The sequence below is a fragment of the Bradyrhizobium sp. LA6.1 genome (assembly GCF_040547805.1).
Lineage (GTDB): Bacteria > Pseudomonadota > Alphaproteobacteria > Rhizobiales > Xanthobacteraceae > Bradyrhizobium > Bradyrhizobium barranii.
Genome location: NZ_JBEPQK010000010.1, coordinates 224,402 through 270,907 on the forward strand (window position 1 = coordinate 224,402; position 46,506 = coordinate 270,907).

A 46,506-nucleotide genomic window follows, 5' to 3' on the forward strand; every position below is an offset into this window, starting at 1 on the left:
CCGACGTTGCCGAACGGGCGCGAGATTTCCGTGCTCGAGATTCTCAACGACAACATGCCTTTCCTGTACGACTCCACGATGGCGGAACTCGCCGAGCAGGGCATCGAAGTCACCCTCGTCGCCCACCCGATCATCGCCGTGGAGCGCGATGCCGAGGGCAAGCTGCTGCGGTTCTACGGCGAAGCACTGCCGGAGGGAGCAAGAGGCGCGCGCGAAAGCCTGATCCACCTCCACATCACCCGCCTGGACGCCGACGCCGATCGCCAGAAGCTGATCGACGGACTGACCAGGGCATTGAACAACGTCCGCGCCTGCGTCACCGACTGGCGCGCCATGCGCGACCGCGTCGAGGAGGCAATCAAGACGTTCGCCTCCAATCCGCCGCCGCTGCCGATCGACGAGGTCGCCGAAGCCAATCAGTTCCTGCAATGGCTCTGCGCGGACAATTTCACCTTCCTCGGCGTGCGCGAATATCGCTTCTCGCCCGACAGCGATGCGTCCGACGACATCACCAGCGGCGAAGGCCTCGGCATCCTGCGCGATCCCGACGTGAAGGTCCTGCGCCGCGGCACCGAAATGGTGGTGATGACATCGGAAATCCGCGAGTTCATGCACGAGCCGACCCTGCTGATCGTCATCAAGGCCAATGTCTCAAGCCTCGTCCATCGGCGCATCCGGATGGATTATGTGGGGATCAAGCTCTATGCACCCGACGGCCGGCTCGAAGGCGAATTGCGCGTCGTCGGCCTGTTTACCTCCGGCGCTTATACCCGCTCGGTGCGGCAGATCCCTTATGTGCGCCACAAGGTTGCGCGGGTGCTGCAGCGCGCCGGCTTCGACCCGAACGGCCACTCGGGCAAGGCGCTCATGCATATCCTCGAGGATTATCCGCGTGACGAGCTGTTCCAGATCGACGTCGACACGCTCTATAATTTCGTCATCGAGGTCCTGATCCTCTACGAGCGCCCGCGCGTCCGGGCGCTGGCACGGGTCGACAAATTCGACCGCTTCGTCTCCATCCTCACCTTCATTCCGCGCGACAAATACGACACCGACGTCCGCACGCGGGTCGGAGCCTTCCTGTCGCAGGTCTACAAGGGGACCCTGTCGGCGTCCTACGTATCGTTCCCCGAGGGCGCGCTTGCGCGCGTCCACTTCATCATCGGCCGCTATGAAGGCAAAACGCCCGTTGTCGAGCGCGCCGCGCTCGAAGCCGGCATCAGCGCCATTGCCGCGACCTGGACCGACAAGCTGAAGGCCGCGCTCACCGCGTCGACCGACGGCATGCGGGCGCGCATGATCGCCAATCGTTATGCCCAGGCCTTTAGCGGCGGCTATACCGAGGTTTTCACGGCGGAGCAGGCCATCGCCGATATCGCCACCATCGAAAGGCTGACGCCGGCCCGCCCGGTGACGATTTCGGTGCACCGCGACAAGGGCGAGGACGATCCCAGGCGCTTCGGCCTGAAGGTGTTCTCCGACGCCGCACCGCTATCGCTGTCCTATCGCGTGCCGGTGATCGAAAATCACGGCCTGCGCGTGGTCGACGAACGCACCTATCAGATCGTGCCCGGCAACCGGCCGGAACCGGTCTGGATGCATGAGATGACGATCGAGACCAGCGACGGCCAGCCGATCGAGATCAATCCGGAATTCAGCCATCGCTTGGAAGCCTCGATCATGGCGGTGGTCACGGATCGCGCCGAATCCGACGGATACAACGCCCTGATCCTGCGCACCGCGCTGGGCTGGCGCGAGGTCTCGACGATCCGGGCGCTGTCGCGCTATCTGCACCAGATCCGCGCCCCGTTCACCCAGGATTACATGTGGGAGACCTTGCGCAAGAACGCCGCGATCACGGCCACCCTCGTCGCACTGTTCCAGACCCGCCTCGATCCACGCCTCGTGCTTACCGATCGCGAGCGTTCGGCGCGCGAGACGGCGCTCCTTGCCGAGATCGAGGAGCAGCTCAAATCCGTCGCCTCGCTCGATGAAGACCGCATCCTGCGCCGCTTCACCAATCTGGTGCAGTCAACCATCCGCACCAATCTGTGGCAGATCGGCGAGGATGGACATCCGCGTCCGGTCATCTCCTTCAAGTTCGACGCGCGGCGGATCGACGATTTGCCGGCACCGCGGCCTCTCTACGAGATCTTCGTCTCCTCGCCGCGGGTTGAAGGCATTCACCTGCGCTTCGGCAAGGTCGCGCGCGGCGGCTTGCGCTGGTCCGACCGGCCGCAGGATTTCCGCACCGAGATCCTGGGTCTCGTGAAGGCGCAGCAGGTCAAGAACGCCGTGATCGTGCCGGTCGGCGCCAAGGGCGGTTTCGTGCCCAAGCGCCTGCCGCCGCCGTCCAATCGCGACGCCTGGCTCGCGGAAGGCACCGAGGCCTATCGCATCTTCGTGCGCTCGCTGCTCGAGCTCACCGACAATCTCGACGGCGACGCCGTCGTGCCGCCCGATTCCACCATGCGCCATGACGGCGACGACCCCTACCTCGTGGTCGCCGCCGACAAGGGCACCGCCACCTTCTCCGATGTCGCCAACGCGATCTCGGCCGAGAAGAACCATTGGCTCGGCGATGCGTTCGCCTCCGGCGGCAGCCAGGGCTACGACCACAAGAAGATGGGGATCACGGCGCGCGGCGCCTGGGAGGCGGTCAAGCGCCACTTCCGCGAGCTCGGCACCGACATTCAGACCATGCCGTTCACCGCTGCCGGCGTCGGCGACATGTCCGGCGACGTCTTCGGCAACGGCATGCTGCTCTCGCCGGCGACAAGGCTCGTGGCGGCGTTCGATCACCGCGACATCTTCATCGATCCCTCCCCCGACCCTTCGACCAGCTTCGCCGAGCGCAAGCGTCTGTTCGACCTGCCGCGATCGAGCTGGCAGGACTACAACAAGTCGCTGATCTCGCAGGGCGGCGGCGTGTTCTCGCGCACGCTCAAGGCGATCCCGCTCGCCCCGGAAGTCCGCAGCCTGCTCGATCTCGACAAGGAGCAGGCCACGCCGTTCGAGGTGATGACGGCGATCCTGAAAGCGCGCACGGACCTGTTGTGGTTTGGCGGCATCGGCACCTATATCCGTGCATCGGCAGAGAGCGACGATCAGGCCGGCGACCGCGCCAACGATCCGATCCGCATCGCAGGCACTGACGTTCGCGCCCGGGTGATCGGCGAAGGCGCCAATCTCGGCGTCACCCAGCGCGGCCGCATCGAAGCGGCACAAAAGGGCGTCAAGCTCAACACCGACGCCATCGACAATTCGGCCGGCGTCAACACCTCCGACGTCGAAGTCAATATCAAGGTCGCGCTGGCGCGCCCCGAGCGCGAGGGCCGCCTCAGCTTTGCCGACCGCAACAGCCTGCTGGCCGCGATGACCGACGAGGTCGGCACGCTGGTGCTGCGCAACAACTATCTGCAGACGCTGGCGCTCTCGCTCGCCGAGCGCAAGGGCGTGGCCGAGACCGGCTTCCTCACCCGCCTGATGCAGTCGCTCGAGCAGCGCGGCCTGCTCAGCCGCGCCGTGGAATTCCTGCCCGACGACGCCGCGCTCACCGAGCGGACACGGCGCGGCCAGGCCCTGACACGGCCCGAGCTTGCCGTGCTGCTCGCCTACGCCAAGCTGACGCTCTACGAGGACCTGCTCCTCACCAGCGTGCCTGATGATCCTTATCTCGCCCGCAGACTGTCCCTGTATTTTCCGCGCGAGGTTCCCGATAAATTCCCGGCCGCGGTCGAGCTCCATCGCCTGCGACGCGAGATCATCGCGACCAGTCTCGTCAATGCCGTGATCAACCGCGGCGGCCCGGCGTGTATCGTGCGCCTGACCGACGAGACCGACGCCGATATCTCCACCATCGTCATGGCGCAGGTGGCGGTGGACGCGATCTACGAGCTCAGGCGGCTCAATGACGCGATCGACGCGCTCGACACCCGCATCGACGGGCAGGTGCAGCTCGGCCTCTACGCGACGGTCCAGGACCTCCTGATTTCCCGCATGGTCTGGTACGTGCGCAATGTCGATTTCAAGGACGGCCTCGAGGCGGTGATCGGACGTTTTGGCCCGGGTATCCGCGAGATCGCGGCCTCCCTCGACACCACCCTGCCGCCGGACCTGCAGGCCGCGCGCGGCAAGCGGCGCCAGGAGCTCACCGATGCCGGCGTCCCGGCCGGCCTCGCCGGCGAGCTCGCCGATCTCGACCCTCTGATTGCGGCACCCGATATCGTGACGGTCGCCGAGCGCACCTCCCGCGCCATCGGCGATGCTGCCGCAACCTTCTTCGCTGCGGAAGCCAATTTCCGTCTCGACCGCATCATCGCCGCCGCGCGCAGCGTGCCGGCAAATGATTATTTCGAACGCATGGCGGTCGATCGCGCCGTCGAGCAGATCGCCGGCGCCGAACGAAGACTGGCCGCGGATATGCTGGCAACCGGCCAGTCCGGCCAGCAGGCCGTCGAGACCTGGCTCGCGGCTCACCCCGAAGCGGCGCGCATCCGTCGCTCGGTCGAAGAAATTGCGGCCAGCGGCCTGACGCTTGCCAAGCTGACGGTGGCGGCGAACCTGCTGGGGGACCTGGTCAAAGTCTGAGAGCGTGCGAGGCAGCGATGTGAAACTGAGCCGGCGAACGGAGGAACCCCATGATCCACGCCACTTGCCACACCGCCGATAATGTCCGCTGCATCGAGTTCGATGCCACACCGTGGTTCAGCGAGGCTGACGCTCCGAGCATTGTCGATCTGGCCCGACGAGGCTGGACCAGCACGGCGATTGCAGAGTCCCTCGAGCACCGACGAGGCTACGAAGGCCTGCACGACCTCGTCGAGTATGCGGCGAAGCGACTGCAATCGGAGTCCCTGGAGGACCCGACTTGGGAAACCTTCGCGTGCGTCGTCGATGGACCCGAGGCCGTCGCGTGGCTCAGGGAGAACCGGCCCAACGTTGTGGCAAGGATCCCGTAAGACACGAGAAGCGCAGCAAAAGCCACAATCGATCGGCGGCAAACGAAGCGGAAAGGCGCGCCCGGAACGATCTGAACCCCCGACTCGATTGCGGCATTCGAGCGCGAGGCCTATGCTCGCATCCGGCAATCACGCGGCCGCCCATCGTGCGGCGGGGCAGCCTCACGGTGGATGGCTCGCATATCCATCCGAAAGGCTGCGCCATGACCATTGCCCCCACGCTCCACCGATACCTGGCTGCCGAGAACATCCAGTATGTCGAGATCCCGCACGTTTTCACCATGTCATCCGCGCGCACGGCGCAGGCCTGCCACGTCTCGGGCGATCGTTTCGCCAAGGCCGTCGTGCTGCGCCATGACGGCGGCTATATGCTCGCGATCGTTCCGGCATCGCACCGTCTCAACTTGCCGGACTTGAAGGAGAAGCTCGGCGCGGATCTCGTGATGGCGAACGAAACCGAGATCAACAGGCTGTTCGCGGACTGCGCGCATGGAGCCGTTCCGGCGGTAGGCCGATGCTACGGGCTCGATCTCATCGTCGATGACAGCATCCGGGCGCAGCCCGAGATCTATATCGAGGCCGGCGACCATGAGACGCTGCTTCACCTGACGCATGCACAGTTCGAACGGCTGACGGCCAATGCGCCGCATGGACGCTTCAGCACGCACGGTTGACGCAGCATGGCAGCGGGATGATTTTTCCTGCGCCTTCGTCGCGGCGCGCGTGCGGTCGCGCCCGGTTCGTAGTATAATCGCGTCACGGGGGCTGCGTTCGCAACGGAGGTCCTCCATGAAGGTCAAGGACGTGATGCACAAGGGTGTCGATTGGGTCAGCCCGGACACCCCGATCACCGAGATCGCGAAGTTGATGCAAGGGCACGACATCGGCTGCATTCCGATCGGCGATGACGACCATCTGATCGGGATGGTGACCGATCGCGACATCGTCTGCAAAGGCCTCGCGAGCAAGAACTTCAACGCCGCGCGCATGACGGCGCGGGACGTGATGACCGAAGGCATCCATTGCTGCCGGGAAGACGACGATCTGGCGAAAGCCGTGCATCACATGGAGACGCTGAAAATCCGCAGGCTGCCCGTGATCAACAAGAGCAGGCGGATGGTCGGCATGATCAGCCTGGGCGATGTCAGCCAATTCGCCAGCGTTGATCTGTTGACCCAATGCGTCAAGGGCGTGTCGGCCCATCATTGATGGCGACCGCCACCCGGCGCCCGGAACTTCGTCACATCGCTCGCAGGACCCCGTTGCCGGCGAACGCGCACGCTATGATACGCGACCTGCCAAGAAGCTGCTCCGCCGTCTTCTCGTCCCCATTGTCACCTGCGCAGCTAATTCTTCAATTCGTTCCGCAGCTCATTCTTGGCGTTCCGCATCTTGCTCGCTCCCCTGAGCGGGGGCTTCGGCGGCGGAGTCGGATTCGCCCAGCCTGCCATCTGCAGGCAGGTGAGCAGATCGACATAGCTTTCTATTCCCCCTGCCGCAGCCTCGCCTTCGCAACTATCGCGCGCGGGGCCCGGAACAGTCAGCCAGGTCGAGCTCAGCTGTTGCTGCGCAATTGTCTCGTCACGCACGCACTCGCCGGCGTCCTGCGCCAGGGTGAGCCCTGAGGCCTTGTCGTCGGCGGAAACGTCCCGGCAAAGGGCTTCCACATTGAAGATGGGCACACGGTCTGAAATCGGAATCGTGGGCTGGCCAAGAAGCGACAGGACCAAGAGCGCTGCTTTCATAAAATCCTCCCTTGAATCGGGTTGGACGGGAAAGCTCGGGGAAAGTTAGGCCTGGTTTGTTTCCGGCCGGCTTCACCCGGCCGACAAAGGGTTTCGTCCTTGCCCGGCAGCGCATTGTGGCTTCCCGACGGACGCCGGTCGCGGCGCGTCACGGCCGATGACGAAGCTTACCCGGGTCTTCGCACGTAGAGCGAGATAAACCGGTCGATCATCGGGTTGATCTGCTCCGGCACCTCCAGCGACAGGAAATGTCCGGAGCCGACGGCCTTGGCCGTGACCAGCTGCGGGCACAGCTCCGCAAAACGATCCAGATCCGCGAGCCGATGGGCCGCTTCGATGTAGAGCACCGGGACCCGGCACGCCTGGGCGCATTCACGCGCCCGATGCACATCCCAGGGAAACAGACTTGTAAACGTGGACACCAGCACGTGCTGTGGCGTCGCCAGAAACGTCTGTTCAACATGGGCGCGGCATCGGTCGGTCGGCAGACAGGAGTCCGCCACGATTTTCCGTACCTCGTCCGCAAAATTCGCGCCCCTTAAGCCCTCCAGATACCCGGCGAACACCGTCCCTGCCGAGGCAGGGAAGAGCACCCCTGAGTCGAGCAGCACCAGGCCTGCAGGAAAGTCCGGATAGCGGGCGGCGATTTCGAGCGCCATGTTGCCACCCATGCTCTGACCCACGATGATCGGCTTTGTGATCTGCTGTCGGTTGCACAGAAAGACGAGATCGTCGGCGAAGCCTTCGATCGAATACGCCTGTTGCGGCTTGTCGCTCTCACCATGCCCCCGCAGCTCGGCATTCAATGCCCGACCTTGACGGGCGAAATACTCCATCTGCGGCGCAAAATGCGTGCGATCCCCGCCGAGGCCATGGACGAACAGGAATTGAAGCGGTCCCGCGCCGGCAATATCGAAGGACAGCTGGATTCCGTCATGCGCGAGCTTCATGGGTCATCTCCATATTCACCGACATGTCCACGCGTCTCTGGCGAGTCCTCAATCTAACCGGCGCCACACGGCCGATAAAGATGGGCACGACTGCTTCGCCATGGTGCCATGACGCTGCGGCCGACCAAGCGCACCGGCCGCACATTCGGCGATGCCACGCGATTTTTCGCTCCGCCGAGGCCGGCCGGAAAGGCCGTCACCAGCTCCAGGCTTACGCGGTGACGAACATGAGCAGCGGCGCGATGATCTCGCCCGGCGCAGAAATGGGAGGTTTTGGAGTGCCCAGTTTTGTAGCGGAATGGCGCGCCCGGAACGATTCGAACGTCCGACCCTCAGATTCGTAGTCTGATGCTCTATCCAGCTGAGCTACGGGCGCGTTTTTCGCAAACAGTGCGGGCTGGGCCCGCAGGCAGCCTCCGGACAGCGCCGGAGGGGTGCGAAAGAGCGCTCTGACTAACCGCTCTTGCCTCGATTGGCAAGGTCCGGGAGGGGGAGATTTTACAGAGAGGTGACGATTTCCCGGGCGGGTCGCTGGCCGACTACGCCCTCTGCCGCTCGTTGCGGATGGAGAGGAGTTCCACGGGGCGGTCGGGGATGACGATCCGGAAGGTGGCGCCGATGGTGCCCTCGACCAGATGGATCTCGCCGCCATGGGCACGGACCAGCTCGGCGGCGATCGCCAAGCCAAGCCCGCTGCCGCCGGGGCGGCCGGAGGTCTGGAACGCCTCGAACAGATGGTCCCGGGTCTTCTGGGGGACGCCGGGGCCGGTGTCGGAGACCTCCAGGATGGCGACGGCACCTTCGCGCTTTCCCGTGATCCGGATCTGCTGCGCCCCGCCATCGCCCGACGAATGGCTTTCCAGCGCCTGGGCGGCGTTGCGGACGAGGTTGAGCAGCACGCGGAAGAGCTGGTCGGGATCGGCATCGACCGCGAGCCCGCGCTCGATCGCGGCCACCCAGGCGATCGAGGCGTCGGTGGCGAGGCCCGCGGTTTCGCGCACCTCCAGCACCACGGGCTCGATCATGATCATGCGGCGGTCGGGAGCCGCTTCCTGGGCGCGGCCGTAGGACAGCGTCGACTGGCAGAAGGCGATGGCGCGCTCGAGCGAGCGCACCAGCTTCGGCGCAAAGCGCTGCACCCGCGGATCCGGCACGCTGGCGAGCTGGTCGGACAGGAGCTGGGCCGACGCGAGCAGATTGCGCAGATCGTGGTTGATCTTGGAGACGGCGAGGCCGAGGGCGGCGAGCCGGCTCTTCTGGTGCAGCATCGACATCAGGTCGCGCTGCATGTCCGACAATTCGCGCTCGGCGACGCCTATTTCATCGCTGCGCTGGCTCGGCACAATGATCCGCGCCGAGCTTTCGGGGTTTTCGTGGAAGCCGACCAGGCTCGCGGTCAGCCGCCGCATCGGGCGCACGAAGAGATAATGCAGCACGAGATAGACGAGGCCCGCGGTCAGCACCGCGATGATCAGCGCGACCACCACGACGTTGCGGGAGAAGCGATACATCTGCTGCCGCAGCGGCAGCTCATCGGTCACGATCTCGATGAACTGGGCATTGCCGACGCCGGGCCCGACGATGCGGATGGCCTGGTTGCCGGTCTCCAGCATCATCCGGAACGAGCCGGTGATCGCCTCCCACACCGTCATGTCGCGCAGGTCGATGTCATGCTCGATGGCCGTGGGAAGGTTGTCGCTGGCGAGCAGCCGTCGCTGCTGCCCCATCTTGATGGCGACGGCACGCGCATTGATGCTTTTCAGGATCTCGCGCGACAGCGACTCCGGGACCATGCCGAGCGGGGCGGCGTCGAGCACCAGCGCGGCGGTGTTAGCCGCCGCGACGCGGTCATTGAGCCGGTTGACCCAGAAGTTGGCGATGGCGGGCACGTAGAGCAGGACAGCGGCAATCATCACCAGCGGGACGGTGAGCAGCAGCAGCTTGCCGGATAGCCCGAGCCCGCTGGGCCCACGCGGCCGCATCGCCGGCTGGCCCGGCTGATCCGTATCCTGGACCGGCTGGAGGTCTGTCGCTGCCACGAAGTTCGCCCCTGTTGGCTTTGTAATAGAGCCTGGCTGATGAAGGATGCGACCCGGCCGGGGGCCGGTCAAATTACGGATCGCTAATCTCTCAAGGTGGGATGTAAGCTCTGATATCGCGAGTCGCCACCTCAAGGGTTAAAAACCCCGCACAAACAGTGATATTCACCGGAACAGCGCGCTCTTGCGACGTTGACGAAAAGAAGACGCTCGCATATAAGCCGCGCAAATTGTCCGCGATGACCCGGTGCGCACGCCGGGAGCGGCTCTCTTGGGGCCGAAAAGGGCCCGTTTTGGGCCGCATCTTCCGGACTTTATCATCAATTCTACAGGCAAATTGCCCGGTCAGCGGAGAAAAACCCGTGAAGCGGACTTATCAACCCAGCAAACTGGTGCGCAAGCGCCGTCACGGCTTCCGTGCCCGTCTCGCCACTGCCGGCGGCCGCAAGGTTCTCGCCGCCCGCCGCGCCCGCGGCCGCAAGCGTCTGAGCGCCTGAGCCGGACCCCCATTTTTGGGATTTCATCATGGATCGGCTGAGGCAGCGAGCGGATTTCCTCGCCGTTGCCAATGGCGCGCGGGCGAATAGTCCCGCGTTCGTCCTGCAAAGCCGCCGCCGCGACGACAGCGGCCCGATCCGGATCGGCTTCACCGTTACCAAAAAGAACGGCAACGCCCCCCAGCGCAATCGCATCCGGCGCCGGCTTCGCGAATTGGTGAAGCGGCTCGACCCGGTGTCGATGCAGCCCCATCATGACTATGTACTGGTTGGCCGAAGGGACGCGCTCTCGCGCGACTTCGCCACCATGCTCGACGATCTGCGCATAGCGTTCACGAAGCCTGCGCGGCATACGCACAAGGGACGCGGCCCAAGAACCGACGGCTCAAGGCCCGGCCCCGCTCCTGCGACCAGCCGCAAACCGGATTGATGACGAGACAATAGTGATGACCGACAATCGCAATACCATCCTCGCCGTCATTCTGTCGGGCCTCGTCCTGATCGCCTGGCAATATTTCTACAATGTGCCGGCGATGGAGAAGCAGCGCGCCCAGCAGCAGGCGCAGGCCGAGCTCCAGAAGAACACGCCGCAGCCGACGGCCTCCGCAACGCCGGGCGCCGCGCCGCAGCCCGGCAGCGCGGCCCAGCCGGCAACACCGGCCGCGAACCAGGCCCAGCCGGTCGTTTCCCGCGAAAGCGCGATTGCAGCCAGCCCGCGCGTGAAGATCGACACGCCGCGGATTGCCGGCAGCATCTCGCTGAAGGGCGGCCGCATCGACGACATTGCGCTGGTGCAATACCGCGAGACGGTCGACCCGAAGTCGCCGCCGATCGTGCTCTATTCGCCCTCGGGCACCGCAGAACCCTATTACGCCGAGTTCGGCTGGGTGCCGGCGACGGGCGTGACGGCCAAGCTGCCGGACGCCCAGACCCTCTGGCAGCAGGACGGCAGCGGCAGCCTGACGCCGACGACGCCGGTGGTGCTGAAGTGGGACAATGGCGAGGGCCTCACCTTCCGCCGTACCATCGCGGTCGACGACCATTATCTCTTCACGCTCAAGGACGAGGTGAGCAATGTCGGCAACGCGCCTGTTACGCTCTACCCGTTCGCGCTGATCTCGCGCCACGGCACGCCGCAGGTCTCCGGCTATTACATCCTGCATGAAGGCCTGATCGGCTATCTCGATGGCTTGCAGGAATACGCCTACAAGAAGATCGACGAAGCCAAGGCGGTGAACTTCAAGGCCACCAATGGCTGGCTCGGCATCACCGACAAGTACTGGGCTTCGGCGCTGCTGCCGGACACCAGTGCGCAGCTCCAGGCGCGTTTCTCGTCGAACCCGGTCGGCAACGTCCACACCTACCAGACCGATTATTTGCTCGACCCCGTCACCGTCGCGATCGGCGGCACCGCGACCGCGAACGCGCGGCTGTTCGCCGGCGCCAAGGAAGCCGGCGTCGTCGGCGTGTTCCCGTTCGCCGGTCTCGGCGGCTACAACAAGGAACTCGGCCTCAACCATTTCGATCTGCTGATCGACTGGGGCTGGTTCTACTTCATCACCAAGCCGATGTTCCTCGGCCTCGACTTCTTCTACCGCTTCTTCGGCAATTTCGGCATCTCGATCCTGCTCGTCACCGTGATCGTCAAGCTGCTGTTCTTCCCGCTGGCCAACAAGTCCTACGCCTCGATGGCGAAGATGAAGTCGGTCCAGCCGCAGCTTCAGGCGCTGAAAGAGCGCTTTCCCGACGACAAGGTGAAGCAGCAGCAGGAGATGATGGAGATCTACCGCAAGGAGAAGATCAATCCGGTCGCCGGCTGTCTTCCCGTGGTGATCCAGATCCCCGTGTTCTTCTCGCTCTACAAGGTGCTGTTCGTCACCATCGAGATGCGGCACGCGCCGTTCTTCGGCTGGATCAAGGACCTCTCCGCGCCGGATCCGACCAATCTCTTCACCCTGTTCGGCCTGATCCCGTTCGATCCGACGACGATCCCGGTGTTCGGCCACTACCTCGCGCTCGGCATCTGGCCGATCATCATGGGCATCACGATGTGGTTCCAGATGAAGCTGAACCCGACGCCGCCGGATCCGACCCAGCAGCTGATCTTCAACTGGATGCCGCTGATCTTCACCTTCATGCTGGCGGGCTTCCCGGCGGGTCTCGTGATCTACTGGGCCTGGAACAACACGCTCTCGGTGCTCCAGCAGAGCTTCATCATGCGCCGCAACGGCGTGAAGGTGGAGCTGTTCGACAATCTCAAGGCGACGTTCGCGAAGAAGGCGACGTAGCGCCGTCATTGTTGGGCGCAAATGCCTCCACATCGTCATGCCCGGGCTTGTCCCGGGCATCCACGTTTTGGAGGGTACCGTGTGAACAGACGTGGATGGCCGGGACAAGCCCGGCCATGACGAGAGGTGAGATCTTCGCATGACCGACGACAAAGATGCGAAGCTGATCGAGACCGGGCGAAAGCTGTTCACCCGCGACTGGCAGTTCATCTGGGCCTCGCCCTCGATTGCGACGCTGCCGCCGATGGATGGGCTGGAGATCGCCTTTGCCGGCCGCTCCAATGTCGGCAAGTCCAGCCTGATCAACGCGCTGACCGGCCGCAACGCGCTTGCGCGCACCTCGCACACGCCGGGCCGCACCCAGGAGCTGATCTTCTTCGAGGTCCCCGGCAAGAAGGACCTGCGCCTCGTCGACATGCCCGGCTACGGCTACGCCAAGGCACCGAAGACGCAAGTCGCGTCCTGGACCGAGCTGATCCACAAATTCCTGCTGGGGCGCGCCTCGCTCGCGCGCGTCTACGTGCTGATCGACGCGCGGCATGGCCTCAAGGACGTCGATCTCGAAATCCTGGGGACGCTTGACCGTTCCGCAGTGAGCTACCAGATCGTGCTGACCAAGGCCGACCAGGTGAAGGCGTCCGAGCTTGAGTCCCGCATCACCGAGACCGAGGCCGCGCTGGCAAAACATCCGGCGGCGTTTCCGAACGTGCTCGCGACCTCGTCGCGGAGCTCGACCGGCATGGCCGAACTGCGCGCCGCGATGGCGAAGCTGCTGGAAGAGCGAACCTCGTGACGCCTGCATTCCGCCTGCTGATTGGGCTTGCCGGTTTGATGGGCGCCGCCGGCGTCGCGCTGGCCGCCGCATCCGCCCATGGCGCCGACGCCAGCCGGCTCGCCTCCGCCAGCGCCATGCTGCTGTTTCACGCAACTGCCATACTCGCAGGCGTCGCCCTGCTCGCGCGCGGCCTTCTGCACGGCGGAATTGGCCTCGTCGCGGCGTTCGGCTTCGTGATCGGCGCCGCGCTGTTCGCGGGCGATCTGACCTTGCGGCAATATGCCGGCCATTCGCTGTTTCCGTATGCCGCGCCGACGGGTGGGACGGTGATGATCCTGAGCTGGGTGGCGGTGACGCTCGCGGCCGTGGTGGCCAAGCGCAGCCCGTAGCGCCCGTAGCCCGGATGGAGCGAAGCGCAATCCGGGGCCGAATTCGCGGCTAGATTCCCGGATTACGCTTCGCTCCATCCGGGCTACGCGCCTGCGTCCGGGGCATGAAGACCACTTTGCGCCGCGCCCGCCAATCGGATAGAACGCGCACCGACAGTCCCGCCAGCGAGATCCGCCTCATGACCGACATCTCCCCGCTCGACCAGGCCCGCATCCTGTCCGAAGCGCTGCCGCACATGCAGCAGTATGACGAGGAAACCATCGTCATCAAATATGGCGGCCATGCCATGGGCGACGAGGAGACCGCGAAGAACTTTGCCCGCGACATCGTTCTGCTCGAGCAGACCGCGATCAACCCGGTGGTGGTGCATGGCGGCGGGCCGCAGATCGCGACCATGCTCAAGCGCCTCGGCATCCAGTCGGAGTTCGCAGCAGGCCTGCGCATCACCGATGCCGCGACCATCGAGATCGTCGAGATGGTGCTGGCCGGCTCCGTCAACAAGCAGATCGTCGGCTACATCAACGAAGCCGGCGGCAAGGCCGTGGGCCTGTCGGGCAAGGACGCCAACATGGTGAAGGCGTCGAAGACGACGCGCACCATCGTCGATCCGGGTTCGAACATCGAGAAGGCGATCGATCTCGGCTTCGTCGGCGACCCCGAGAAGGTCGACCTCACGCTGCTCAACCAGCTGATCGGCTATGAGCTGATCCCGGTGCTGGCGCCGCTCGCGACCTCGAAGGAAGGCCAGACGCTCAACGTCAATGCCGACACCTTTGCCGGCGCGGTCGCCGGCGCGCTGAAGGCGAAGCGCCTGCTGCTGCTCACCGACGTGCCGGGCGTGCTCGACAAGTCGAAGAAGCTGATCCCGCAGCTTTCGGTGAAGGACGCGCGAAAACTGATCGCCGACGGCACCATTTCCGGCGGCATGATTCCGAAGGTCGAGACCTGCATCTACGCGCTCGAACAGGGCGTGGAGGGCGTCGTCATCATCGACGGCAAGATGCAGCACGCGGTGCTGCTCGAGCTCTTCACCAACACGGGCACGGGAACGCTGATCCATAAGTGATGATGAGCGGGCCAAAGCAAGCCGTCATGGCCGGGCTTGTCCCGGCCATCCACGACCTTTCGTCTCGCGCCAAGAACGTGGATGCCCGGCACAAGGCCGGGCATGACGAGTTGAGGGCTCGGCGACATCGTCGCTCGACCCGGACCCGTTTCCTGATGACACTGCCCGCCGCGGCCGTCTCGTTCTTCTTCTCCTCCGCGCCCGCCCTGGCCGACCTGAAGATCTGCAACCGCATGTCCTATGTCGTCGAGGCCGCGATCGGCATCGACGACAAGGCGGCGACCGCGACGCGCGGCTGGTTCAGGATCGATCCCGCCACCTGCCGCGTCGTGGTGCAGGGCACGCTGACCGCCGACCGCATCCTGCTCAACGCCCGCGCGCTCGGCGTCTACGGCGCCTCGCCGATCCCGCAGAACGGCAGCGACATGCTGTGCGTGGCGCAGGACAATTTCGTCATCGCGGCTGCGCGGCAATGCCGCAGCGGCCAGACCCAGGCCGCGTTCACCCAGATCACGCCGACGCAAGCCGCGGACGGCAATTTCACGGCCTATCTCGCCGAGGATTCCGAATATGACGACGAGCAGGCGCGCCTCGCCGGCATCCAGCGGCTGCTGGTGATCGCGGGCTACGACGCTGCGCCGATCGACGGCGTCGACGGGCCTAAGACGCAAGCAGCACTTGCCGCCTTCCTGAAGAGCCGCGGACTGGCGGCGGACATCATGTCGTCGCCGAACTTCTTCAAGACCATGGTCGATGCGGTGCAGACGCCTTCTGCGACCGGCCTCACCTGGTGCAACGACACGCCGCACAAGGTGATGGCGGCGGTCGCCACCGACGACGGCAAGTCCGTGACGAGCCGCGGCTGGTACCGCATCGATCCCAAGACGTGCCTGCACCCCGATGTGACCGGGCAGCCGAAGCAGATCTTCAGCTTCGCGGAAGCCATCGATGCCGACAACCGCGTCATTAAGCTGAAGGACAAGCCACTGAACTGGGGCGGCGACAGGCAGCTCTGCACGCGCGAGACCAAGTTCGAGACCAACGAGCAGGCCGATTGCGGCGCGCGCGGATTCGCGGCGACGGGTTTTGGCGTGGTGGACATGTCGAGCGGCGGCAAGACGCTGCGCTTTGCGATGCCGTGATGGGTCAGACCGCGCCACAAACTCCGCTGTCGTCCCCGCGAACGCGGGGACCCATAACCACATGCCGCAGTTGTTGGGCACGATGTAACTACGATCCCGCAAACGATTCCTCCCTGTGGTTATGGGTCCCGGATCTGCGCTTACGCTTGTCCGGGACGACAGCGGAGAGTGGGGCGGCGCTTGCACCCAACCGATAGAGATTTGATATGACCTCCTCGCGCACCTTTACGCACGTCGACACCTGGGTGTTCGACCTCGACAACACGCTCTACCCGCACCACGTCAATCTGTGGCAGCAGGTCGACGCGCGGATCGGGGAGTTCGTCTGCAACTGGCTGAACGTCGGTCCGGAGGAAGCGCGCAGGATCCAGAAGGATTATTATCAGCGCTTCGGCACCACCATGCGCGGCATGATGACCCTGCACGGCGTGCACGCCGACGACTACCTCGCCTACGTCCACAAGATCGACCACTCGCCGCTGGAGCCCAACCCGGCGCTCGGCGAGGCCATCGCAAAACTGTCGGGGCGCAAGCTGATCCTGACCAACGGCTCGGTCGACCATGTCGATGCCGTGCTGGCGCGGCTCGGCCTGGCAACGCATTTCGACGGCGTGTTCGACATCATCGCCGCCGGGTTCGAGCCGAAGCCGTCGCCGCTGACCTATCAAAAATTCCTCGCCGACCATGCGGTCGATCCGACCAAGGCCGCGATGTTCGAGGACCTCGCCCGCAACCTCACCGTCCCGCACGCGCTCGGCATGACCACCGTGCTGGTGGTGCCTGACGGCACCAAGGAAGTGGTGCGGGAGGACTGGGAACTGGAGGGCCGGGACGCGCCCCATGTCGACCACGTCACGGATGACCTGACGGGCTTTTTAGCGGGACTGTTGCCCAAATAGCCGCCGTCGTCCCGGGGCGCGAAGCGAGCCCGGGACGACGGCGGAGTATGCCTTGACTCCTCCCCGGCAAATCCCGAAAAAGCGCCCCAATCCGTCAAAATTCTCATTTCCTAGAGGAAATCCCGATGTCCCTGTCCGCTCTCGAATCCACCATCAACAGCGCCTTCGACGCGCGTGACGGCATCTCGACCTCGACCAAGGGCGAGGTGCGCGAGGCCGTGGACCAGGCGCTGGAGATCCTGGACAAGGGCGAGGCCCGCGTCGCCGAGCGCGGAGCCGACGGCAAGTGGAAGGTCAATCAGTGGCTGAAGAAGGCCGTGCTGCTCTCCTTCCGCCTCAACGACATGGGCGTCATTCCCGGCGGTTCCGGCAAGGCGACCTGGTGGGACAAGGTGCCCTCGAAGTTCGAGGGCTGGGGCGAGAACCGTTTTCGCGATGCCGGTTTTCGCGCGGTGCCGGGTTCGGTCGTCCGCCGCTCGGCCTTCATCGCCAAGAACGTCGTGCTGATGCCGTCCTTCGTCAATCTCGGCGCTTATGTCGATGAGAGCACCATGGTCGACACCTGGGCCACCGTCGGCTCCTGCGCGCAGATCGGCAAGCGCGTGCACATCTCCGGCGGCGCCGGCATCGGCGGCGTGCTCGAGCCGCTGCAGGCCGAGCCCGTGATCATCGAGGACGACTGCTTCATCGGCGCGCGCAGCGAGGTCGCCGAAGGCGTGATCGTGCGCAAGGGCGCGGTGCTGGCGATGGGCGTGTTTTTGGGCGCCTCGACCAAGATCGTCGATCGCGAGACCGGCGAGATCTTCATCGGCGAAGTGCCTGAGTATTCGGTGGTGGTGCCCGGCGCCCTGCCCGGCAAGCCGATGAAGAACGGCCAGATCGGCCCGAGCACCGCCTGCGCCGTGATCGTCAAGCGCGTCGACGAGCGCACGCGCTCGAAGACCAGCATCAACGAGCTGTTGCGGGATTGATCGGCGCCACCAGCGCCATTCCCTTACCGTCACCCTGAGGTGGCCGCCCCTTCGGCGGCCCTCGAAGGGCGACGGCCCGGCTGCGGCCACATCCCGGCCGCCCATCCTTCGAGGCTCCCGGCGCGATGCTTTGCATCGCGCCACTCGCACCTCCAGCGACAGCGGCTTCGCCGCTGCGCGGGGATGACGGGTTTGATACCGTATCGAACCCTCCTTCTCCCCATCGCGACCAATCACCGGACGGCCTCCGCTGCCCGGAACCTTCGCCATGGACTGGACCTGGTACCTCTTCCGCTTCGACGGCCGCATCAACCGCGCTTTGCTGTGGCAGGCGCTGCTCATCGTCGCGCTGCTGGCGGCCCTGCTCGGCGTGATCGGTCACGTGATCCACCTCATCAACGCCGAGGGGGCGTTGAAGCTATCCCTGAAACTCGATTTCGACTTCGGCCTCGACGACCTCTTCAAGCTGGTCGATCCCCGGGCCTATCTCTCGCTGGCGCCCGTTGATCGCACCAACCTGATCCTGAAGGCGTTCGGCTTGTCGCTGTTCCTCTGGATCTATCTCGCGACTGCGATCAAGCGGCTGCATGATCGCGACAGGAGTGGCTGGTGGCTCGTTCCGTTCTTCTTCCTGCCCGGCCTGTACGGCCAATTCTCGGACCTGCCGCCGAACTCCACCTGGATGCTTCCGTTCTGGCTGGTCGCGTCCATCCTGTGGCTGTGGGGGTTTGTCGAGATGTTCATCGTATCAGGCAGCGTCGGCGATAACCGGTTCGGTCCTGATCCATTGGCCAAGACCGAGGACGGCTCGTCCCCTGCAAAAAGCTGGGACCAGCAAAGCGAGCTCGAATTGGTGCCGCCCAGCGCTAGCCCACCCGGCGGCATGCATGTTAAGCGGAGCGCATGACCGATGCTCTCTCGATTGCCCGCGATCTCATCCGCTGCCCCTCGGTAACTCCGGCCGATGCCGGTGCGTTGGGCGTGCTTGAGAAAGCCCTCAACGCTGCCGGCTTCACTTGTCACCGTGTGACCTTCTCCGAACCCGGCACCGCCGACGTCGACAATCTCTATGCGCGGATCGGCACCGAAGGCCCGCACATCACCTTCGCCGGCCACACCGACGTGGTGCCACCCGGTGACGAGAGCGCCTGGAGCGTCGGCGCGTTCTCGGGTGAGGTGAAGGACGGCTTTCTGCACGGCCGCGGCGCGGTCGACATGAAGGGCGGCATCGCCTGCTCGGTCGCAGCCGTGCTCGAGCATCTCGCCGCGAATGGCGGCACGCCGCGCGCCGATGGAAAGGGCTCGATCTCGTTCCTGATCACCGGCGACGAGGAAGACGTCTCCATCAACGGCACCATCAAGCTGCTGAAATGGGCCGCGGAGCGCGGCGAAAAGTTCGACCATTGCGTGCTTGGCGAACCCTCCAACGTCGAGACGCTCGGCGACACCATCAAGGTCGGCCGCCGCGGCTCGCAATCCGGTACGCTCTATGTCGACGGCGTGCAGGGCCATGTCGCCTATCCGCACCGCGCGTCCAATCCGGTGCCTGATATCTCGCGGCTGATCGTGGCGATCAGCGACGAGCCGCTCGACCATGGCAGCGCGCAATTCCAGGCCTCCAATCTCGAATTCACCTCGGTGGACGTCGGCAACAAGGCCAACAACGTCATCCCCGGCGAGGCCCGCGCAAAATTCAACATCCGCTACAACGACAACCACACCCAGGCATCCTTGCGCGAGCTGGTCGAGACGCGCCTGACGAAAGCCTGCGGCAACCGCATCAAGGCCCGCATCGTCTGGGAGCCCTCGAACTCGAACGTGTTCGTGACCAAGCCCGGCCCGTTCACCGACCTCGCGGTCTCCGCGATCGAGGAGGTCACGGGCCGCAAGCCAGAGCTGTCGACCTCAGGCGGCACCTCGGACGCGCGCTTCATCTCGAGCTACTGCCCGGTGATCGAGTTCGGCCTGGTCGGCCAGACCATGCACCAGGTCGACGAGCGCGTGCCGGTGGTGGATTTGGAGAGACTGACGCAGGTGTATCGGGGGATACTGACGCGGTATTTTGGGTAGAAGCTACTGCCGCCTCGCCCTCCGCCGTCATCGCCCGCGAAGGCGGGCGATCCAGTACTCCGAGACGACAGTGATTGAACCGAAAGGCTGCGGCGTACTGGATGCCCCGCCTTCGCGGGGCATGACACCGGGGGCATGGAGAGAGCACGCTCTCCGCACTCTCGCTTGTCGCCTCAATAATCCACTTTCATCAGATACAGCCCGTCAGGCGGCGCGACGATGCCGCACGCCGCGCGGTTGCGGGCTGCGAGCGCTGCGGAGAGATCGTCCGCGGTCCAGCGGCCCTCGCCGACCCAGACCAGCGACCCCACCATCGAGCGCACCTGGCTGTGCAGGAAGGAGCGCGCCGAGGTGAGAATCGTGATCTCGCGGCCGTCGCGGTGCACGTCGAGCTGGTCGAGCGTCTTCTCCGGCGACTTGGCCTGGCACTCGGTGTCACGAAACGTCGTGAAATCGTGCTTGCCGAGCAGACGTTGTGCCGCCGCATGCATCGCATCGGCATCGAGCCGGCGCGGCACGCGCCAGGCGTGACCGATATCAAGCGCGAGATTGGCGCGGGTGTTGACGACGCGGTAGCGGTAGTGCCGCTTCACGGCCGAGAAGCGTGCCTCGAAGGTGTCAGGGACGATCTCGGCCTCCAACACCGCGATCGGATGCGGGCGCAGATGCGCGTTCAGCCCGTCACGAAAACGGCCCGGCGGAAACTGCTTGTCGATGTCGACATGCGCGACCTGGCCGCGCGCATGCACGCCGGCATCGGTGCGGCCCGCACCGTGCACGCGCAAATCCGCGCCGGTCATCGCCTTCACCGCCGCCTCGAGCGCGCCCTGCACGGAAGGCAGCGTGTCCTGCACCTGCCAGCCGAAGAACGGCGCGCCGTCATATTCGATGATGAGCTTGTAGCGGGGCATCTCAATCCGGGTGGTGTCATCGCCCGGCCTGACCGGGCGATCCAGTACTCCGAGACATCTCTGTTCAGCCGAGAAGCCTCGGCGTACTGGATACCCCGCCTTCGCGGGGTATGACAGCGCTACGTGAATTTGGCTCCCGGCTTCACCGGCACGCCGCGCAAAAAGTCCGTGGCCTGCATCCGCGCCTTGCCCTCGCGCTGGAGCTCGAGGATGCGGATCGCGCCCTCGCCGCAGGCAATCGTGAGCTGGTCGTCGAACACCTCGCCGGGTGCACCGGAGCCCTTCGCCAGCTCGCAGCGCAGGATTTTTACGCGCGCATTCTCAAGCTCGGCCCAGGCGCCGGGAAACGGCGACAGGCCGTGGATGTGGCGCAGCACGGCGCGCGCGGGCCTGGTCCAGTCGATCCGCGCTTCGGCCTTGTCGATCTTGGCGGCGTAGGTGACGCCATCCTCGCTCTGCTTCTTGAGCTGGAGCCCGCCTCGGGCAAGCGCGGCCATCGCGCGCACCATCAGATCGGCACCGAGCCGGGAGAGACGGTCATGCAGATCGACCGCGGTCATGTTGTCCGTGATCGCAAGACGCTCGGCCATGGCGACGTCGCCGGTGTCGAGCCCGACATCCATCTTCATCACCATGACGCCGCTCTCGGCGTCGCCTTCCATGATCGCGCGGTTGATCGGCGCGGCGCCGCGCCAGCGCGGCAGCAGCGAAGCGTGCAGATTGTAACAGCCGAGCTTCGGCGCATCGAGGATCGCCTGCGGCAGGATCATGCCATAGGCGACGACGACGGCGGCATCGGCATCGAAGGCGCGAAACTCGTCGAGCGCCTCGGGCGTCTTCAACGACTTCGGCGTCAGCACGGGCACGCCGAGCTTTCGCGCGGCTTCCTCGACCGGGGTCGGCTGCAGTTGAAGGCCGCGCCGCCCGCCGGGCTTGGGCGCGCGGGTATAGACCGCCGCGATCTCGTGGCCGTGCGAGACCAGCTCGAGGAGCGTCGGCACGGAGAAATCGGGCGTGCCCATGAAGATCAGGCGGAGGGGCATGTGGCGAGACAATCCTCGGAAACGAGCAAGTTACTCGTCATGGCCGGGCTTGTCCCGGCCATCCACGTTCTCGCTGCTCGCGGCGGCAAAGAACGTGGATGCCCGGCACGAGGCCGGGCATGACGGCGGAGGACGTGGCTACTCCGCCCGCTTGGCGGCTTTCTCGAACTTCTTGATCACGCGGTCGCGCTTGAGTTTTGACAGATAGTCGACGAACAGCACGCCGTTGAGATGGTCGATCTCGTGCTGGATGCAGGTGGCGTAGAGGCCTTCGGCGTCCTCCTCGTGCACCTTGCCGTCGAGGTCGGTGAAGCGCACGCGCACCTTCGCAGGCCTTTCGACCTCCTCGTAATATTCGGGGATCGAGAGGCAGCCTTCCTCGTAGACCGACAGATCCTCGGAGGAGGCGATAATTTCAGGGTTGATGAAGACACGCGGCTCCGGCTTGGTCTCGCCGTCCGGGTCAGGCTTGGCGAGGTCCATGGTGATCAGCCGCAAGGGCTGCGCGATCTGGATCGCCGCGAGCCCGATGCCGGGCGCGTCGTACATGGTCTCGAACATGTCGTCAGCAAGCTTGCGGATCTCCGTCGTGACCTTCTCGATCGGCTTGGAGACCAGACGCAGCTGCTTGTCGGGCAGGATGATGATTTCTCTGAGGGCCATGGCCGCGATTTAAGCCGCATGCCGGATGCGGTCAATGCGGCGAGGAACTCCGTTAACCCTCCGCTAACCATAAAACTTCAGGTTTCGTTAACCATAAAAATTAGGGGGCTATTAACCATAAGCGTTCGCTATTCGTTCGCGGAGGGTGTCGAATCGGCTACAAGGGCCGCCATGAACGAGATCATTTTCCTGGCTGGCGACTGGCCGGTCCGCACGATCGATGCGTTGATCGGCTTCGGCGCCCTCGTCGTCATCCTGCTGGTGGTGATCGCGGTCGTGATCGCGCGATCCGGGCGGCGCGGCGCGGAACTCGCCATGGCCAATGCCATCCGCGCGGACGAGCTCGAGGAGCGCCTCAGCCAGGTGCTGCACGCCCAGAGCGAAGCTGCCGGCCGAGCCGACGCCATGACCCAGGCGCTGGCCGGCCGCCAGGCCGACATGGCGCGCGCGGTCAACGAGCGGCTGGATTCGGTGACCCATCGGGTCGGCCAGTCGATGGAACACTCGACCCGCAACACCATGGAGAGCCTGCGCGCCCTGCACGAGCGGCTCGGCATCATCGACAACGCGCACAAGAACCTGACCGACCTCACCACGCAGGTGACAACCCTGCGCGACGTGCTCGCCAACAAGCAGTCGCGCGGCGCCTTCGGCCAGGCGCGGATGGAGGCGATCGTCCAGGACGGCTTGCCGAAGGGCGCCTACGAGTTCCAGTTCACGCTCTCGACGGGAAAGCGGCCGGATTGCGTGGTGTTCCTGCCCGACCAGCGCCCGCTCTGCATCGACGCAAAATTTCCGCTGGAGGCGATGACCGCGCTGCACGACGCCCGCACCGACGAGGAGAAGCGCATCGCCACGCAGCGGCTGCGCGGCGACGTCATGAAGCATGTCAGCGACATCGCCGACAAATATCTCGTCGCCGGCGAGACCCAAGAGATGGCGCTGATGTTCGTGCCGTCGGAATCGGTCTATGCCGAGATCCATGACGGTTTCGACGACGTGATCCAGAAGGCCTATCGCGCCCGTGTCGTGCTGGTGTCGCCTTCGCTGCTGATGCTCGCGATCCAGGTGATGCAGCAGATCATGAAGGACGCGCGCATGCGCGACGCCGCCGACCAGATCCGCACCGAGGTGATCAAGCTCGGCGACGATTTGGGACGCCTGCGCGACCGCGTGCTGAAATTGCAGAAGCATTTTGCCGACGCCAACGAGGACGTGCGGCAGGTGCTGATCTCCGCCGACAAGATCGAGAAGCGCGCGGGGCGAATCGAGGAGCTCGATTTCAGCAAGACCGACGCGCCGGAGGGGCCGCATCTGGTGGCGGCAGGAGCCGCGGAGCTGTTCCCGAGGAAGCTCCAGGCGGGGGAGTGAGTTTTGAGGCACACTGTCGTCGCCCGGCTTGACCGGGCGACCCAGTATCCCAGAGACGGCAGATGGGCGCACGCTGCTACTACGTGTACATCCTAGCCAGCAAGATTGGTGGCACGCTCTACATTGGCGTGACAAATGACCTCATCCGCCGCGTAGCCGAACACAAATTGCAGTTGGTCGAGAGCTTCACGAAGGACTACGGCGTCGTGAAGCTAGTCTATTTCGAGCAGTTCGATGATCCCGAGAATGCGATCAAACGGGAGAAACGACTGAAGAAGTGGAAGCGCGACTGGAAGATCGCGCTGATCGAGAAAGACAATCCGGATTGGAACGATCTCTATTCGGGGATCGCGGGTCCTCCATAATTCCGGCCTCTGGGATACTGGGTCGCCCGGTCAAGCCGGGCGACGACGCCTCACTTGTGGCCCCCAGAATCTGCTAACACCTCCCCATGACCGCACCCGACGCGACCTCCCCTGCCAGCCCCGACACGGCCCCTAGCTCCTGGCGCGACGGCTTGGCCGTGTACCTGCAACCGCGGGTGCTGATCGTGCTGTTCCTCGGCTTCTCGTCCGGGCTGCCGCTGGCGCTGTCGGGCTCGACGCTGCTGGTGTGGATGCGCGAGGCCGGGGTCGATCTCAAGACCATCGGGCTGTTTGCGCTGGTCGGCACTCCCTACACGCTGAAATTCCTGTGGGCGCCGCTGGTGGATGCGCTGCATGTGCCGCTGTTCACGCGCGCGTTCGGGCGGCGGCGCGGCTGGCTGCTGTTCTCGCAGCTATTGCTGATCATCGCGATCCTGCTGCTGGCGCTCACCGATCCCGCGCGCTCGCCGTTCTACGTCGCGCTCGGCGCGCTGCTGGTCGCGACGACGTCCTCGACGCAGGACATCGTGGTCGACGCCTTCCGCGTCGAGAGCCTGCCGGAGAGCGAGCAGGCCGCCGGAATGGCTTCCTACGTCGCGGCCTACCGCATCGGCATGCTGGTCTCGACCGCGGGCGCGCTGTTCATCGTGTCCGGCTTCGAGGGCACCGGCATTCCGCGCGCGTCGGCCTGGATGTGGGGCTACGTGGTGATGGCGGCGATGGTGCTGATCGGCACGATCACCGCGCTGGCCGCGACCGAGCCCGAGCAATCGGTGCAGGCGGAAGCCGCGATACAAACCGAGACGGCGCTCGCGCGCGTGCTGCACGCGGCGATCGGGGCCTTCTCGGAATTCCTGTCGCGCAAGGACGCGCTCGCCGCGCTCGCCTTCGTCGTGCTGTTCAAGTTCACCGATGCCTTCTCCGGCACGATGACCGCGCCGTTCGTGATCGACCTCGGATTTTCCCGCAACGATTATGCGGCGATCGTGAAGGGCGTCGGCCTCGCGGCAACGCTGATCGGCGGCTTTGCCGGCGGCTTCCTCGCGCGGCGCTATTCGCTGGCGACCAGCCTGTGGATCGGCGGCGTGGTGCAGGCGCTCGCCAATCTCTCCTTCTCCTGGCTGGCCTTCGTCGGCACCAGCCAATGGGCGCTGGCCTTTGCCATCACCTGCGAGAACTTTACCAGCGCCATCGGCACCGTGATCTTCGTCGCCTATCTCTCCGCGCTGTGCCAGAATCCGCTGCACACGGCGACGCAATACGCGCTGCTCACCGCGCTCGCCGCAGTCGGGCGCACATATCTGTCCGCGAGTGCGGGCTTCGTGGCGGACACGACGGGCTGGCCGCTGTTCTTCGTGATCTGCGTGCTGGTGGCGATCCCGAGCCTTGTGCTGCTGGCCTGGCTGCAGAAGCGCGGGCATTTCGAGACGCTGGGGCCGGTGAGGGTTTAGCCACCACTGTCATGCCCCGCGACGGCGGGGCATCCAGTACGCCGCGGCCTATCGAGGTATCACTACTGTCTCTGGAATACTGGATCGCCCGCCCCAGTGCGCAAGTGCGCACAAGGCGGGCGATGACACTGGAACCGTGGAGAGGGCGTCGCGATTCGCACTCAGTCCCTACTGCTTCTTGATCAAGCTCCACTTCGTGATCACGGCTTCGCTCATCTGGCCGGGATCGCTGGCGCAGGCGACTTCGTCGACCTTGACCGAGATCGCCTTGCCGACGAACGATTTCAGCTGCGTGGCCTGCGCGTCGCTGGAAGTGACGAGCTGGAACGTCTCAGGGCCAGTCTCGAGATTGCACAGCCCGTTCGGCGCCGGCAGGCGACGCGGCTCGGAGGTGATCTGGTACATCGCAATCCGCTTGCCGGCGTTCTTGATGTCGCGCACCTTCATTGCGTTCAATTCGCCCGAGAGCACCTCGCCGGCACTGATTGGCTTGCCGGGCTTCGGCGGCGGCGGCGCCCCGTCGTCCTGCTGCGCGGAGATGGCCGGGGTCGCCAGCATTATCATCGTCGCGACCAAAGCCGATCGTGTGGCGAAAAGTTTCGTCATGTCGTCCGTTCCGTAGGTCTGGATGGCTAGAACAGGGTCCGCTGCCGCATCGCGGCCGATAGCGTACCTTCGTCGAGATAATCAAGCTCGCCACCGACCGGCACACCATGGGCCAGCCGGGTTACTTTTACGTTGGCGTCCTGAAGCAGGTCGGTGATGTAGTGCGCCGTGGTCTGGCCGTCGACCGTCGCGTTCAGCGCCAGGATGATCTCGTGCACCTCGGCAGCATGCGCACGCGCCACCAGCGCGTCGATGGTGAGATCCTGCGGGCCGACACCGTCGAGCGGCGACAAGGTCGCTCCCAGCACGTGATAGCGGCCCTGGGTCGCATTGGCCCGTTCCAGCGCCCAGAGATCGGCGACATCGGCGACCACGACGATGATGGCGGGATCGCGCTTCGGATCGATGCAGACCGTGCAGGGATTTTGCGTGTCGATGTTGCCGCAGGTCTTGCAGACCTGGACCTTGTCGAGCGCGACCTGCAGGGCCGAAGACAGCGGCATCATCAGCGCTTCGCGCTTCTTGATCAGATGCAGCGCCGCACGCCGCGCCGAGCGCGGACCGAGGCCCGGCAGCCGTGCGAGGAGCTGGACCAGCCGCTCGATCTCGGGACCTGCAACCGAACCCATCTTATTGGCCGAACATACCCGGCGGCAGGCTGAGGCCGCCCGTGAGCGCCTGCATCTTCTCCTGCACGGCCGTCTCGGCCTTGCGGCGGGCATCGCCGAGGGCGGTGACGAGCAGGTCCTCGAGCACCTCGCGCTCTTCCGGCTTCATCAGCGAGGGATCGATCTTGATGCCCTTCACGTCCATCTTCGCGGTCATGCGCACGGCGACGAGACCGCCGCCGGAGATGCCTTCGACCTCGACGTTGGAGAGCTGATCCTGCATCTCCTGCATCTTGGATTGCAGCTGCTGCGCCTGCTTCATCATGCCGAAAATATCGACCATCGGTGCTGTCCTTGGTTGGCGCGATGACTCGTCATCGCGCCTTAACTTTTGGTTTGAGCCTGATCTAATCGGAAAACCGCTTCACACTTTGCGCTACGCGGCCCTTCGGGTCCGGATCATGCTCTAGAGATCGTCGCCGTCGGAACCATCGGGCGGATCGTCACTGCCATAGTCCGCATTCATATTGGTTTCCGGCGCCTCGGGGGCAAGCCTGCGGACCTCGACGACCTTCGCACCGGGAAAACGCGACAGCACCTCCTGCACGCGCGGATCGGCTTCGGCGGAGCGCGCATGTTCCTGCTTCGCCGCCTGGTTCAGCGAGCGCAGCGTCGGCTGGCCCTGCTCGTTGGAGACGATCACGGTCCAGCGCCGGCCGGTCCAGAGCTCGAATTTTCGCGCAAGCTCGGAGATCATGGTCTTGGAGGCGTTAGGCTCGAGTGCGACTTCCAGCCGGCCCTCCTCGAAACGAACGAGGCGCATGTCGCCTTCGAGCGCGGCCTTGGTCATGAGATCGCGCTTCTGCCCGGCGACCGCGACGAGCTGGGTGAAGCTCGTGATGCGCAGCTGGGGCGCGGCCCCTTGCGGATCCGGCGCGGGCGCCGCCATCTGCGGCCGGGCGGCGCCGCCGCCGAACGCGGACGGTGACGAGGTCGGTGCGCGCATGGGTGCAGCCGAAGCAATCGGCGCCGCGGAGGCCACCGGCGCACCCGGCGCGCCTCTGCGCGCGGCACTTCCGCCGCCCACGACCGGCGAGCCGCCGCCGTTCTGCTCCAGCATCCTGATCGCTTCGTCCGGCGTCGGCAGGTCGGCGACATAGGCGATGCGCACCAGCACCATCTCGGCGGCCGCTGCGGGGCGCGTCGCGGCCTGAACCTCGGTGATGCCCTTGAGCAGCATCTGCCACATCCGCGACAGTACGCGCATCGAGATCTTCGAGGCAAAATCCCGCGCGCGCACGCGCTCGGTCTCGCCATAGGCGACGTTGTCGGCGGTCGCCGGCACGATCTTCACGCGGGTGACGAAATTGACGAACTCGGCAAGGTCCGACAGCACGACGATCGGATCGGCGCCGACGTCGTACTGGTCGCGGAACTCCTTGAAAGCGGCAGCGATGTCGCCGCGCGCCAGCGAATCGAACAGGTCTATGACGCGGGTGCGGTCGGCGAGGCCCAGCATCTGCCTGACCGCATCCGCCTTCACGGTGCCTGCCGCGTGCGCGATCGCCTGGTCGAGCAGCGACAGCGAATCGCGCACCGAGCCTTCCGCGGCGCGCGCGATGATGCCGAGCGCCTCGGGCTCGATCTCGACGTTTTCCTTGGCCGCGATATTGGCGAGGTGCTTCATCAGCACGTCGGCCTCGACCCGGCGCAGGTCAAAACGCTGGCAGCGCGACAGCACCGTGACCGGAACCTTGCGGATCTCGGTGGTCGCGAACACGAATTTGGCGTGCTCCGGCGGTTCCTCCAGCGTCTTCAGGAAGGCGTTGAACGCCGCCGTCGACAGCATGTGGACTTCGTCGATGATGTAGACCTTGTAGCGGGCGCTGGCCGGCGCGTAACGCACGCTGTCATTGATCTGGCGGACGTCGTCGACGCCGGTGTGGGAGGCGGCGTCCATCTCCAGCACGTCCATGTGCCGGCTTTCCATGATCGCCTGGCAATGCACGCCCAGGGTCGGCATGTGGATGGTCGGGCCCTTCACCGATCCGTCCGGCATCTCGTAGTTGAGCGCACGGGCCAGAATACGCGCGGTGGTGGTCTTGCCGACGCCGCGGACGCCTGTGAGGATCCAGGCCTGCGGAATGCGCCCGGTCTCGAACGCGTTCGAGACGGTGCGGACCACGGCCTCCTGGCCGATCAGGTCGTCGAAGCTGGAGGGCCGGTATTTGCGCGCCAGCACCCGGTAGGGCGTGCTGGCCTGGCCGGCGCTGTCGGGGTTGGGAGGGGCGCCAGCGTCGGTCATCGGTCGATCCGCAATGGAATGTCTTTCGCCCGGCTTTTGCGGAAAGGAGCGCGCTGACGGGAAGCCCGCCGGCGCAATTCGCTCGGAAAAACAGGTAGGAGACTGACGAGCGACCCGATCCGGACCTCGTTAGGGCTGCTTCCTTCCGGACCTGACCCGGTTGGCGAGTGGCTCGTCCACCGCCAATCTCCCGGTCCCTATTTGGGGCCAAAAGGTCGGGAAAGCAAGCGGGTATCCGTAGGTCCCGCACACCCCGCTGGGCGGCCCCCGCCGGCCCATTTGGACGCGGAAGCCGGCTCGGTGTTGGCGAGCTGGAACCTACGTGATTCGCGCAAACCGCTTGCGATACTCGGCGGGCGTCACGCCGACGTGACGATTGAACGCGCGGCGCAGCGTATCGGCATCGGCGAATCCACAATGGAGCGCCACCTGCTTCGGGGCTTCATTGCCAAACTCGAGCAGCCGCCTCGCCGCATTGACGCGGGCTTCCTCGACCCAGGTCGCAGGCGTGACGCCCACCTCGGCGCGGAACAGCCGTGCAAAGTGCCTCGGGCTGAGCTCCATGCGCGTCGCCAGGCTCGCAACGCTGTGGTCGAGCCCGGGATTGGCGGCGACCCAGCGCTGCAGCTCCTGCAATGCGGCGCGGCCGGCGGGAACAGCCTCGCCCTTGCGGGTGAACTGCATCTGCCCACCCGGGCGCTTGAAGAACATCACGAGCTGGCTTGCGACTCTCATGGCCGTGTCGCGCCCGAGATCTTCCTCGACCAGTGCCAGCGCGAGGTCGAGCCCTGCGGTCACGCCGGCGGCCGTGCGGAGCTTGCCGTCGGTGACGTAGATGGCATCCTTGTCCACGGTGACCGACGGGAATTTGCTGGCCAGCATGTCTGCGACCGCCCAATGCGTCGTGACCCGCCTGCCATCAAGGAGACCGGCGGCGGCAAGGAAGAAGGCCCCGCTGCAAACCGAGCCGAATCTGCGGGTCCGCGAAGCCCGCCGCCGCAGCCAGTCGATCACGCTCCCGTCCGCCGGGACTTCGGCCGCGTTCGGGCATCCCGCCACCAGCAAGGTGTCGATCGGCTCCTGGAAGTCGCGGTCGACGATTCGGTCGGGCATCAGCTGGACGCCTGAGGAACTGCGGATCGGCCCTGGCTCCGCGCCCGCCACGAACAAGGCATAGGCGGGATAGCCGGCCTGCACGTTCGCCTCGGCGAACACATCGAGCGGCCCTGCGACATCGAGCAGCTGCACGCCTGGCAGCGCCACGATCACAACCGTCCTTGGTTTCGGCTTTGCACCCATGTCCGCCTCGATCCGGATTTGTCCGTTTTTGACGTATTACGTCGATTTAAGACAACGTAGCCCGGATTTACAGTGGACGCGATCCAAAATTTCAGGAGCTGCTCATGTCAGAAATCACCGAGGCCGCCGTCATTCCCGACAGCAAGCTGGCGCGCGCCATCACCGAATACGTCCGCGATACCGAAACGGACCTGCTCTTCAACCATTCCAGCCGCGTCTACCAGTTCGGCGCGATGGCCGGCGTCCGCCGTGGGCTGACGTTCGACCGCGAACTGCTCTACGCCGGCGCCATGTTTCACGACATCGGCCTGATGCCGGGCCATGGCAGCCAACACGAGCGGTTCGAGGTCGACGGCGCGCATGCCGCGCGCGATTTCCTGCGCAGCCACGGCATTTCGGAAGCCGACGCCTACACGGTGTGGACCGCGATCGCCCTGCACACCACGCCGGGCGTCCCCCAGCACATGCACCCCGTCGTCGCGCTGGTGACCGCGGGCGTCGAGATGGACGTGCTCGGGCTCACCTACGACGAATATTCCGACGCGGAGCGCGAGGCGGTCGTGAACGCCTTTCCGCGCACGCCGCACTTCAAGGAAGACATCATCCAGGCCTTCTACGACGGCATCAAGCATCGGCCCGATACGACGTTCGGCAACGTCAAGGCCGACGTCATCGCCGACAAGGAGCCGCATTTCCATCGCGGCAATTTCTGCAGCGTCATCCGCAACTCGCATTGGCACGGTTGACCGGCGTTCGCGCAAGGACAGTGCGATCTCGAAATCGACTGCTGTGGACCCATGCGAGCCTGAGATTTCGCACGCGGGCAGCAATAGCCAATGACCCCATATTCAGGAGCATCCCATGGCCGATGAGCCGAAACGTTTGACCCATGCGACGGGCGCGCCCGTCAGCGATAACCTCAACATCATGACCGCGGGCCGCCGCGGGCCCGCGCTGCTGCAAGACGTCTGGCTGATCGAGAAGCTAGCACATTTCGATCGCGAAGTGATCCCGGAGCGACGGATGCATGCCAAGGGTTCCGGCGCCTTCGGCACCTTCACCGTGACCAATGACATCACCCGATACACCAAGGCGAAGATCTTCTCGGAAGTCGGCAAGCAGACGCCGATGTTCGCGCGGTTCTCGACCGTTGCCGGCGAGCGCGGCGCAGCCGACGCCGAACGCGACATCCGCGGCTTTGCGCTGAAGTTCTACACCGAGGAAGGCAATTGGGACATGGTGGGCAACAACACGCCCGTGTTCTTCTTCCGCGATCCCTTGCGCTTTCCCGACCTCAATCATGCGATCAAGCGCGATCCCCGAACCGGAATGCGCAGCGCCGACAACAATTGGGATTTCTGGACGTTGCTGCCGGAGGCTCTGCACCAGGTTACCATCGTGATGAGCGAGCGCGGCCTTCCCAGAAGCTTCAGGCACATGCATGGCTTTGGCAGCCATACCTACAGCTTCATCAATGCCGCCAATGAGCGGACCTGGGTGAAGTTTCACTTCCGGACGCAGCAGGGCATCGAAAACCTGACCGACGCCGAGGCCGAAGCCCTCATCGGCAAGGACCGCGAGACTCACCAGCGCGACCTGTTCGAGAGCATCGAATGCGGCGATTTCCCGCGCTGGACCATGTTCGTGCAGATCATGACCGACGATCAGGCCAAGGCGTTTGCCTTCAACCCGTTCGACCTGACCAAGATCTGGCCGAAGGCGGACTTCCCGCTGATCGAGGTCGGCTATTTCGAGCTGAACCGCAATCCGGAAAACGTCTTCGCCGAGGTCGAACAGGCCTCCTTCTCGCCGGCCCACGTCGTTCCGGGCATCGGCTTCTCGCCCGACAAGATGCTGCAGGCGAGGCTGTTCTCCTACGGGGACGCGGCGCGCTATCGCCTCGGCGTCAACCATCATCTGATCCCGGTCAACGCGCCGAAATGCCCGTATCACAGCTACCATCGCGATGGCGCAATGCGGACCGACGGCAATCTCGGGAGGACGCCGACCTATTTCCCGAACAGCCGTGGCGAGTGGACGGACCAGCCCGATCTCAACGAGCCGCCGCTCGAGATCGATGGTGCAGCCGCACATTGGGATCACCGCATCGACGACGATCACTATCGGCAGCCCGGCGACCTCTTTCGCAAGATGAACGCAGCCCAGCGGCAGGCCTTGTTCGACAACACGGCGCGCGCCGTCGGAGCGGCGGCCATCGCGATCCAGGAACGGCACATCGCCAATTGCACCAAGGCCGATCCCGCCTATGGCGCGGGCGTCCGCGACGCGCTGACGCGCCTCGCGACCGTTCGTGCCAAGGGAACGGAAAAGGCCGCGGAATAGGGTCGGTCGATCCGCATCGACCTCTCGCCGTCTTCGGCGAACGGCGCCGACAGGGCGCCGTTCGCATTTTTAAAGCGAACCGCCGAAACCTCTCAATTTTCTCGCGAAAATAGCTCGAGCCGACGCGCTCGCCGGGCCTTCCCTCGCCCATCGTCGCGAAGTGCAGATGCGGACGTTCGCCTCGGAAAGCGTCAAGGCCGATGGGCTCCCTGCCTATCTTCGAGGCCCCGCACATCCCTGAGGCAATCGAGTCTTGACAGGGCCCGCCCGGCAGCGCCTTTCTATGAAATCCTGCCGGAACTGAAACAAAGGGTGCGCAAAAATCCGATCCAGAGCATTTTTCAGCCGGCTGACGCCGATTGATGGGCGAATTTTTTGCGCGAGCTCAACCACACACCTTCATCCAACCAGAAAAGCGATTCCTCAAAATGGTTACACGTCGTGATGTCGCATCGATTGTCGGACTTGGCGCGATGGCTGCGGCCACGCTGGCCTCACCGGCCGTGGCGCAGACCGCAGCGGATTCCAACGAATCGACCTTTGCCCGCATTCGCCGCACCAAGAAGATGCGGATCGGCGCGGTCGGCGGTGGCGCGCCCTATTACATGAAGGACCTCGCCAGCGGCCAGTGGAAGGGCTTCTACATCGACATCGCCAAGGGGCTGGCCGACGACATGGAGGCCGAGCTCGAGATCACCGAGACCACCTGGGGCAATTCGGTGCTCGATCTGCAGTCCAACAAGATCGACATCTTCTTCGGCCTCAACCCGACCCCGAAGCGCGCGCTGGTGGTCGACTTCTCGGTGCCGGTCTTCAACAACGCCTTCGGCATCCTCTGCAAGAAGGACTTCAAGCCGAAGAGCTGGGCCGAGCTGAACTCGCCCGACGTCAAGATCGCCGTCGACCAGGGCTCCTCACACGACCAGGTCGTCAGCCGCCTGACGCCGAAGGCGCAGATCTCGCGACTCAAGACCGCCGACGATGCCACCGCCGCGCTGCAAACCGGCCGCGTCGACGCGCAGTGCCTGATCACCATGCTGTCGCTGACCGTGTTGAAGAAGAATCCCTCGCTCGGCCAGTTCGTGCTGCCGACGCCGATCTTCGCCACCACGTCGAATGCCGGCTTCCGCCGCGAGAACGACAAGACCTTCCGCGACTACGTCAACACCTGGATCGACTTCAACAAGGGCCTCGGCTTCATCCGCAACGCGATCATCACCAACATGGAGCTGGTGGGCGTGACCGAAGCGGACATTCCGCCGGGCGTTTCGCTGTAGGTGATGAGCGCCTGAAGTATCCACATCGTCATGGCCGGGCTTGTCCCGGCCATCCACGCCTGCCCCATGGCACCGAGAACGTGGATGCCCGGGACATAGGCGAGCGGAAGCGACGCCGTCCTTCGGACGGCTACGCCCGGGCATGACGGCAAGTTTCTGGACTGACATCGGGTACGAGTAAGAACACGCATGTATCAGTGGGACTTCGGCATCCTCTGGAGCTATCGCTGGCTCTTTCTCAACGGGCTCGGCGTTACCGTCGGCTTCACCGTGGTCATCGTCGTGCTCGGTCTCGTCTTCGGCCTGTTCGGCGCGTTCGGCAGCCTGTCGCGCTTCAAGGCGGTGCGTCTGATCGCCCTCACTTTCATCGAGGCGTTCCGCTGCACGCCGATCCTGGTGCAGCTGATCTGGTTCTATTACGCGCTGCCGATCCTGGCCGGCGTCGAGATGACGCCGATCACGGCCTCAGCCCTGGCGCTCTCGCTCTATGGCGGCTCGTTCTATTCCGAGATCATCCGCGGCGGCATCATCTCGATCGACAAGGGCCAGTCGGAAGCCGGCGCCGCGCTCGGCATGACGCCGGGACAGAGCATGCGGCGCATCGTGCTGCCGCAGGCGATCAAGCGCATGATCCCGGCGCTGATGAACCAGTCGATCATCCAGTTCAAGAACACCTCGCTGGTTTCGGTGCTCGCCGTGCCCGACCTCGTCTACCAGAGCCAGGTCGCCGCCCATGACAGCTACCGGCCGCTCGAGACCTACACCGCGGTCGCGGTCGCCTATGCGGCGATCCTGATTCCGCTAACCATCATCGTCCGCCGCGGCGAGAAGCGACTGGCGGTCAGCGAATGAGCGAGCCATCCAAGAACACTTCGAAGATCGAGATCCGCAGCCTGCGCAAGAGCTTTGGCAGCAACGAGGTTTTGAAGAACATCAGCCTCGACGTGGCCAAGGGGGGCGTGGTGGCGCTGATCGGCCCATCCGGCTCCGGCAAGTCGACACTGCTCCGCTGCATCAATCTGCTGGTCGTGCCCGACGGCGGCAGCGTCCGCGTCGGCGACACAAGCTTCCAATTCGGCGAAGGCGCGAAGCTTCCGGACGTGAAGACACTCGCGAAATTCCGCACCACCACCGGCATGGTGTTCCAGCATTTCAATCTGTTCCCGCACATGACGACGCTTCAGAACGTCATGGAGGGGCCTGTCACGGTGCGCCGCATGGCCAAGGCGGACGCCGAGAAGCTCGCGCGCGCGCAGCTTGCCAAGGTGGGCCTTGCGGAAAAGGCCGACCAATATCCGGCGACGCTGTCCGGCGGGCAGAAGCAGCGCGTCGCGATCGCGCGTGCGCTCGCGATGGAGCCTGATGTGATGCTGTTCGACGAGGCCACCTCGGCGCTCGATCCCGAGCTCGTCGGCGAGGTGCTCGCCGTCATGCAGCGGCTGGCCTCGGAAGGCATGACCATGGTGATCGTGACCCATGAGATCGCCTTCGCCCGCGAGGTCGCCGATCGCCTCATCTTCATGCGCGATGGCGTCGTGGTCGAGGAAGGTCCGGCGCGGCAGGTGATCGACAATCCGCAGGAAGCCGCGACGCGCGCCTTCCTCAGCCATTTCCACCGCACCGGCGCGTTGCCGCCGGCCAACGTAGCACCGTGATGCCTGATATCGATCGCGCCTATCTCGTCACCGGTGCCGCCAGCGGCATCGGCCGCGCCACCGCAAAGCTGCTCGCGGCCCCCGGGACCGCGCTTCTGCTCCACACCCGCTCAAACGCAGAAGGTCTCGATGCCACTGCGGCAGAAGCCGAAGCGAAAGGCGCGGCTGTCGCAAAGTGCCTCGGCGATCTCGCCGAGGAAGCAGCCGTCACCGACGCCGTCGCCGCCGCGCAACGCGCGTTCGGACGGCTCGACGGATTGATCCTGGTCGGCGGTCATGCCCGTCGCGGCAGCGCGATCGGCACGCCGGCGGATCAGTTCCGGCAGGCGATGGACGAATCGGCGCTGGCGTTCACGCGGCTGGTCGACGCCGCGCTGCCGCTGCTGCGTGACGGGCGCGATGCGCGGATCGTGGCGGTGTCCTCTTTCGTCGCGCATGCGATCCGGCCGGAATTCGCACCGTTTGCCGCAACGGCGGCAAGCCGCTCCGCGCTCGAAGCGCTGGTGCGTCTCACCGCGATCGAGCTCGCCAAAGACGGCATCACCGTCAATGCGGTGTCACCCGGCCTCATCATCAAGGACAAGCCGAGCGAGAGCCGGCTCTCGCCCGAGCAGATCGCCACCACCGAGGCACTGATCCCGATGCGCCGTCGCGGGCGGCCGGAAGAAGTGGCCGAGATCATCGTCTTCCTGGCATCACCGAAGGCGTCCTACGTCACCGGCCAGGTCTGGCACGTCAATGGAGGCCTGACATGACCGAAGCAACCATCGAACGCATCAGGCTGTTCCTGATCGAGAGCCCGATCAAGATGGCGCGCCTCCAAGGCGTCGGCAACGTCAAGGGCACGGTGAAGCGCGTGCTGATCGAGCTCACCGCGAGCGACGGCGTGATCGGCTGGGGCGAGGCGGCACCGTGGGAAGTGTTCACGGGAACGCCGGAAGCGGCCTTCTCCGCGCTCGACATCTATCTGCGGCCGATCGTGCTCGGCAAACCCGTGCGCCGCATTCGCGCGCTGATGGCCGAGCTCGACCGTACGCTGGTCGGTCATGCCGAGGCCAAGGTCGGAATCGAGATGGCGCTGCTCGACATCGTCGGCAAGTCGTCAGGATTATCGGTCGCCGACCTGCTCGGCGGCCGCGTGCGCGACACGATTCCCCTCTCCTTCTCCATCGCCGATCCCGATTTCGCCGCCGATCTCGAACGCATGCGAAAAATGGTTCCGGACGGCAACGTCATCTACAAGGTCAAGACCGGCGTAAAACCGCATCGCGAGGACCTCGATCATCTCGAAGCGATCCGCAAGGAATTCGGCGACAAGGTCGACCTGCGCGTCGATTACAACCAGGCGCTGGCGCCGTTCGGCGCGATCAAGATTTTGCGCGATGTCGAAGAGTTTGCGCCGACCTTCATCGAACAGCCGGTGCCGCGCAAATATCTCGACGTGATGGCGCAGCTCACCGCGGCGCTGGAAACACCCGTTCTCGCCGACGAAAGCTGCTTCGACCGCCGCGACATGATGGAGGTGGTGCGCCGCGAGGCGGCCGATGCCGTCTCGATCAAGCTGATGAAAGCCGGCGGCCTGTTCGAGGCGCAGGCGATCATGGCGATCGCCGACATCGCCGGCCTGCCCGGCTATGGCGGCACGCTGTGGGAGGGCGGCATCGGGCTTGCCGCCGGGACGCAGCTGATCGCGGCAACGCCGGGCATCTCGCTCGGCTGCGAATTCTACATGCCGCATCACGTGCTGACCGAGGACGTGCTGGAAGAGCGCGTTGCCAACCGAGCCGGCCATGTCGTGGTGCCCGACGGCCCGGGCCTCGGCATCCGCGTCAGCGAGGCCTCCGTCCGCGCCAATGCGCGGGTGCTTGCGGAGGCGTAATTCCGCCATTCCGGGGCGCGCGCAGCGCGAGCCCGGAATCCATAGCCACAGGAAGTGGTTGTCGCGCGAGCTGGTCACCACGCATCTTCGCCAAACTTCTCCCTGTGGTTATGGGTCCCGGGCTCGCGCTTTGCGCGCCCCGGGACGACAGCGGAGCATGCCGCCCCCGCGGCCCCTAACCTTCCCCTCAGGGACTCCCTATCGTATGGTCCGGCCAAACACGCCCGCCCCATCGGGCTATCCGGAAACGCATATGTCTGATCCCGCCTGGTCGCTGCACTCCCGCCTGAAAGAGGACACCATCGACATCGGCGACCTGCCGCTGTCGAAGGTCCTGGTCATCAAGGACGCGCATTATCCCTGGCTGCTGCTGGTGCCGCGGCGGCCCGATGCGGTCGAGATCATCGATCTCGACGAGGTGGAGCAGGCGCAACTCATGACGGAGATCTCCCGCGTCTCGCGCGCGCTGAAAGAGATCACCAAATGCGACAAGCTCAATGTCGCCGCGCTCGGCAACCTCGTGCCGCAGCTTCATGTCCACATCATCGCACGCCGGACCAGCGACGCTGCATGGCCGCGGCCGGTCTGGGGCGTGATGAAGCCCTTGGCGCATGACGCCACCGAGGTGCAGACTTTCATCAGCGCGCTTCGCCGCAAGATCTGGTTGGGTTGAGAACAAGAAATGTCAGCATTCGACTCGTTTCCGCTGGGACAGCCGGCTTTCGTCACCAACATCCTCGATCGCGCCGCGCATCTGCGCCGCGACGACGAGAAGCTGTTCGCGATGGAGCAGAAGCCATCGTCACGCGCCTATGTCGTCTACCGCGACTCGCTGCTGGTGAAGCGCGAGGGCGACAAGGCGCGCGCGCTGCTGGGAGTAGACGAGGCGCTGAAATGCGGCGCCAACCCCGGCACGATCTTCTTAGGGTTGCGCGACGGCGCCGCGGTGTTCGGCATGGGGATGTCGCAGGCGGCGGCCGAGAAGCTGATCGGCCGCGAGGACTACACCGTCACCGAGCTGCGCGGCATGGCGATGCAGGGCGCGATTCCGCCCGACGAGCTCTCGGCGATCGCGATGGCGAAGTCGATGGTGAGCTGGCACCAGCGCCATGGCTATTGCGCCAATTGCGGCACGCGGAGCGCGATGAAGGAAGGCGGCTGGAAGCGCGAGTGCCCTGCTTGCAAGGCCGAGCATTTTCCGCGCACCGATCCCGTCGTGATCATGCTGGTCGCCTCGGGCGAGAAGTGCCTGCTCGGCCGCCAGAAGCAGTTTCCGCCGGGCATGTATTCCTGCCTCGCCGGCTTCGTCGAGGTCGCCGAGACCATCGAGGACGCGGTACGCCGGGAAATCCTCGAAGAATCCGGAATCCGCTGCACCGACGTGCAGTATTACATGACGCAGCCTTGGCCCTATCCATCGTCGCTGATGATCGGCTGCAGCGCGCGGGCGCTCAACGAGGACGTCGTCGTCGATCATTCCGAGCTAGAGGACGCGCGCTGGTTCACCCGCGAGGAGGCCGCGCTGATGCTGACGCGGACGCATCCGGACGGGCTCGCCGGCCCGCATCCGTTCGCGATCGCCCACCACCTGCTCGGCCGCTGGGTGCACGACAAGACCGGCGCGTAAGCTGGGGCCGCCGGTGGCCACATCACGGACCGCGCCACACACCCTTTGCATCGGCATTCCCGTGCGCGACCTCACCTTTCGCGTCGAGGCCGTGCCCGCGCGCGGCAGCAAGGCCAACGCCACGCATCTCGCCGAGATCTGCGGCGGCAACGCGCTCAATGCTGCGATCGCCATCGCGCGGCTCGGTGGCCGGGTCTCCTTCGCAGGACCGATGGGTGATGCACGGGAAGCGTCGAGCGGCTTCATTCTCGAACAGATGGCCAGTGAAGGCATCGACACGACGCACGTCGTGCGCATGCCCGGCCTGACCACGCCGGTCTCCGCGATCCTGATCGAGCCCTCGGGCGAGCGGACGCTGACGATCTATCGCGATCCCGCTCTGTGGGGCGTGAAGCTGCCGGACGGTGACGCACTGCTCGCCGATTGCCGGGCGGTCCTCGTCGAGAGCCGCTGCGGCGCCCTTTGTATCGATCTCTGCGCCGAGGCGCGACGACGCGGCATTCCCGTCATCGTCGGCGTCGATCGCGCGATGTCGTTGCAGGACGGCCTGCTCACGGCCGCCTCGCACCTGCTGTTCGCCAGCGACCAGGTGCAGGAGACGGCCGGTGTCGCCGATGACGGCGAGGCATTGAAGCGCCTGGCAGGGCTGACGCCGGCCTTCCTCGCCGCCACGCGCGGCCCGCGTGGCACGATCTGGCTGGACGAGGCGGGCGAGCTGGAGGAGACACCGGCCTTCCCGGTTCAGGCGGTCGATACGCTCGGGGCCGGCGACGTCTTCCATGGCGCCTTCACGCTTCGCCTCGCCGAGGGCGAGGAGGTGCGGGAGGCGCTGCGATTCGCCGCGGCCGCCGCAGCGCTGAAATGCACCCGCCACGGTGGCGGCATGGCCGCCCCACAACGCGTTGAAGTTGAAGAGCTTTTGCGAGGCCGACTCTAGAGCGGTTCCACCACGGAGCCGAGATTATGGGCTTGCCGTGGAAAGATTTTCTCTATATCAGGGAAATCAGCCCCTGAAATGGAACAAAGTTCTTCAAATGACTGACCTCGCCGTGCAACTCCCCGAGACCAGCCGCCGCCTCGATGCCATCGACCGCAAGATTCTGATGGTGCTCCAGGAGGATGCCTCCCTCTCCGTCGCCGAGATCGGCGACCGCGTCGGGCTGTCCTCGACCCCCTGCTGGAAGCGCATCCAGCGCCTCGAGGCCGACGGCGTGATCCTGAAGCGGGTCGCCCTGGTCGACCAGAACAAGATCGGGCTCGGCATCTCCGTGTTCGTGTCAGTCGAGAGCGCCGACCATTCGGACGCCTGGCTGAAGAAGTTCGCCGAGGCCGTGAGTGCCATGCCCGAGGTGATGGAATTTTACCGCATGGCCGGCGACGTCGACTACATGCTGCGCGTCGTGGTCGCCGACATGCAGGCCTATGACGTGTTCTACAAGAAGCTGATCAGCGCCGTGCCGCTGAAGAACGTCACCTCGCGCTTCGCGATGGAGAAGATCAAGTCGGTCACCGCGCTGCCGATCCCGGCGGTGGTGGCGGCTTAGAGGCTTAGTTCTCAGGTCTCACCACAAGGAAGCTGTCATCGCCCGGCCTTGACCGGGCGATCCAGTATTCCAGAGGCGGCGATTGGATACGGAGAAGCTGCGGCGTACTGGATGCCCCGGTCAAGCCGGGGCACGACAGCGGAGATTTGCTGCGCGGGTTGTGCTCCCTGATGCCCCTCAAATCGTCTGATTGTACGCGCCGACTTCGGGATGCGTGCGGAGCACGCTGTTCACCATCTCGAACATGTCGTGCATGCGCTGCTCGGAGACCGGGCTCTCGACCACGACGACGAGCTCGGGCTTGTTGGAGGACGCGCGCACCAAGCCCCAGCTGCCGTCCTCGACCGTGACGCGTACGCCGTTGACGGTGACGAGATCGCGGATCGCCTGGCCGCCGATCTTGGCGCCCTTGGCCTGCAAGCCTTCAAAATGCTTCACCACCTGGTCGATGACGCCGTACTTGGTCTCGTCGGCGCAATGCGGTGACATGGTCGGCGACGACCAGGTTTTCGGCAGCGCGTTCTTCAGATCGGCCATCGACTTGCCCGGCGCGCGGTCGAGCATGTCGCAGATCGCGAGCGCCGACACCAGGCCGTCGTCATAGCCGCGTCCATACGGCTTGTTGAAGAAGAAGTGGCCGGACTTCTCGAAGCCCGCGAGCGCACCCGTCTCGTGGGTGCGGCGCTTCATGTAGGAATGGCCGGTCTTCCAATAGGCGACCTTCGCGCCCTGCTTCTGCAGCACGGGATCGGTGACGAACAGGCCGGTCGACTTCACATCGACGATGAAATGTGCGTCCTTGTGGATCGCCGACATGTCGCGGGCCAGCATCACGCCGACCTTGTCGGCGAAGATTTCCTCGCCGGTGTTGTCGACGACACCGCAGCGATCGCCGTCACCGTCGAAGCCGAGACCGACATCGGCCTTGTGATGCAGCACCGCGTCGCGGATCGCGTGCAGCATTTCCATGTCTTCCGGGTTCGGATTGTATTTCGGAAAGGTGTGGTCGAGCTCGGTGTCGAGCGGGATCACCTCGCAGCCGATCGCCTCCAGCACCTGCGGCGCGAACGCGCCGGCCGTGCCGTTGCCGCAGGCGGCGACGACCTTGAGCTTGCGGGTCAGCTTCGGACGGCCGGTGAGATCGGCGATGTAGCGCGCCGGATAATTCTCGTGGAACTGGTAGGAGCCGCCGGCCTCGTTCTTGAATTCGGCGTTGAGCACGATCTCCTTCAGCCGCGTCATCTCGTCGGGGCCGAAGGTCAACGGGCGGTTGGCGCCCATCTTCACGCCGGTCCAGCCATTGTCGTTGTGCGAGGCCGTGACCATGGCGCAGCAGGGCACGTCGAGATCGAACTGCGCGAAATAGGCCATCGGCGTCACCGCGAGCCCGATGTCGTGCACCTTGCAGCCCGCAGCCATCAGGCCGGAAATCAGCGCATATTTGATCGAGGCCGAATAGCCGCGGAAATCATGGCCGGTGACGATCTCCTGCTTGACGCCGAGCTCCGCAATCAGCGCGCCCAGCCCCATGCCGAGCGCCTGGATCCCCATCAGGTTGATTTCCTTCTGGAACAACCAGCGCGCGTCGTATTCGCGAAAACCCGTGGCCTTCACCATCGGCTCGGATTCGAAGGCATAGGTGTTGGGCAACAAGACGGATTTCGGCTTGGGGAACATTGAGACGGTCTCGTGAAAATGGCGTGAATTGATGCAGCCTTAGCGAATGCCGGGCCGCAGCGGAAGGCGGGAATGGCAGCTTATGGCTTATAATTGCGGCAGTTTGGTAACGGGAAAACGCGGCCCGGCGCGAGACTTCCGCCAATGCCGTCCTGAAAAAAATCCGTGCGAACGACCGTTCGTCGGCGCGGCGAGAGCCTTTTGAGGCGGCTTACTGCTCCAGCACCATCTGGCCGTTGGCGTATTCGAAGCGCTTGAGGCGGGACAGGAAGGAGAGGCCGAGCAGGTTCTCCGACAGAGCCTCGTCCGGCAGCACCATGGCGTCGACGTCGCGCACGACGAGGCCGCCGACCTCGAGCATGGCGATGCGCGTGCGCGCGGCCTTAATGGTGCCGTTGGCGGTCGAGACGGTGGCGTTGTACTCGCCGCGCGAGGGACGCAGGCCAAAGCGGGCGGCCGAGCTCTCGTTCAGCGCGACCACGGAGGCGCCGGTGTCGATCATGAAGCCGATCCGCTGGCCGTCGATGCGGCCTTCGGCCTGAAAATGGCCACGGCCATCGCGGGAGATGGCGAGGCTGCGCCCACCGGCCGGCGCCGTCGCAGCAACCGCAATCGTCGTGCGCGGCGCTGACGTCGCGGAGGCAGAACTCATCCTGTCCGCCATCTGCGCCATGAACGTGCCGAGGCCGATCATGATGGCCGCGAGGATCATTATGTTACGCATCACACCACTTCCGAGCCGGAAAGCTCGATTTCACCACGCGACACGTCTGGCCGCGAGCGACGCTGCGGTCAGAGCGCCGCTATTTTGACGAAAAGGATGAGCGGAGGGTTAATACGCCTTCGTGGCTTCTCACGTCCCGCGCGGCTTGACCCGCCGGGTCGGCAGCGCACTCGCCGGATCCTCCGGCCAGGGATGGCGCGGGTAGCGGCCACGCAGGTCGGAGCGCACCGCGGCGTAGCTGCCGCGCCAGAAACCGGGGAGGTCGCGCGTCACCTGCACCGGGCGCTGCGCCGGTGACAGCAATTCCAGCACCAGCGGCACCTTGCCGGCGGCGATCGACGGATGGGTGTTGAGCCCGAACAACTCCTGGAGCCGCACCGCGATGGTCGGCCCCTGCTCGGCCTCGTAGTCGATCGCGAGCACGCTGCCGGTCGGCGCCTCGAAATGCGTCGGCGCCTCACGATCGAGCCTTGCGCGCATCTCCCAGGGCATCAGTGCCATCAGCGCGTCGGAGAGATCGCCGGCCGAGATGTCCTTCAGTGCGATCTTGTCGTAGAGCGCCGGCACCAGCCAGTCGTCCCGCCGCGCGATCAGTCCGTCGTCGGACAAATCGGGCCAGCTGTCGCCCTCGGCCTTGCGCAGAAACATCACGCGGTCGCGCCACTGCTTTGCGGCCTTCGACCAGGGCAACCGGTCGAGACCTGCGGCAATCAGCCCATCGGCGAAGATGCGCGCGGTCTCCTCCGAAGGCGACACCGCGAGTGTTGCCTCAGACAGCGTGATCGCATGCAGCGCGCGCTTGCGCCGCGCGCGCAGCGCCATCGCGCCGCGGTCGAACGAGATCTCGTCGACGGTCTCGATATGCTCGGCGAAATGCCGCTCGATGTCGTCCTCGCCGATCGGCGCCGCCAGCAGAATGCGGCCGCTCGCCGCCGTGCCCGTCATCTCGCCGATCGCGATGTAGGGTGCGCGGGCGAGCGACGAGGTCTGCTCCACCGCGGCGCCGCGACCATTGGCGAGCACGAAGGTGCCATTGCCGCGATTGCGCGCGACGCGGTCCGGGAAGGCGTAGGCGAGCATCAGGCCGGTCGAGAGATCATCCTGTCCGGTTGCGGCCTTCTCCGACGCCGCCACCTGCGAAGCCCAGCGCCGCGCGAGATCGCGCGCGCTCGCGGCGCGCGGCGAGCGATCGCGGCGGAACTGATCGCGCCGGTACTCGAGATCGACGCTGTCGCCGCCGAGCCCGCGCTCGGTGATGATGGCCGCGATCTCGGCCGCGGCTTCACCGCTGCCCACGCGATGCGAATCCACGATCATGCGCGCCAGCCGCGGCGGAAGCGCCAGCGCGCGCAGGCTTTTGCCTTCGGCGGTGATGCGGCCGTCACCATCGAGCGCGTTGAGCTCGGAGAGAAGGCTTTTCGCCTCCTTCCAGGCAGGCACAGGCGGCGGATCTAGGAATGACAGGGCGGCGGGATCGGCGACGCCCCATTGCGCGAGGTCGAGCACCAGCGAGGAGAGGTCGGCGCTGAGGATTTCCGGCTGGGTGTAGGGCGCAAGCGAGGCCGTCTGCGGCTCGTCCCAGAGCCGGTAGCAGACGCCCGGTTCGATGCGGCCGGCGCGGCCGCGACGCTGGTCCACCGCCGCACGCGCAGCGCGCACGGTCTCGAGCCGCGTCAGCCCGATGTCGGGCTCGTAGCGCGGCACGCGGGCGAGGCCGGAATCGACCACGATGCGCACGCCCTCGATGGTGAGCGAGGTCTCCGCGATCGAGGTCGCCAGCACCACCTTGCGCGTGCCCTTCGGCGCGGGCGCGATCGCGCGGTCCTGCACGGCAGCGTCGAGCGCGCCGAACAGCGGCACGATCTCGATGGAGGCATCCTGGACGCGCTCGCTGAGGAAATTCTGGGTACGGCGGATTTCGGCGGCGCCGGGCAGGAACGCCAGCACCGAACCGCTGTCGGCGCGCAGCGCGGACGCGATCGCATCCGCCATCTGCCGCTCGACCGGCGCATCCGCCTTGCGGCCGAGATAGCGCGTCTCGACCGGAAAGGCGCGGCCCTCGCTCTCGACAACGGGCGCTTCCCCGAGCAGCTTTGCCACGCGCGCGCCGTCGAGCGTTGCCGACATCACGAGGATGCGCAGATCCTCGCGCAGGCCGGTTTGCGCGTCGCGCGCCAGCGCGAGACCCATATCGGCATCGAGCGAGCGCTCGTGGAATTCGTCGAACAGGACGGCCGCAATGCCGGAGAGCTCGGGATCGTCGAGGATCTGGCGGGTGAAGATACCCTCGGTCACCACCTCGATGCGCGTCGTGCGCGAGATCTTCGAGCCGAAGCGGACGCGGTATCCGACGGTTTCGCCGGCCCGCTCGCCAAGCGACTTGGCCATGCGCTCGGCGCTCGCCCGGGCAGCGATACGCCGCGGCTCCAGCACGATGATCTTCTTGCCCGCGGCCCAGGGCGCATCCAGCAGCGCCAGCGGCACCCGCGTGGTCTTGCCTGCGCCGGGCGGCGCCACCAGCACAGCCGAATTATGCGCCTCCAGCGTGCGCGAGAGGTCGTCGAGCACGGCATCGATCGGGAGGGGCGTGTCGAAGCTGCGGGGCAAGGCCTATCCATTCGTCATGCCCGGCCTTGTGCCGGGCATCCACGTCTTCGACTAGAAACAGACGTGGATGGCCGGGACAAGCCCGGCCATGACGAAATCGTTGCGGCAGTGGACCGTCAGCCCTGCACCGGCGGACGGCCGATGCTCTCGTAGGTGAAGCCGGCGGCTTGCATCTCTTCGGGCGGGTAGATGTTGCGGAGATCGACGACGACGGGCTGGGTCATGGCCGCCTTCAGCCTGTGGAGATCGAGCGCGCGGAACTGCACCCATTCGGTGACGATGACGAGCGCATCGGCGCCTTGCGCGCAGGAATAGGCGTCCTCGCAATAGGTGATGTTCGGCAGCTCGCCCTTGGCCTGCTCCATGCCGACGGGATCGAAAGCCTTGACCGTCGCGCCCATGTCGATCAGGCCGGTGACGAGCGGGATCGACGGCGCATCGCGCATGTCGTCGGTGTCGGGCTTGAAGGTGAGGCCGAGCACGGCGATGGTCTTGCCGCGCAACGAGCCGCCGAGCGCCTGGCTGACCTTGCGCGCCATCGCGCGCTTGCGGTTCTCATTGACGGCCAGCACGGCTTCGACGATGCGCAAGTTCACGTCATAGTCCTGCGCGATCTTGATCAGCGCCTTGGTGTCCTTCGGGAAGCAGGAGCCGCCGAAGCCCGGACCCGCATGCAGGAACTTGGTGCCGATGCGGTTGTCGAGGCCGATGCCGCGCGCGACCTCCTGCACGTCGGCGCCGACCTTTTCCGAGAGATC

The 46,506-nt window shown here is 65.3% G+C and carries 44 protein-coding genes, 1 tRNA gene and 1 other RNA gene (1 of these 46 running past the window's edge); 29 read left to right on the forward strand and 17 right to left on the reverse strand.

The annotated features are described in order from the left end of the window. The 4 genes from ABIB99_RS24890 to ABIB99_RS24905 all read left to right on the forward strand — a co-directional run. Positions 1-4,590, forward strand: the 3' portion of a protein-coding gene (locus ABIB99_RS24890; RefSeq protein WP_354177827.1) for an NAD-glutamate dehydrogenase. 237 nt of this gene lie to the left of the window's left edge; only the last 4,590 of its 4,827 coding nucleotides appear in the window; its start codon lies off the left edge, out of view; the stop codon is at positions 4,588-4,590. A gap of 50 nt (positions 4,591-4,640) precedes the next feature. Beyond that, the gene (locus tag ABIB99_RS24895; protein ID WP_063979802.1) at positions 4,641-4,961 is read left to right on the forward strand and encodes a hypothetical protein; all 321 of its coding nucleotides are present in this window, start codon (positions 4,641-4,643) and stop codon (positions 4,959-4,961) included. A 203-nt stretch (positions 4,962-5,164) separates the two neighbouring features. Then, positions 5,165-5,635 carry an aminoacyl-tRNA deacylase gene (locus ABIB99_RS24900; protein WP_028148973.1) on the forward strand — a complete coding sequence of 157 codons (471 nt, stop codon included), beginning with the start codon at positions 5,165-5,167 and terminating at the stop codon, positions 5,633-5,635. A gap of 115 nt (positions 5,636-5,750) precedes the next feature. Next, positions 5,751-6,170 (forward strand): CBS domain-containing protein, encoded by a 420-nt coding sequence (locus ABIB99_RS24905; RefSeq protein WP_063979803.1) that lies wholly within the window; start codon positions 5,751-5,753, stop codon positions 6,168-6,170. 137 nt (positions 6,171-6,307) lie between these two features. On the opposite strand, the gene ABIB99_RS24910 is transcribed toward ABIB99_RS24905, so the two are convergent. From ABIB99_RS24910 to ABIB99_RS24925, 4 genes are all read right to left on the reverse strand, one after another. Beyond that, positions 6,308-6,706 (reverse strand): hypothetical protein, encoded by a 399-nt coding sequence (locus ABIB99_RS24910; protein ID WP_166348333.1) that lies wholly within the window; start codon positions 6,704-6,706, stop codon positions 6,308-6,310. A gap of 167 nt (positions 6,707-6,873) precedes the next feature. Continuing rightward, positions 6,874-7,656, reverse strand: a complete 783-nt coding sequence (locus ABIB99_RS24915) for an alpha/beta fold hydrolase (protein ID WP_354177828.1) — start codon at positions 7,654-7,656, stop codon at positions 6,874-6,876. 299 nt (positions 7,657-7,955) lie between these two features. Next, positions 7,956-8,032: transfer RNA gene (locus ABIB99_RS24920), tRNA-Arg, on the reverse strand. 163 nt (positions 8,033-8,195) lie between these two features. Further along, the gene (locus tag ABIB99_RS24925; protein ID WP_354177829.1) at positions 8,196-9,695 is read right to left on the reverse strand and encodes an ATP-binding protein; all 1,500 of its coding nucleotides are present in this window, start codon (positions 9,693-9,695) and stop codon (positions 8,196-8,198) included. A 362-nt stretch (positions 9,696-10,057) separates the two neighbouring features. Between ABIB99_RS24925 and rpmH the strand changes: the two genes are divergently transcribed. From rpmH to dapE, 11 genes are all read left to right on the forward strand, one after another. Next, positions 10,058-10,192 carry a 50S ribosomal protein L34 gene (rpmH, locus tag ABIB99_RS24930; protein ID WP_008542748.1) on the forward strand — a complete coding sequence of 45 codons (135 nt, stop codon included), beginning with the start codon at positions 10,058-10,060 and terminating at the stop codon, positions 10,190-10,192. A gap of 28 nt (positions 10,193-10,220) precedes the next feature. After that, positions 10,221-10,622, forward strand: coding sequence for a ribonuclease P protein component (gene rnpA / locus ABIB99_RS24935; RefSeq protein WP_354177831.1), 402 nt, complete (start codon positions 10,221-10,223; stop codon positions 10,620-10,622). A gap of 16 nt (positions 10,623-10,638) precedes the next feature. Continuing rightward, positions 10,639-12,480: a membrane protein insertase YidC gene (yidC, locus tag ABIB99_RS24940; RefSeq protein WP_063979809.1), complete on the forward strand. Its 1,842-nt coding sequence runs from the start codon at positions 10,639-10,641 to the stop codon at positions 12,478-12,480. Positions 12,481-12,619: 139 nt separating this feature from the next. Next, a complete protein-coding gene (yihA, locus tag ABIB99_RS24945) occupies positions 12,620-13,273 on the forward strand; it encodes a ribosome biogenesis GTP-binding protein YihA/YsxC (protein WP_063979810.1) in 654 nt (217 codons plus the stop codon). Then, the gene (locus ABIB99_RS24950) at positions 13,270-13,644 is read left to right on the forward strand and encodes a DUF423 domain-containing protein (protein WP_502917511.1); all 375 of its coding nucleotides are present in this window, start codon (positions 13,270-13,272) and stop codon (positions 13,642-13,644) included. Before yihA ends, ABIB99_RS24950 begins: the two co-directional genes overlap by 4 nt. A gap of 179 nt (positions 13,645-13,823) precedes the next feature. After that, the gene (argB, locus tag ABIB99_RS24955; RefSeq protein ID WP_028148983.1) at positions 13,824-14,711 is read left to right on the forward strand and encodes an acetylglutamate kinase; all 888 of its coding nucleotides are present in this window, start codon (positions 13,824-13,826) and stop codon (positions 14,709-14,711) included. 155 nt (positions 14,712-14,866) lie between these two features. Continuing rightward, positions 14,867-15,853 carry a DUF1036 domain-containing protein gene (locus tag ABIB99_RS24960; protein ID WP_354177832.1) on the forward strand — a complete coding sequence of 329 codons (987 nt, stop codon included), beginning with the start codon at positions 14,867-14,869 and terminating at the stop codon, positions 15,851-15,853. Between the two features lie 206 nt (positions 15,854-16,059). After that, positions 16,060-16,752, forward strand: a complete 693-nt coding sequence (locus ABIB99_RS24965) for a pyrimidine 5'-nucleotidase (RefSeq protein WP_354177833.1) — start codon at positions 16,060-16,062, stop codon at positions 16,750-16,752. A 125-nt stretch (positions 16,753-16,877) separates the two neighbouring features. Beyond that, on the forward strand, positions 16,878-17,723 hold the full coding sequence (gene dapD / locus ABIB99_RS24970) for a 2,3,4,5-tetrahydropyridine-2,6-dicarboxylate N-succinyltransferase (RefSeq protein WP_063979813.1): 846 nt from the start codon (positions 16,878-16,880) through the stop codon (positions 17,721-17,723). A 268-nt stretch (positions 17,724-17,991) separates the two neighbouring features. After that, complete coding sequence (locus ABIB99_RS24975) at positions 17,992-18,630, forward strand: DUF805 domain-containing protein (protein ID WP_354177834.1); 639 nt, start codon at positions 17,992-17,994, stop codon at positions 18,628-18,630. Next, positions 18,627-19,793 carry a succinyl-diaminopimelate desuccinylase gene (gene dapE, locus ABIB99_RS24980; RefSeq protein WP_354177835.1) on the forward strand — a complete coding sequence of 389 codons (1,167 nt, stop codon included), beginning with the start codon at positions 18,627-18,629 and terminating at the stop codon, positions 19,791-19,793. Before ABIB99_RS24975 ends, dapE begins: the two co-directional genes overlap by 4 nt. Positions 19,794-19,966: 173 nt before the next feature. On the opposite strand, the gene truA is transcribed toward dapE, so the two are convergent. From truA to def, 3 genes are all read right to left on the reverse strand, one after another. Then, positions 19,967-20,704, reverse strand: coding sequence for a tRNA pseudouridine(38-40) synthase TruA (truA, locus tag ABIB99_RS24985; RefSeq protein ID WP_354177836.1), 738 nt, complete (start codon positions 20,702-20,704; stop codon positions 19,967-19,969). A 119-nt stretch (positions 20,705-20,823) separates the two neighbouring features. Continuing rightward, positions 20,824-21,747, reverse strand: a complete 924-nt coding sequence (fmt, locus tag ABIB99_RS24990; protein WP_354177837.1) for a methionyl-tRNA formyltransferase — start codon at positions 21,745-21,747, stop codon at positions 20,824-20,826. Positions 21,748-21,885: 138 nt separating this feature from the next. Next, a complete protein-coding gene (gene def, locus ABIB99_RS24995; protein WP_063979819.1) occupies positions 21,886-22,410 on the reverse strand; it encodes a peptide deformylase in 525 nt (174 codons plus the stop codon). A gap of 171 nt (positions 22,411-22,581) precedes the next feature. On the opposite strand from def, the gene ABIB99_RS25000 reads away from it, so the two are divergent. The 3 genes from ABIB99_RS25000 to ABIB99_RS25010 all read left to right on the forward strand — a co-directional run bounded on the left by ABIB99_RS25000 (position 22,582) and on the right by ABIB99_RS25010 (position 25,597). Continuing rightward, on the forward strand, positions 22,582-23,781 hold the full coding sequence (locus ABIB99_RS25000; protein ID WP_354177838.1) for a DNA recombination protein RmuC: 1,200 nt from the start codon (positions 22,582-22,584) through the stop codon (positions 23,779-23,781). Positions 23,782-23,843: 62 nt separating this feature from the next. Further along, positions 23,844-24,146: a GIY-YIG nuclease family protein gene (locus ABIB99_RS25005; protein WP_212100199.1), complete on the forward strand. Its 303-nt coding sequence runs from the start codon at positions 23,844-23,846 to the stop codon at positions 24,144-24,146. Between the two features lie 86 nt (positions 24,147-24,232). Continuing rightward, on the forward strand, positions 24,233-25,597 hold the full coding sequence (locus ABIB99_RS25010) for an AmpG family muropeptide MFS transporter (protein WP_354177839.1): 1,365 nt from the start codon (positions 24,233-24,235) through the stop codon (positions 25,595-25,597). A 168-nt stretch (positions 25,598-25,765) separates the two neighbouring features. Here ABIB99_RS25010 and ABIB99_RS25015 read toward each other — a convergent pair whose 3' ends face one another. From ABIB99_RS25015 to ABIB99_RS25040, 6 genes are all read right to left on the reverse strand, one after another. After that, entirely contained in the window at positions 25,766-26,203 is a 438-nt protein-coding gene (locus tag ABIB99_RS25015; RefSeq protein ID WP_063979822.1) for a hypothetical protein, read from the reverse strand. 26 nt (positions 26,204-26,229) lie between these two features. Then, the gene (recR, locus tag ABIB99_RS25020; protein ID WP_354177840.1) at positions 26,230-26,832 is read right to left on the reverse strand and encodes a recombination mediator RecR; all 603 of its coding nucleotides are present in this window, start codon (positions 26,830-26,832) and stop codon (positions 26,230-26,232) included. Position 26,833: 1 nt separating this feature from the next. Continuing rightward, complete coding sequence (locus ABIB99_RS25025; RefSeq protein ID WP_028148995.1) at positions 26,834-27,154, reverse strand: YbaB/EbfC family nucleoid-associated protein; 321 nt, start codon at positions 27,152-27,154, stop codon at positions 26,834-26,836. A 123-nt stretch (positions 27,155-27,277) separates the two neighbouring features. After that, positions 27,278-29,116, reverse strand: a complete 1,839-nt coding sequence (locus ABIB99_RS25030; protein WP_354177841.1) for a DNA polymerase III subunit gamma/tau — start codon at positions 29,114-29,116, stop codon at positions 27,278-27,280. A 94-nt stretch (positions 29,117-29,210) separates the two neighbouring features. Beyond that, positions 29,211-29,307, reverse strand: an RNA gene (ffs, locus tag ABIB99_RS25035) — signal recognition particle sRNA small type. 127 nt (positions 29,308-29,434) lie between these two features. Beyond that, entirely contained in the window at positions 29,435-30,415 is a 981-nt protein-coding gene (locus ABIB99_RS25040; protein WP_085398517.1) for a GlxA family transcriptional regulator, read from the reverse strand. 104 nt (positions 30,416-30,519) lie between these two features. Between ABIB99_RS25040 and ABIB99_RS25045 the strand changes: the two genes are divergently transcribed. The 11 genes from ABIB99_RS25045 (at position 30,520) to ABIB99_RS25095 (ending at position 40,740) form a co-directional block, all read left to right on the forward strand. Beyond that, positions 30,520-31,161, forward strand: coding sequence for an HD domain-containing protein (locus ABIB99_RS25045; RefSeq protein WP_085398518.1), 642 nt, complete (start codon positions 30,520-30,522; stop codon positions 31,159-31,161). 115 nt (positions 31,162-31,276) lie between these two features. Beyond that, positions 31,277-32,758 (forward strand): catalase, encoded by a 1,482-nt coding sequence (locus tag ABIB99_RS25050; RefSeq protein ID WP_354080258.1) that lies wholly within the window; start codon positions 31,277-31,279, stop codon positions 32,756-32,758. Between the two features lie 428 nt (positions 32,759-33,186). Then, positions 33,187-34,035: a transporter substrate-binding domain-containing protein gene (locus ABIB99_RS25055; protein ID WP_071909178.1), complete on the forward strand. Its 849-nt coding sequence runs from the start codon at positions 33,187-33,189 to the stop codon at positions 34,033-34,035. A 189-nt stretch (positions 34,036-34,224) separates the two neighbouring features. Continuing rightward, positions 34,225-34,887 carry an amino acid ABC transporter permease gene (locus tag ABIB99_RS25060; protein ID WP_063979828.1) on the forward strand — a complete coding sequence of 221 codons (663 nt, stop codon included), beginning with the start codon at positions 34,225-34,227 and terminating at the stop codon, positions 34,885-34,887. Next, the gene (locus ABIB99_RS25065) at positions 34,884-35,690 is read left to right on the forward strand and encodes an amino acid ABC transporter ATP-binding protein (RefSeq protein ID WP_354177842.1); all 807 of its coding nucleotides are present in this window, start codon (positions 34,884-34,886) and stop codon (positions 35,688-35,690) included. The genes ABIB99_RS25060 and ABIB99_RS25065 overlap by 4 nt, the downstream gene beginning before the upstream one ends. Further along, a complete protein-coding gene (locus ABIB99_RS25070) occupies positions 35,690-36,445 on the forward strand; it encodes an SDR family NAD(P)-dependent oxidoreductase (RefSeq protein WP_354177843.1) in 756 nt (251 codons plus the stop codon). Before ABIB99_RS25065 ends, ABIB99_RS25070 begins: the two co-directional genes overlap by 1 nt. Further along, on the forward strand, positions 36,442-37,569 hold the full coding sequence (locus ABIB99_RS25075; protein WP_063979831.1) for a muconate cycloisomerase family protein: 1,128 nt from the start codon (positions 36,442-36,444) through the stop codon (positions 37,567-37,569). Before ABIB99_RS25070 ends, ABIB99_RS25075 begins: the two co-directional genes overlap by 4 nt. A gap of 253 nt (positions 37,570-37,822) precedes the next feature. Next, positions 37,823-38,242, forward strand: coding sequence for an HIT domain-containing protein (locus ABIB99_RS25080; RefSeq protein WP_063979832.1), 420 nt, complete (start codon positions 37,823-37,825; stop codon positions 38,240-38,242). A 9-nt stretch (positions 38,243-38,251) separates the two neighbouring features. Continuing rightward, positions 38,252-39,196, forward strand: a complete 945-nt coding sequence (gene nudC / locus ABIB99_RS25085; protein ID WP_063979833.1) for an NAD(+) diphosphatase — start codon at positions 38,252-38,254, stop codon at positions 39,194-39,196. Positions 39,197-39,209: 13 nt separating this feature from the next. Continuing rightward, positions 39,210-40,133, forward strand: a complete 924-nt coding sequence (locus tag ABIB99_RS25090) for a sugar kinase (RefSeq protein ID WP_231143690.1) — start codon at positions 39,210-39,212, stop codon at positions 40,131-40,133. Positions 40,134-40,230: 97 nt separating this feature from the next. Continuing rightward, positions 40,231-40,740, forward strand: coding sequence for an Lrp/AsnC family transcriptional regulator (locus tag ABIB99_RS25095; RefSeq protein WP_014491365.1), 510 nt, complete (start codon positions 40,231-40,233; stop codon positions 40,738-40,740). A gap of 177 nt (positions 40,741-40,917) precedes the next feature. Here the strand turns inward: ABIB99_RS25095 and ABIB99_RS25100 are convergent, their stop codons facing one another. From ABIB99_RS25100 to ABIB99_RS25115, 4 genes are all read right to left on the reverse strand, one after another. Further along, positions 40,918-42,417: a phosphomannomutase/phosphoglucomutase gene (locus tag ABIB99_RS25100; RefSeq protein ID WP_063979835.1), complete on the reverse strand. Its 1,500-nt coding sequence runs from the start codon at positions 42,415-42,417 to the stop codon at positions 40,918-40,920. Positions 42,418-42,628: 211 nt separating this feature from the next. Continuing rightward, positions 42,629-43,141, reverse strand: coding sequence for a TIGR02281 family clan AA aspartic protease (locus ABIB99_RS25105; RefSeq protein WP_071909170.1), 513 nt, complete (start codon positions 43,139-43,141; stop codon positions 42,629-42,631). 129 nt (positions 43,142-43,270) lie between these two features. Next, positions 43,271-45,748: an ATP-dependent helicase HrpB gene (gene hrpB / locus ABIB99_RS25110; protein ID WP_354177844.1), complete on the reverse strand. Its 2,478-nt coding sequence runs from the start codon at positions 45,746-45,748 to the stop codon at positions 43,271-43,273. 116 nt (positions 45,749-45,864) lie between these two features. Then, positions 45,865-46,506: UDP-glucose dehydrogenase family protein (locus ABIB99_RS25115; protein WP_354177845.1), on the reverse strand; the 642-nt coding region annotated here is incomplete at its 5' end.

Coding starts and splice junctions, on each gene's coding strand:
- ABIB99_RS24895 (WP_063979802.1), top strand. CDS start 4,641: ATGATCCACGCCACTTGCCACACCGCCGATAATGTCCGCTGCATCGAG.
- ABIB99_RS24900 (WP_028148973.1), top strand. CDS start 5,165: ATGACCATTGCCCCCACGCTCCACCGATACCTGGCTGCCGAGAACATC.
- ABIB99_RS24905 (WP_063979803.1), top strand. CDS start 5,751: ATGAAGGTCAAGGACGTGATGCACAAGGGTGTCGATTGGGTCAGCCCG.
- ABIB99_RS24910 (WP_166348333.1), bottom strand. CDS start 6,706: ATGAAAGCAGCGCTCTTGGTCCTGTCGCTTCTTGGCCAGCCCACGATT.
- ABIB99_RS24915 (WP_354177828.1), bottom strand. CDS start 7,656: ATGAAGCTCGCGCATGACGGAATCCAGCTGTCCTTCGATATTGCCGGC.
- rnpA (WP_354177831.1), top strand. CDS start 10,221: ATGGATCGGCTGAGGCAGCGAGCGGATTTCCTCGCCGTTGCCAATGGC.
- yidC (WP_063979809.1), top strand. CDS start 10,639: ATGACCGACAATCGCAATACCATCCTCGCCGTCATTCTGTCGGGCCTC.
- yihA (WP_063979810.1), top strand. CDS start 12,620: ATGACCGACGACAAAGATGCGAAGCTGATCGAGACCGGGCGAAAGCTG.
- argB (WP_028148983.1), top strand. CDS start 13,824: ATGACCGACATCTCCCCGCTCGACCAGGCCCGCATCCTGTCCGAAGCG.
- ABIB99_RS24960 (WP_354177832.1), top strand. CDS start 14,867: ATGACACTGCCCGCCGCGGCCGTCTCGTTCTTCTTCTCCTCCGCGCCC.
- ABIB99_RS24965 (WP_354177833.1), top strand. CDS start 16,060: ATGACCTCCTCGCGCACCTTTACGCACGTCGACACCTGGGTGTTCGAC.
- dapD (WP_063979813.1), top strand. CDS start 16,878: ATGTCCCTGTCCGCTCTCGAATCCACCATCAACAGCGCCTTCGACGCG.
- ABIB99_RS24975 (WP_354177834.1), top strand. CDS start 17,992: ATGGACTGGACCTGGTACCTCTTCCGCTTCGACGGCCGCATCAACCGC.
- dapE (WP_354177835.1), top strand. CDS start 18,627: ATGACCGATGCTCTCTCGATTGCCCGCGATCTCATCCGCTGCCCCTCG.
- truA (WP_354177836.1), bottom strand. CDS start 20,704: ATGCCCCGCTACAAGCTCATCATCGAATATGACGGCGCGCCGTTCTTC.
- fmt (WP_354177837.1), bottom strand. CDS start 21,747: ATGCCCCTCCGCCTGATCTTCATGGGCACGCCCGATTTCTCCGTGCCG.
- def (WP_063979819.1), bottom strand. CDS start 22,410: ATGGCCCTCAGAGAAATCATCATCCTGCCCGACAAGCAGCTGCGTCTG.
- ABIB99_RS25000 (WP_354177838.1), top strand. CDS start 22,582: ATGAACGAGATCATTTTCCTGGCTGGCGACTGGCCGGTCCGCACGATC.
- ABIB99_RS25005 (WP_212100199.1), top strand. CDS start 23,844: ATGGGCGCACGCTGCTACTACGTGTACATCCTAGCCAGCAAGATTGGT.
- ABIB99_RS25010 (WP_354177839.1), top strand. CDS start 24,233: ATGACCGCACCCGACGCGACCTCCCCTGCCAGCCCCGACACGGCCCCT.
- ABIB99_RS25015 (WP_063979822.1), bottom strand. CDS start 26,203: ATGACGAAACTTTTCGCCACACGATCGGCTTTGGTCGCGACGATGATA.
- recR (WP_354177840.1), bottom strand. CDS start 26,832: ATGGGTTCGGTTGCAGGTCCCGAGATCGAGCGGCTGGTCCAGCTCCTC.
- ABIB99_RS25025 (WP_028148995.1), bottom strand. CDS start 27,154: ATGGTCGATATTTTCGGCATGATGAAGCAGGCGCAGCAGCTGCAATCC.
- ABIB99_RS25030 (WP_354177841.1), bottom strand. CDS start 29,116: ATGACCGACGCTGGCGCCCCTCCCAACCCCGACAGCGCCGGCCAGGCC.
- ABIB99_RS25040 (WP_085398517.1), bottom strand. CDS start 30,415: ATGGGTGCAAAGCCGAAACCAAGGACGGTTGTGATCGTGGCGCTGCCA.
- ABIB99_RS25045 (WP_085398518.1), top strand. CDS start 30,520: ATGTCAGAAATCACCGAGGCCGCCGTCATTCCCGACAGCAAGCTGGCG.
- ABIB99_RS25050 (WP_354080258.1), top strand. CDS start 31,277: ATGGCCGATGAGCCGAAACGTTTGACCCATGCGACGGGCGCGCCCGTC.
- ABIB99_RS25055 (WP_071909178.1), top strand. CDS start 33,187: ATGGTTACACGTCGTGATGTCGCATCGATTGTCGGACTTGGCGCGATG.
- ABIB99_RS25060 (WP_063979828.1), top strand. CDS start 34,225: ATGTATCAGTGGGACTTCGGCATCCTCTGGAGCTATCGCTGGCTCTTT.
- ABIB99_RS25065 (WP_354177842.1), top strand. CDS start 34,884: ATGAGCGAGCCATCCAAGAACACTTCGAAGATCGAGATCCGCAGCCTG.
- ABIB99_RS25070 (WP_354177843.1), top strand. CDS start 35,690: ATGCCTGATATCGATCGCGCCTATCTCGTCACCGGTGCCGCCAGCGGC.
- ABIB99_RS25075 (WP_063979831.1), top strand. CDS start 36,442: ATGACCGAAGCAACCATCGAACGCATCAGGCTGTTCCTGATCGAGAGC.
- ABIB99_RS25080 (WP_063979832.1), top strand. CDS start 37,823: ATGTCTGATCCCGCCTGGTCGCTGCACTCCCGCCTGAAAGAGGACACC.
- nudC (WP_063979833.1), top strand. CDS start 38,252: ATGTCAGCATTCGACTCGTTTCCGCTGGGACAGCCGGCTTTCGTCACC.
- ABIB99_RS25095 (WP_014491365.1), top strand. CDS start 40,231: ATGACTGACCTCGCCGTGCAACTCCCCGAGACCAGCCGCCGCCTCGAT.
- ABIB99_RS25100 (WP_063979835.1), bottom strand. CDS start 42,417: ATGTTCCCCAAGCCGAAATCCGTCTTGTTGCCCAACACCTATGCCTTC.
- ABIB99_RS25105 (WP_071909170.1), bottom strand. CDS start 43,141: ATGCGTAACATAATGATCCTCGCGGCCATCATGATCGGCCTCGGCACG.